At 50.1% G+C, this 57,671-nt stretch carries 45 protein-coding genes (2 of these 45 cut by a window edge); 28 read left to right on the top strand and 17 right to left on the bottom strand.

Annotated features, from left to right (window positions below; all coding sequences use genetic code 11):
- Together FW767_RS04625 and FW767_RS04620 are read left to right on the top strand one after the other, a co-directional pair.
- On the top strand, positions 1–642 hold the 3' end of the coding sequence (locus FW767_RS04625; protein WP_150980375.1) for an outer membrane beta-barrel family protein. The gene continues 1,806 nt to the left of window position 1, outside the view; the window shows 642 of its 2,448 coding nt (coding positions 1,807–2,448); its start codon lies off the left edge, out of view; it ends in the stop codon at positions 640–642.
- A 36-nt stretch (positions 643–678) separates the two neighbouring features.
- Positions 679–1,896, top strand: a complete 1,218-nt coding sequence (locus FW767_RS04620; protein ID WP_121700327.1) for an S-adenosylmethionine:tRNA ribosyltransferase-isomerase — start codon at positions 679–681, stop codon at positions 1,894–1,896.
- A 114-nt stretch (positions 1,897–2,010) separates the two neighbouring features.
- Here FW767_RS04620 and FW767_RS04615 read toward each other — a convergent pair whose 3' ends face one another.
- From FW767_RS04615 to FW767_RS04600, 4 genes are all read right to left on the bottom strand, one after another.
- The gene (locus FW767_RS04615) at positions 2,011–2,514 is read right to left on the bottom strand and encodes an RNA polymerase sigma factor (protein WP_150980373.1); all 504 of its coding nucleotides are present in this window, start codon (positions 2,512–2,514) and stop codon (positions 2,011–2,013) included.
- Between the two features lie 378 nt (positions 2,515–2,892).
- Positions 2,893–3,747, bottom strand: coding sequence for a 1,4-dihydroxy-2-naphthoate octaprenyltransferase (gene menA, locus FW767_RS04610; protein ID WP_121698703.1), 855 nt, complete (start codon positions 3,745–3,747; stop codon positions 2,893–2,895).
- Entirely contained in the window at positions 3,740–5,347 is a 1,608-nt protein-coding gene (locus tag FW767_RS04605; protein ID WP_121698702.1) for a DUF4435 domain-containing protein, read from the bottom strand. The genes menA and FW767_RS04605 overlap by 8 nt, the downstream gene beginning before the upstream one ends.
- Before the next feature lie 71 nt (positions 5,348–5,418).
- The gene (locus FW767_RS04600) at positions 5,419–6,327 is read right to left on the bottom strand and encodes a DUF2156 domain-containing protein (RefSeq protein WP_205523811.1); all 909 of its coding nucleotides are present in this window, start codon (positions 6,325–6,327) and stop codon (positions 5,419–5,421) included.
- Positions 6,328–6,581: 254 nt separating this feature from the next.
- Here FW767_RS04600 and FW767_RS04595 point away from each other — a divergent pair, with 254 nt between their 5' ends.
- From FW767_RS04595 to FW767_RS04580, 4 genes are read left to right on the top strand one after another with little or no spacing between them, the layout of a single operon-like run.
- The gene (locus tag FW767_RS04595; protein WP_121698699.1) at positions 6,582–6,764 is read left to right on the top strand and encodes a hypothetical protein; all 183 of its coding nucleotides are present in this window, start codon (positions 6,582–6,584) and stop codon (positions 6,762–6,764) included.
- A gap of 28 nt (positions 6,765–6,792) precedes the next feature.
- Positions 6,793–8,421: a CTP synthase gene (locus FW767_RS04590; protein WP_205523810.1), complete on the top strand. Its 1,629-nt coding sequence runs from the start codon at positions 6,793–6,795 to the stop codon at positions 8,419–8,421.
- Positions 8,421–10,526 carry a membrane protein insertase YidC gene (gene yidC / locus FW767_RS04585; RefSeq protein ID WP_235898049.1) on the top strand — a complete coding sequence of 702 codons (2,106 nt, stop codon included), beginning with the start codon at positions 8,421–8,423 and terminating at the stop codon, positions 10,524–10,526. Before FW767_RS04590 ends, yidC begins: the two co-directional genes overlap by 1 nt.
- A gap of 21 nt (positions 10,527–10,547) precedes the next feature.
- Positions 10,548–11,723, top strand: coding sequence for an iron-containing alcohol dehydrogenase (locus FW767_RS04580; protein WP_121698697.1), 1,176 nt, complete (start codon positions 10,548–10,550; stop codon positions 11,721–11,723).
- Here the strand turns inward: FW767_RS04580 and FW767_RS04575 are convergent.
- The 5 genes from FW767_RS04575 to FW767_RS04555 all read right to left on the bottom strand — a co-directional run bounded on the left by FW767_RS04575 (position 11,701) and on the right by FW767_RS04555 (position 22,758).
- On the bottom strand, positions 11,701–12,630 hold the full coding sequence (locus tag FW767_RS04575) for a hypothetical protein (RefSeq protein ID WP_121698696.1): 930 nt from the start codon (positions 12,628–12,630) through the stop codon (positions 11,701–11,703). The two genes, FW767_RS04580 and FW767_RS04575, sit on opposite strands and share 23 nt — an antisense overlap.
- 5 nt (positions 12,631–12,635) lie before the next feature.
- Entirely contained in the window at positions 12,636–15,980 is a 3,345-nt protein-coding gene (gene mfd, locus FW767_RS04570) for a transcription-repair coupling factor (protein WP_121698695.1), read from the bottom strand.
- 4 nt (positions 15,981–15,984) lie between these two features.
- Positions 15,985–17,670, bottom strand: a complete 1,686-nt coding sequence (locus tag FW767_RS04565; RefSeq protein ID WP_121698694.1) for a S41 family peptidase — start codon at positions 17,668–17,670, stop codon at positions 15,985–15,987.
- A 206-nt stretch (positions 17,671–17,876) separates the two neighbouring features.
- Complete coding sequence (locus FW767_RS04560) at positions 17,877–19,493, bottom strand: RagB/SusD family nutrient uptake outer membrane protein (protein WP_121698693.1); 1,617 nt, start codon at positions 19,491–19,493, stop codon at positions 17,877–17,879.
- Between the two features lie 34 nt (positions 19,494–19,527).
- The gene (locus FW767_RS04555; protein ID WP_121698692.1) at positions 19,528–22,758 is read right to left on the bottom strand and encodes a SusC/RagA family TonB-linked outer membrane protein; all 3,231 of its coding nucleotides are present in this window, start codon (positions 22,756–22,758) and stop codon (positions 19,528–19,530) included.
- Positions 22,759–23,282: 524 nt separating this feature from the next.
- Here FW767_RS04555 and frc point away from each other — a divergent pair.
- From frc to nifJ, 4 genes are all read left to right on the top strand, one after another.
- The gene (gene frc / locus FW767_RS04550) at positions 23,283–24,587 is read left to right on the top strand and encodes a formyl-CoA transferase (RefSeq protein ID WP_121698691.1); all 1,305 of its coding nucleotides are present in this window, start codon (positions 23,283–23,285) and stop codon (positions 24,585–24,587) included.
- A 112-nt stretch (positions 24,588–24,699) separates the two neighbouring features.
- Positions 24,700–26,436, top strand: a complete 1,737-nt coding sequence (gene oxc / locus FW767_RS04545) for an oxalyl-CoA decarboxylase (RefSeq protein WP_121698690.1) — start codon at positions 24,700–24,702, stop codon at positions 26,434–26,436.
- 52 nt (positions 26,437–26,488) lie between these two features.
- The gene (locus tag FW767_RS04540) at positions 26,489–27,481 is read left to right on the top strand and encodes an AEC family transporter (RefSeq protein WP_205523809.1); all 993 of its coding nucleotides are present in this window, start codon (positions 26,489–26,491) and stop codon (positions 27,479–27,481) included.
- 84 nt (positions 27,482–27,565) lie between these two features.
- The gene (gene nifJ, locus FW767_RS04535; protein ID WP_121698688.1) at positions 27,566–31,087 is read left to right on the top strand and encodes a pyruvate:ferredoxin (flavodoxin) oxidoreductase; all 3,522 of its coding nucleotides are present in this window, start codon (positions 27,566–27,568) and stop codon (positions 31,085–31,087) included.
- A 19-nt stretch (positions 31,088–31,106) separates the two neighbouring features.
- Here the strand turns inward: nifJ and FW767_RS04530 are convergent, their stop codons facing one another.
- Entirely contained in the window at positions 31,107–31,904 is a 798-nt protein-coding gene (locus FW767_RS04530; RefSeq protein ID WP_121698687.1) for a M48 family metallopeptidase, read from the bottom strand.
- A gap of 340 nt (positions 31,905–32,244) precedes the next feature.
- On the opposite strand from FW767_RS04530, the gene FW767_RS04525 reads away from it, so the two are divergent.
- The 12 genes from FW767_RS04525 to FW767_RS04470 all read left to right on the top strand — a co-directional run bounded on the left by FW767_RS04525 (position 32,245) and on the right by FW767_RS04470 (position 44,534).
- A complete protein-coding gene (locus tag FW767_RS04525; protein WP_121698683.1) occupies positions 32,245–32,661 on the top strand; it encodes a PH domain-containing protein in 417 nt (138 codons plus the stop codon).
- Positions 32,662–32,807: 146 nt separating this feature from the next.
- A complete protein-coding gene (locus FW767_RS04520) occupies positions 32,808–34,454 on the top strand; it encodes a dipeptidase (protein WP_121698682.1) in 1,647 nt (548 codons plus the stop codon).
- Between the two features lie 3 nt (positions 34,455–34,457).
- Complete coding sequence (gene queF / locus FW767_RS04515; RefSeq protein WP_121698681.1) at positions 34,458–34,931, top strand: preQ(1) synthase; 474 nt, start codon at positions 34,458–34,460, stop codon at positions 34,929–34,931.
- Between the two features lie 20 nt (positions 34,932–34,951).
- Positions 34,952–35,614 (top strand): 7-cyano-7-deazaguanine synthase QueC, encoded by a 663-nt coding sequence (gene queC, locus FW767_RS04510; protein ID WP_121698680.1) that lies wholly within the window; start codon positions 34,952–34,954, stop codon positions 35,612–35,614.
- Between the two features lie 91 nt (positions 35,615–35,705).
- Complete coding sequence (locus tag FW767_RS04505; RefSeq protein WP_121698679.1) at positions 35,706–36,905, top strand: C1 family peptidase; 1,200 nt, start codon at positions 35,706–35,708, stop codon at positions 36,903–36,905.
- 9 nt (positions 36,906–36,914) lie between these two features.
- The gene (locus tag FW767_RS04500; protein WP_121698678.1) at positions 36,915–37,637 is read left to right on the top strand and encodes a tRNA threonylcarbamoyladenosine dehydratase; all 723 of its coding nucleotides are present in this window, start codon (positions 36,915–36,917) and stop codon (positions 37,635–37,637) included.
- Positions 37,634–38,305, top strand: a complete 672-nt coding sequence (locus FW767_RS04495; protein ID WP_121698677.1) for an ABC transporter ATP-binding protein — start codon at positions 37,634–37,636, stop codon at positions 38,303–38,305. The genes FW767_RS04500 and FW767_RS04495 overlap by 4 nt, the downstream gene beginning before the upstream one ends.
- On the top strand, positions 38,302–38,967 hold the full coding sequence (locus tag FW767_RS04490) for a NigD1/NigD2 family lipoprotein (RefSeq protein WP_121698676.1): 666 nt from the start codon (positions 38,302–38,304) through the stop codon (positions 38,965–38,967). Before FW767_RS04495 ends, FW767_RS04490 begins: the two co-directional genes overlap by 4 nt.
- Positions 38,968–38,988: 21 nt before the next feature.
- Entirely contained in the window at positions 38,989–39,297 is a 309-nt protein-coding gene (locus FW767_RS04485; RefSeq protein WP_121698675.1) for a DUF3467 domain-containing protein, read from the top strand.
- A 22-nt stretch (positions 39,298–39,319) separates the two neighbouring features.
- Positions 39,320–40,810, top strand: a complete 1,491-nt coding sequence (gene cysS / locus FW767_RS04480; RefSeq protein WP_121698674.1) for a cysteine--tRNA ligase — start codon at positions 39,320–39,322, stop codon at positions 40,808–40,810.
- Positions 40,811–40,869: 59 nt separating this feature from the next.
- Complete coding sequence (locus FW767_RS04475) at positions 40,870–42,270, top strand: ATP-dependent DNA helicase (protein WP_121698673.1); 1,401 nt, start codon at positions 40,870–40,872, stop codon at positions 42,268–42,270.
- A gap of 134 nt (positions 42,271–42,404) precedes the next feature.
- Entirely contained in the window at positions 42,405–44,534 is a 2,130-nt protein-coding gene (locus tag FW767_RS04470) for a sensor histidine kinase (protein ID WP_205523808.1), read from the top strand.
- On the opposite strand, the gene FW767_RS04465 is transcribed toward FW767_RS04470, so the two are convergent.
- The 4 genes from FW767_RS04465 to FW767_RS04450 are packed head-to-tail and all read right to left on the bottom strand — an operon-like array spanning position 44,510 to position 49,467.
- Complete coding sequence (locus tag FW767_RS04465; RefSeq protein WP_148463853.1) at positions 44,510–45,727, bottom strand: ABC transporter permease; 1,218 nt, start codon at positions 45,725–45,727, stop codon at positions 44,510–44,512. The genes FW767_RS04470 and FW767_RS04465 overlap by 25 nt on opposite strands.
- A 31-nt stretch (positions 45,728–45,758) precedes the next feature.
- Positions 45,759–46,919 carry an ABC transporter permease gene (locus FW767_RS04460; RefSeq protein WP_121698670.1) on the bottom strand — a complete coding sequence of 387 codons (1,161 nt, stop codon included), beginning with the start codon at positions 46,917–46,919 and terminating at the stop codon, positions 45,759–45,761.
- Between the two features lie 28 nt (positions 46,920–46,947).
- Positions 46,948–47,973 carry an HlyD family secretion protein gene (locus tag FW767_RS04455; RefSeq protein WP_121698669.1) on the bottom strand — a complete coding sequence of 342 codons (1,026 nt, stop codon included), beginning with the start codon at positions 47,971–47,973 and terminating at the stop codon, positions 46,948–46,950.
- Between the two features lie 9 nt (positions 47,974–47,982).
- A complete protein-coding gene (locus tag FW767_RS04450) occupies positions 47,983–49,467 on the bottom strand; it encodes a TolC family protein (protein WP_121698668.1) in 1,485 nt (494 codons plus the stop codon).
- Between the two features lie 271 nt (positions 49,468–49,738).
- On the opposite strand from FW767_RS04450, the gene FW767_RS04445 reads away from it, so the two are divergent.
- Both FW767_RS04445 and FW767_RS04440 read left to right on the top strand, forming a co-directional pair.
- Positions 49,739–50,068 (top strand): YtxH domain-containing protein, encoded by a 330-nt coding sequence (locus tag FW767_RS04445; protein ID WP_121698667.1) that lies wholly within the window; start codon positions 49,739–49,741, stop codon positions 50,066–50,068.
- Between the two features lie 152 nt (positions 50,069–50,220).
- Positions 50,221–50,814 carry a hypothetical protein gene (locus FW767_RS04440; protein ID WP_121698666.1) on the top strand — a complete coding sequence of 198 codons (594 nt, stop codon included), beginning with the start codon at positions 50,221–50,223 and terminating at the stop codon, positions 50,812–50,814.
- Here FW767_RS04440 and FW767_RS04435 read toward each other — a convergent pair.
- The 3 genes from FW767_RS04435 to rlmN are packed head-to-tail and all read right to left on the bottom strand — an operon-like array spanning position 50,811 to position 53,240.
- A complete protein-coding gene (locus FW767_RS04435) occupies positions 50,811–51,101 on the bottom strand; it encodes a DUF721 domain-containing protein (RefSeq protein WP_121698665.1) in 291 nt (96 codons plus the stop codon). The genes FW767_RS04440 and FW767_RS04435 overlap by 4 nt on opposite strands.
- Complete coding sequence (gene recF / locus FW767_RS04430; RefSeq protein ID WP_121698664.1) at positions 51,098–52,201, bottom strand: DNA replication/repair protein RecF; 1,104 nt, start codon at positions 52,199–52,201, stop codon at positions 51,098–51,100. Before recF ends, FW767_RS04435 begins: the two co-directional genes overlap by 4 nt.
- A 4-nt stretch (positions 52,202–52,205) precedes the next feature.
- Positions 52,206–53,240, bottom strand: a complete 1,035-nt coding sequence (rlmN, locus tag FW767_RS04425; RefSeq protein WP_150980370.1) for a 23S rRNA (adenine(2503)-C(2))-methyltransferase RlmN — start codon at positions 53,238–53,240, stop codon at positions 52,206–52,208.
- Positions 53,241–53,316: 76 nt separating this feature from the next.
- Here rlmN and FW767_RS04420 point away from each other — a divergent pair, with 76 nt between their 5' ends.
- The 4 genes from FW767_RS04420 to FW767_RS04405 form a co-directional block, all read left to right on the top strand.
- Positions 53,317–54,615, top strand: a complete 1,299-nt coding sequence (locus FW767_RS04420; RefSeq protein WP_121698662.1) for a DUF2851 family protein — start codon at positions 53,317–53,319, stop codon at positions 54,613–54,615.
- 157 nt (positions 54,616–54,772) lie between these two features.
- Positions 54,773–55,969, top strand: a complete 1,197-nt coding sequence (locus tag FW767_RS04415; RefSeq protein WP_121698661.1) for an exo-beta-N-acetylmuramidase NamZ family protein — start codon at positions 54,773–54,775, stop codon at positions 55,967–55,969.
- Entirely contained in the window at positions 55,966–57,441 is a 1,476-nt protein-coding gene (locus FW767_RS04410) for a sodium:solute symporter (RefSeq protein WP_121698660.1), read from the top strand. The genes FW767_RS04415 and FW767_RS04410 overlap by 4 nt, the downstream gene beginning before the upstream one ends.
- 15 nt (positions 57,442–57,456) lie before the next feature.
- On the top strand, positions 57,457–57,671 hold the 5' end (the start) of the coding sequence (locus FW767_RS04405) for a helix-turn-helix transcriptional regulator (protein ID WP_121698659.1). It continues 703 nt past the right edge of the window; the window shows 215 of its 918 coding nt (coding positions 1–215); the start codon lies at positions 57,457–57,459; the stop codon falls past the right edge of the window.

The following is a 57,671-nucleotide window of genomic DNA, read 5'->3' as shown; positions in this document are numbered from 1 at the left end:
ACAGACTATGTCTTCTGCAACGAGCAGATAACCCAAATATCGGAAGTGCGCGACAATATCATTTACAACAGCTATGGCAATGTCGGCCATGCACGGCGGCTATCGTGCAACGGCTACATACAGTGGCGCGCCACTCAAAAGACATCAATCATGGTTAATGCGTCAGGCGGATATTCCAAACTCGCCAATCCGTCGCTCGGGCTTTCCAACAGCCGATGGACATGGGGCTTTTATGCCCAAGCGTCGCAGCAGCTTCCGTGGATGCTCCGCATCGAAGCATTGGGAGGACGCTTCAGTTCAGGCATCAACGATCTTTATGGCCGCACATCGGCCATGTATTTTCACAGCATAACCCTGTCACGCTCTTTCCTGAAAGAAAACAGGCTGTCAGTAAGAATAAATGCGCAAAACCCCTTCGGTTCATCCAACATGAGAATCAAAAGCTACCGCACAGGAGGCGACTATATCGGCAGCGCAATAATTTCAAGGCATCAGCGAGCCGTAAGCGTTACCGTATCATGGCGCTTCGGATCACTAAACGCCCAAGTGAAAAAGACCGTCAAGACCATATCCAACGACGACATTGTAGGAGGAGCACAGACGGGTGCGTCAGGAAACAACGGTAGCAATACTCAGAATTAATCCGTAACTTTGCGGAAAGTTTTCTACAACGTTTTTATGAACAGCACTCCCCAGTCAATAAAGATACAGGATTTCGACTATCCGCTACCTGACGAGCGAATAGCCAAACATCCGCTCGCACGGCGCGACAACTGCAAGTTGCTCGTGCGCCGGCCCGACGGTACACTCGATACCCGCATATTCACCGAACTTCCCTCATTGCTGGCCGCCGACTCGATGCTTGTATACAACAACACTCGGGTCATAAATGCAAGACTCCGATTCCGCAAGTCTGACGCCGGAGCCATAATAGAGATATTTTGTCTGGAGCCGGTAGAGCCTGCCGATTACGCCGTCAGCTTCGCTTCTACATCGTGCTGTTCTTGGCTTTGTTTTGTAGGCAACTCAAAACGCTGGAAAGAAGGAGACCTGTCTCTGCCTCTCCATATTGACGGGAAAGAGCTTACATTAAAGGCTTCCCGTACCGGAAGGGAGGGCAACGCCTCTATCATACGGTTTTCGTGGGATGACCCTTCGGTGACATTTGCCCGCATCATAGAGAGCGCCGGAGAAATACCGATACCGCCTTATCTTAATCGCAACACGGAAGATACCGACTCTACCGACTATCAGACCGTATACAGCCATATAGACGGATCGGTAGCCGCACCTACAGCCGGACTTCACTTCACTCCGGAAGTGCTTGCCGAAATAGACCGACACGGAATAGAACGCCGCGAACTCACATTGCACGTCGGAGCCGGAACATTCCAGCCCGTCAAGACCGATACTATCGGCGACCACGGCATGCACAGCGAGTTTATTGCCGTCAGCCGGTCACTGATAAGCGAGCTATCCGAGACCTCACGCAGTGTCATAGCCGTGGGCACCACATCTGTACGCACCCTTGAAAGCCTTTACCACATCGGTTGCCTCATCGGTCAGCGGAAATGGGACGGAGAAGTTCCTCAATGGTATCCTTACTCCGACGAGCACCCCCGCCTGTCTGCAAAAGATGCACTTGCCAATATAGACAGATATCTCGCGGAGAACGGCACCGACACGCTCATAGCCTCCACTCGCATAATCATAGCTCCGGGCTATGAATTCAAGATTGTCGACGGCATTATAACCAACTTCCATCAGCCACGCTCCACGCTGCTGTTGCTTGTGTCAGCATTTGTCGACGGCGACTGGCGTGCCGTGTATGACTATGCTCTTGACGGCGATTACCGCTTTTTAAGCTACGGCGACGCCTCGCTGCTGCTCCACTGACCCATACAAAAAAGGCGATGCCTTATAGGGCATCGCCTTTTTTGTATGGGTTAATCAATAAATGTATTGTGCAGTATAAATGTGTCTTATGCTATGCGTCTCTGCATGTATTGGCTAACGGTAGTCCTTCAACGACTGCTGAAGACGCTGGCGGGCAAAGAATATACGGCTCTTGACAGTGCCGAGAGGAAGATTCATCTTTTCGGCAATCTCATTGTACTTGTAGCCGGCGACATGCATCGAGAACGGTATGCGGTAGTCATCACTGAAAGAGTTGATGGCGGCGGTTATCTCCTTGGCGGCAACCGAACCCTCCGGGGTCTCGAAACCGGAATCCTGAGGCAGATTAAGATGATACAGATCCTCTGTCTGGTCGATTATCGTAGCCGAACGCACAACCTTGCGGTAGTTGTTTATGAAGATATTGCGCATGATTGTGAAGACCCATCCCTTGAAGTTGACGTTGTCAACATATTTGTCCTCGTTGTCGAGCGCCTTTAGTGTCGTATCCTGAAGCAGGTCGTATGCGTCATCGCGGTTGGACGTTAGGATGTAAGCGAAGTTAAGAAGATTGCTTTGCAAGCTTAACAACTTTGTTTGAAAGTTAGACGAACCCATAGTGATAATTTTTTCAGTTAATACTATTATTTCAACCCTCACACAAACGTGTTACAAATTGATTACACAGCAAAGATACATAATATTTTTAATATGCAACAGCTTTGTGTAATATTTTTTCAGCAAAGTATAATATTTAACTATTGTTAATTTACAACACATTGATTAATAACACTATGGTGCATTGCTTAAGTATTTCATATTCGTTACACTTCACGACAATTTCTGTCACAACAAGCAGCAATCCGACGATTCAGGCCATAAGACAAGGTGTTTAGAGAAACATACGCGATACATTACGTTCATGCAGAAACCATCATTTAACAGCCCCCACACATTAATATATATACAACAGATAAAATTACAGAAACCTATTGGTTACAAAACCGCGTAAAGCAAAAAAGCAATAGAATATGCAAGCATCAGCACAGCTGTCATGCCAAGCAATGGATTGAGAGCGGCACCGCGGTGACTGCGTAAAAAGTTCCACAGCAATATATGCAGCAGCACATAGACAATAGGTATACCCTGCACATATGCCAATTGCGACATAATTATACAAAAAGCGACCAGTCCGTCAAACAGGTAAACAAGCGAAGCCGTACGGCGGCCGAATATAACGGCCATTGTGTTTTTGCCCACCGCTTCATCATCGTCAGCATCACGGTAATTATTTACAATCAGTACATTCGCTCCCATAAGGCCTATAGCCACCGAACCCCAGAAAACATCTGTTTCAAATGTGCCGGCTTGTATGTAATATGTCAGATTGACAGGAATAATACCGAAAAAGAAGAACACCGCCACCTCACCGAAGCCATGACGCGAAAGCGGATAAGGACCGGCCGAATATGCCATTGCTCCCGCCGCTATCATAGTCCCGGCAAGCAACAGCCACCAGCCGCCCCATATAATCAACGAGCAACCGACAACACACGCAACTCCAAGCACTGCGAAAGTAGCGGCCTTCATAGCCCGCGGAGAGATATCGCCTTCCGTGACCCCACGACGAGGCCCTTCACGCCCGGGGCGGTCAAGACCGTCACGGTAATCATAATATTCGTTGGCAAAATTAGATGCAATCTGCGCCAATACCGCAAACACAAGACAAAGTACAGCAGGCAGAGCCATAAATGTTCCGTCAAGCACATTATAACCGATTGCCGTTATAACTCCGGCTATAGACACGGGCAGAGTGCGAAGCCTCATGGCTTCAATCCAGCATTTAATCATTTTTTATCACTTTTTGTTCAGGACGCGGAGCGGTGGCTTCCTCCTCATCTATACCGAAACAATGTATTATTGCGCGCCTTATGCGGGCTGCGTCATCACCATTGCGCTTAAGTATGTCTATTATCGTTTTTATATAGGCATCTTTGTTGGCGAGGCCGCATAATCCGGCCACATTTGACGCCGGCACCATCGACTTCTGATTATACACCCGCAGAACCGAACCATAATCGTCTTCAGCCACATAGGAATGAAACTCCCGGCAAAAATTCTCATACATGGCCCGGGGCATAATCTCATGCACCAGATTGGCGATATGTTCCTCAAGACGCGCTATGTTAGGGAAGCGGCCATCAACCCGGTACTCGATAATACGTTTTACACGATGACGGGTATGCAGAAGAGCCTGCTGCTTTATATCTTGCTTGAACTGGCCGAGAATAGCCTTCTTGACATGCTGGAACACGCGAGTTTCATTGCGGCCTTGACGATGAGCCACCGTGCGTATAACCTCTTCAAGCATCAGAATATTCTCAATTTCAGCTACATCAGGCACAAATATTTTCTTATCACGCAAATATTTAACCTCTTTCGCATCACGACGGTCGCGATCGACTATGCCATGACTGTCAAGATGATGAAACGTACTTAAGTCGTTGAACGTGCGGGTGGCTTCTATAACCTTGTTGCAACTCCCGAGCGATCTAACGGTATAATCCTTAAATACAAGCGGATAAAGTTTGGCATCAATCGAGTGGCGGGCATCGCCCTCTATGAAAAGAACCGGTTTTCTCACCCCTACCAAAGTCATGTAAAGGTCTTCGCTGATGGCTGAACCGGCCGGAAGCACTACATAATCCCATGTTGCGTCCGAAGCATCGTAATCACGAACCCATACCACAAGATTGTCACTTCTCGATGATAGAAACTCGACGTCATGAGTTGTATATATAAACGTACAGTCAGGACGAAGCATCTGAACGCGGTCCCATATCATACCGGTTATACTCGGATGCAAAAACATGCCCGGATTATCAACAAACACCACCGCCTTTTCTGGAGCGTAAAGTACCGCTCCGAAATAATAAAGCACCGCCTTTTCTCCATCAGACAGTTTCATAGACGAATAACTGTCACCCACCTGACGACTGAAAAGTATACGACTTCCCTCGCGCAAGATCTTGCTATCGGGAAACACCTCCTGCCACTCGCTGACCACTTTGTCAAGACGACTCTCCTTAATAGGAACACCTTCGCCGGAAGCGTCAGCTATTTTATGAGCGAACAGATTAAGCATCTCGTCATATATAAGCAGCATAAACAACCGTTCAAATTGCGTCTTTATATCATCGCGCATAAACGACGACTGCGCGGCAGCCGACTTATAAAGTTCATCAATAGAACCGGCCGACGGGTCATGCTCGCAACGATAAAGTGCATTCAAAGCCGATATGCGAAACGACCGACCGGCAAGTTCACCAATAAGTCGTTCGGCAAAACGTGTCTTACCCGAGCCGTTGGCTCCGATAATTATGAGGCGGCGCCCCTCGGTGTCTATTGATCCGCGGCTGCCGTCATGACGTGGCGGTAAATGAAGTTTCATAGCGGAAGCTTGTTTATGTTTCTATGTAAAGTTACAAAAACTTTTTCAATAAGCACCTCCCCTATTCCAAACTAAAACGACAGATTGTATTTTTTCAGCAACATCACAGGATGATAAGACTGCTTGGCCTTGCGCAACCCTTCATCGCCCACATCCTCCTCGCGATTTATATAGGTTATACCGTAACGGTCGGTCATGGCAGCCGCAAACAGCTTGTTTATAGTCTCTCCGGCCCCTTTTACCGCATGATTCATCTTCTCGATATGCACAAAAAGAGTGTCGCCTATCACCTCTCCTATTGTAAAAGCCACAATTCCGTCCTCGGGAGTGGAAAGGACAGCACCCTCAAACGGCAACCGCCCATACTCGTCAAGCACACCAAATACTTGACGACGCTCTTCTCCGGCAGTACCCGAACGGTCCTCTCCGGCAAATGCATCCGATGCGTAAAACTCCTTGACAGCCTCTATATTACGTAGGCTGACAGGCTCGAAACTAAAACAAGGATGTTCGCTTACAAAACGATTGACATGATTGCGCTTCTTGCTGTATTTGTTCCCGGAAAGAGTGGCAAGTTGTCCGGCATCATAAAGATAATCGGCCCAGTCGGTAAGTTCCTCTATATGACATGCGCCAAGACAGTAAAAGTCAGGCAGACGGTCCTCCGGCACGGCCGAGAACAGAGGCCGCGTTCCCTTGGCAGTACAATAATCACATATCATTGCCAGCGACTTACGCAATGGCAGTCGCCCTATAGGCATCGAAAAAGCGGTTTGCGACTTATCGTTTTCCGCGACTCCACGTATAAACAAAGTATCGCGCAATATCGCGTACTCATATTTAAAATAGTCGGTCCACATAAGTATGCCGGCAAGAGTATAGTCACAAGTCCGACTCTCCGAATAATGGAGCAACGGCAGTATCTCGGAAACGGCATCGACCGTGACCGGTCTGAATTTCAACAAAGTAACAGTATTCATATTCAATATTAACAACGCACCCCCAAACATCGATATTCCCTCGAAATTCAAAGACAGCATCTTTTTATAAGAATAATGCCTATAACGCACCTATTGTTTCAAAAAAATACTATCTTTGCCATATCATTCATTGAGAGATTTGAATTCAAGTATACAGTTTCGACCGTCGTAACCATACGACAGACCGAATTTTCCGACACACTTGCTTTACAGAATTCCGATGTCGGTTACATACGTAAATTCCCCTGCTTTCAATGATGACAGAATACGATAAAGGTGTGTTGCAGTTACCTTTGATACAAAATCGCATCAAAGGGAAATGTGAGACTAAAGATATCGCACAATCAACATTCACTAATTTTTCCGGGGAAGTCTCAGTTGTGAAACTGGGGCTTCTTTTTGCACCGACAATTGCTCCGTACCGCTATGATTTATAATTTAAAATCACTAACTTTGCGCCTTGGAATGAAAACTCCAATCAGTGTGGAAACAAAATATATATTTGTAACCGGTGGCGTTGTGTCATCCCTTGGCAAAGGGATCATCTCGTCATCGCTCGCGTGCTTGCTCAAAGCACGCGGTCTAAGGGTAACGATACAGAAGTTTGACCCATATATAAACATAGATCCGGGTACACTAAACCCTTACGAGCACGGCGAGTGCTACGTAACCGTCGACGGTCATGAAGCCGACCTTGATCTCGGTCATTATGAGCGCTTCACTAATGTACCGACAACACGCGCCAACAACGTCACAACCGGCCGCATATACCAAAGCGTCATCGACAAGGAACGCCGCGGCGACTATCTCGGCAAGACAGTCCAGATAATACCTCATATAACCGACGAGATAAAACGCAATGTAAAGCTACTCGGCAACACGGGCAACTTTGACTACATAATCACGGAAATAGGCGGCACTGTCGGTGACATCGAGTCGCTCCCCTATCTCGAAGCCGTGCGTCAGCTCATATGGGAACTCGGACACAACGCACTGTGCATACACCTGACTTATGTGCCTTACATCCACGCGGCCAAGGAACTCAAGACAAAACCCACACAGCACTCCGTGAAGCAGCTGCAGGAGGTAGGCATACAGCCCGACATTCTGATTCTGCGCACCGAGCACGACATACCCAAGGAGATGAGGCACAAAATCGCCCGGTTCTGCAACGTGGCTCCCGACTCCGTAATCCAGTCGGTCGATGTGCCGTCGATATACGAAGTGCCTGTCAAGATGCACGAACAGCATCTCGACGAAATAGTACTCAACAAGACCCAAGTGGCATTTGAAGGAGAGCCGCACATGACTCCGTGGTTAAACTTCCTAAAAAAAATGGAAAGCGCACGCGAAGAAGTCACGATAGGTCTCGTAGGCAAGTACGTCGAACTTCAGGACGCCTACAAGTCTATTAACGAAGCGCTGTTTCAGGCTGCCACATACAACGACCGCAAACTCAACCTCGTATACATCCATTCCGAAAAACTTAATGACGACAATGTTGAAGAGAAGCTCTTGCCGCTTGACGGAGTAATCGTGGCGCCGGGCTTCGGACATAGAGGCATCGAGGGCAAGTTTGTAGCGCTGAAATGGTGTCGTGAGCACGACATGCCCACTTTCGGCATATGTCTCGGCATGCAGTGCATGGTTATCGAATTTGCACGTAACGTACTCGGACTTATCGAAGCTAACTCGACAGAGATGAATCCCAACACTCCCGACAATGTCATCGACCTTATGGAAGAGCAGAAATCGGTCACCGATAAAGGCGGAACCATGCGCCTTGGAGCCTACGACTGCCGTCTTACACCCGGCTCACGGGCGGCTAAAGCCTACGGTTCCACAGAAGTCAGTGAACGCCACCGCCACCGCTTTGAATTCAACAGCGACTACAGAGAGCGCTTTGAAGCTTCAGGCATGAAGTGTGTGGGTGAAAATCCCGGCACACATCTTGTCGAAGTCGTCGAACTCCCCGACCACCGTTGGTTCATAGGCACTCAATATCACCCAGAGTACTCGTCGACGGTATTGAGCCCGAACCCTATATTCATAGATTTTATTAAAGCAGCCATCGCATATAAAAACGATAAATAATGGATAAAAACACAATGTTAGGACTGCTCCTGATGGGAGCTATCATACTCGGCTTCATGTGGCTGAACCAACCGGATCCACGCCCCGACAGCAAAATGCCGGTCGAGGAGGTGACAACAGATCAGGCACAGGCCATGACCGATGATTTACTGGCATCCAAGGCCGACACTCTTACTCCCGCCGAAATAACCATGCTTGCGGGAGCCATAAGACAATACGGCGAAGCCGACTCCACAGGCCGCTATGCGCTCAACACTCCGCAGATGCGTCTGTCAACCGACGGCAATACTGTCAACGGGTATGTAACGGTAGACTCTACCGACATCAACATAAACAATCTCGTACATCCTGAACTAAGCTCAACCGCACTCCCCTCGGTCAAGGCTATGAACCAAGCCATAGCTTCGGTTAAGTCAACGCTGCGCAACCTGTCGCAGTATCACGGTTTTGCCAGATATCTGCACGGCGAAAACAAGACGCTAAAACTCGAAAACGATGTGATATCGCTGGATCTTTCAAGCAAAGGAGGTATAATATCGCGAGCCGAACTGAAAAAATACGACTCTTACCGTGGCGGCAAGGTTGTAGTGATCAACGGTGACGATGACATATACTCATTCGTGCTCAACTCGGCCGACCGTGAGTTTGACACCCGTGACTTCTACTTCACTCCAGTTCAAGAAAACGACAGCACAGTGCTCATGTCGCTTAACCTCGGCAACGGCGCGTCATTCGGCATGCGCTATACCTTGGCTCCTGAAAGCTATGTAGTAAAGATGGAGATAGTACAGCAGGGCATGCAGTCGATAATTCCGTCCAATGTGGCAACAATGGACTTCCTGTGGAGCCAAAAGATGATACGGCAGGAAAAAGGGCGCATATTTGAGGAGCGCAATTCGGCAATCTACTACAAGTACGCAGGCGGCGATGTAGAGAATCTTAAAGAAACCTCCAACGACGATGAGGAAATCAACGAACGCATCAAGTGGATAGGCTACAAAAACCAGTTCTTCTCGATGGCGTTCATACCCAAAAGCCACTTTAACAGCGCCAACCTTACCTCGCGTGTGCTGACAAAGGAGCACTCCGAGTATCTGAAAGAGCTTGATGCCGTCACCACTCTCGATTACAACGCGGGCAACCCCGTGCCGGCCGCATTTGACATACTCATAGCCCCGAACCTCTATCCGCTGCTATCCGATCTGCAAAGCAACCTGCAGCCCGACGAGAACCTTAACCTGACCCGTCTTATACCTCTCGGCTGGGCACTTTTCCGATGGATCAATACGTGGATTATAATTCCAGTATTTGACATACTCGGCCATTGGTTCACCAACTATGGTATCATAATACTCTTACTTACCATATTCATAAAACTCATTATCTTCCCCTTTACCTACAAGAGCTACATGTCACAGGCCAAGATGCGTCTGTTGGCTCCGGAGATAAAGGAAATCAACGATAAGTATCCCGGACAGGAAAACGCAATGACGCGCCAGCAAAAGACGATGGCTCTCTATTCAAAAGCGGGAGCCAATCCTATGGCAGGCTGTCTGCCGATGTTGCTTCAGATGCCGGTGCTGATTGCCATGTTCACGTTCTTCCCGTCATGTATAGAATTACGAGGAGAGTCATTCTTATGGGCCAAGGACCTTTCGGCTCCTGACGCCATATTGTCATGGACAGGCAATATACCGCTCGTGACAGAGTATTTCGGCAATCACCTGTCGTTGTTCTGTCTGCTGATGACCGCGACCAATATAATATACACCAAGATAACTATGGCCAGCCAGCCGTCGAGCACAGCCATGCCCGGCATGAAGTGGATGATGTATCTCATGCCTGTCATGTTCCTTGTGTTCTTCAACAACTATGCGGCCGGTCTGTCATACTACTACTTCCTATCATTGCTCATCACTATCGTGCAGACCTACATTTTCCGTCATGTTGTAAATGAAGAGAAAATGCGCGCCAAGATGAGAGAGGCAGCAAAGAAGCCGCGCAAAAAGTCAGGCTTCATGGCCCGCCTTGAAGAAGCGCAGCGCCAACAGCAGGCCATGTTGCGCGAACAGCAGAAAGCCAAGAAAGGCGGAAACCGACGGTAACATTTGAAGCTATCGAAAGCTATGGACAATTTTATACTCCGGGCGCCTACAAAATATATATTCGGACGCGAAACGGAAAAGTCTGCCGGGCAGCAGCTTAAAGACTTCGGCGCCAAGAATGTGCTTATCGTATATGGAGGCGGTTCAGTCATAAAAAGCGGGCTTCTTGACCGTGTAAGGCTGTCGATTGACGAAGCCGGCATAAACCACATGGAGATAGGCGGCATCAAACCGAACCCGACTGATGACCAAGTCTATAAAGGCATAGACTTGGTACGCAGCCACGGCATAGATTTTCTACTTGCGGTGGGTGGCGGTTCGGTGATAGATACCGCAAAGGGCATAGCCTGCGGAGCACCTTATGAAGGCGATTTCTGGGACTTTTATTGCGGTAAGAAGATTGTGGATAAAGCTCTGCCGGTGGGTGTTGTGCTTACCATACCTGCTGCCGGAAGCGAAGGTTCCGGCAACTCTGTCATCACCAAACGCGACGGTCTGATAAAACTAAGTCTGCGTACAGAGAGTGCCCTGCGGCCCAAATTTGCCATAATGAACCCGGAGCTCACATTCACTCTTCCGCCATACCAGACTGCCTGCGGAATAGTCGACATGATGGCCCATATATTTGAGCGATATTTTACAAACACTCCCGACTGTCAAGTCACCGACCGTGTGGCCGAAGGACTTCTGACGGCTATAATGGAAGAGGCTCCGAAAGTAATAGCAAAACCGAACGACTATCAGGCACGAGCCAATATCATGTGGTGCGGCACCCTTGCCCATAACGGGCTGTGCGGCACAGGACGTGTGGAGGACTGGGCCTCACACTTCATGGAACATGAACTCAGCGCCATATATGACGTGGCCCACGGAGCAGGCCTTGCCGTAGTCAATCCGGCATGGATGACTTACGTGGCGACCAAAAATCCCGACAAAATATTGCAGTTTGCCATCCGCGTGATGAAAGTCAACGACGAAGGTATGTCTCAGGAAGACATCATACGTGAAGGCATAAGCAGACTAAAGGAGTTTTACATCAGCATCGGTATGCCGGTAACGCTGTCGCAACTCGGCATAGAGAACCCCGACTTAGACCGGCTTGTCAACAAACTGCATGAGCACAAAGGCAACCCCATAGGCAATTATGTCAGACTTACACCTGACGACACCCGCCTTATATATGAGATGATGGCCTGATAATGACCTGCGGCTTCAATGAAGGGCGGCAGCCCCAGCTCTCCTTGAACGCACATAAACCGTAATTTGGGATCGCGGCTTCGGTCGACGGTCCCAAATCCATTATATCAAGACCCTTGTCGCGATAGTATGATGACAACTCAAATGCCATGCGGTTCATGACTCGCATTGATGACGTTCCCGGAATGTCGCCCCAGTATATCAGCTGCACTATGCCCGGCGATACATGAAATGCTACTGCAGCGGCGACATCACGCCCCAATACATTCAGTACAAAAAAGTCGGCAGGTATTATCCTGACGGTATCTATGACCTCACGGCATGACATTTTTACAGGATAGCCTTTTGCTTCATGGTTCTGCCTGACTATATCATATACACGCACGATATCAGCTTCGTTTCCGTCAAGACACTCAAAAGCAAAATCGTACCGTAAAGCCTCCCTCAAAGCTCCGCGCGCCTTACGGCTCACCGTGACAGGCGACCGGAGATCGTAATGATAGCTGACATCATATGACATAACACATTGCGGCATACGGGAAAAGGCACTCACACTCTTTGTAATAAGACTATCATCGTACGGCACCGGTGGAAATACAATACGTACGGGACAAGCGGCGGCATCGGCAAAATCGCTCATACACCGGGCCATATGCTCTATATATTCCATGCGCTGACCACGCAACAGAGTGAAGCCCCCGAAAGGAGCCGAAAAGGGCGACTGCCACATACCGTCACGTAATCCGAGGACTATGCCGCCCCGTATCTTACCTTCGCGAAATACCATATATTTCACAGCCTCGCACTTTCCGCTGTTAAGTTCCGAAAAAGCGACAGTATTGTATACGTGCAGCGGCGACGGGAAAAGTCGTCCATACTCTTCAGGCGCGACATCGACAAGCTCCATCGTCGTCATATAGAGTTAAGCGACAGTATCTCCTGAAGCAGAGCCACTGCCTCCTCCACGGTAGGCACATCAGCTATGGCAAGACTGCGGCGTCCGTTTTTCTCCCTTATACGACAGCGTCGTGGATGCGCCTGAAGATAGTTCAATATACGGCCGAACATAGGCGACTGATAATATGCCTTATTATTATCATCGACAAAGTACATATACATCTGCTCTTGCTTGAGCACGATCTTCTCTATACCGAGACGCCGTGCAAGATAGCGCAGACGCGGTACTCGGAGCAGTTCGGCGGTGACTTTGGGTATCTTGCCGAATCGGTCCTCAAGATGCATTCTGAAGCGCTGCAGGTCAAGCTCCCGTTCTATGCCGTCGAGCTCTTTATACAGGCTTATGCGCTCGCCCTCCTGTGGCACATAATCAGGTGGAAGCAGAAGTTCCATGTCGCTCTCCACCGCACAGTCGGCCACAAACTCCTCTTCGCCGGATGTGCCGTCAGAAGCGGTAAGCGTGTCGGCAAACTCCTCGTTTTTCAACTCCATTACAGCCTCTTTGAGTATTCGCTGATAGGTCTCGTAGCCAAGGTCGGCAATGAAGCCCGACTGCTCTGCGCCGAGCAGATTGCCTGCACCGCGTATATCAAGGTCCTGCATGGCTATATGAATGCCGCTGCCGAGTTCGCAGAAACTTTCTATAGCCTGCAGACGACGGCGGGCTACAGGCGTAAGCGGAACATGAGGCGGAACAAGAAGATAACAGAACGCCTTACGCGAGCTACGGCCGACTCGCCCTCGAAGCTGATGCAATTCACTTAGTCCGAATTTGTGAGCGTCATTTATGACAATGGTATTGACATTTGGCATGTCTATGCCCGACTCGATTATAGTGGTGGCGAGAAGCACGTCATAATCGTGATTGGAGAAATCCATTATGGCTTTTTCCAGCTTTTCAGGCGGCATCTGACCATGGGCCACGATAGTACGTGCGTCAGGGACAAGACGCTTCACCATAGCCTCAAGGTCATAAAGTCCCTCTATGCGCGGATTCACGATAAACACCTGACCGTTGCGCGACATCTCGAAATTCACGGCCTCGGTGATTATGTCATCATTCAGAGCGTTCAGCGACGTAAGTATAGGATATCGGTTGACCGGCGGTGTGGTTATGGCCGAAAGGTCGCGGGCACCCATAAGTGAAAATTGCAGGGTACGCGGTATCGGCGTAGCCGACATTGTCAAAGTGTCGACATTTACCTTGAACTGCTTCAGTTTCTCTTTGACCGCGACACCGAACTTCTGTTCCTCATCGACAATAAGAAGACCAAGATCCTTAAACTTCACATCCTTGCCTATTATCTTGTGAGTACCTATAAGTATGTCTATTTTGCCTTCGGCGAGGTCGGCAAGTATGAGCTTCACATCCTTGGCCGAGCGCGCACGCGACAGGTACTCCACCCTCACGGGGAAGTCCTTCAGTCGGTCCTTGAACGTATTGTAGTGCTGGTAGGCAAGCACGGTCGTGGGAACAAGCACCGCAGTCTGCTTATTGTCGGTAGCTGCCTTAAAGGCCGCACGTATAGCCACTTCAGTCTTACCGAAACCCACATCACCGCATACAAGACGGTCCATCGGGCGTGCCGACTCCATGTCAGCCTTCACAGCCTGAGTAGCCGTAAGCTGATCGGGAGTATCCTCATAAAGAAACGAAGCCTCAAGCTCCTGCTGCAGATAGCTGTCGGGCGAATAAGCATACCCTTTTTCATCCTTTCGCGCGGCATAGAGCTTGATGAGGTCACGCGCTATATCCTTAAGCTTGGACTTGGTACGGTCCTTCATCTTGTTCCACGCGCCCGAACCGAGGCGGTTTATACGGGGTTCGGCACCCTCTTTCCCGCGATACTTCGACAGCTTGTGGAGCGAATGTATGCTCACAAGCAGCAGGTCGTTGTTCAGATACACCAGCTTTATCATCTCCTGCATGCGGCCGTTGACCTCGGTGCGTATAAGGCCGCCGAAACGCCCCACACCATGATCGACATGCACTATGTAGTCACCCGGTTCTATCTGTCCGAGCTCTTTTAGCGATAATGCCAGCTTACCTGAACGGGCGCGGTCACTCTTGAGATTATATTTGTGAAAGCGGTCAAAAATCTGATGGTCGGTAAACACGCATATCTTCACGGCATGGTCCACAAAACCTTCATGGACTGTCGTTATGACAGAAGTGAAGACAATATCGTCGCCACGGTCGGCAAATATGGCCCGCAGACGTTCTATCTGCTTCTCCGAGTCGCTTAATATATATATGGTGTATCCGTCGGCCAACAATTTGCTGAACGAATCACTAATCAGATCGAAATTTTTATGGTATATGCCCTGAGGCGTACACCCGAAGCCTATAGCCGCCTTCGTACCTGACGGCACATCGAGCGCCGACGTGAACGATACGAGCTTAAAGCAGGCAAGTTCATCGGCAAAACGTTCGGGGTCGACTACCTGTGACATAGCCGAAGCATCGCCTTCATCGGCAATTAACGCACTGCTGCTGAATGACTCGGCAGCAATAGCCTTAATCCGCTCCACGGTGTAAGCCGGATCACGCATCCATATCAGAGTATCATGCGATATGTAGTCAAGCAACGAGCCTTCGGAACTTGACGCGACATTGGAAGTGACCGATATGTCATCGAACTTACGCTCCGACAACTGAGTCTCAATATTGAAACTTCGTATCGACTCAATATCGTCGCCGAAAAAATCTATGCGGAAGGGTTCTTCGTAACTGTAACCGAATATGTCGAGAATAGAGCCGCGCACTGCAAAGTGCCCGGGATCGTAGACATAGTCCACCTCCTCAAATCCGTTTTCACGCAACCATTTTTTTATTTCGGTTATGTCGGCTGACGAACCGGTCGACAGCCGCAAAGTATGCTCGTCGATAGTATCGCGCGACGCTACTTTTTCAGCCAAAGCCTCGGGATATGTCACGACATAACGAAGTGCCGCATCAATGCCCCAGCGGTTCAGAACCTCTGTGCGCATTATCTGCGACGGAGGCTCAGGCTGTCCGTACTTGATGGAGCGTTTATAACCCGACGGAAACATAAGCACTGCACTTTCGCCAAGCGCTCTCGACAGGTCATGATACAGATACCCGGCATCGTCAAGCGAGTCACCCACGACAAGCACGGGAGCCGACAAAGGCGGCAACGACGCCATGAGCATGGGAGCCGACGAACCGGCAAGCCCATACATAGTCATATGCCTTACGGCATTGTCTTCAAGGGCGCCCAAGACCGCTTTCTTCCGCGATGCGGTCAGCATCTTGGCGCATAACTGCTCCAAGTCCATTGCGTCAAGACTTTTTTCGGGGTGACAGGATTGATGTATATCGTACTTTGTCGTTAAGTATCACAGCCGCCGAATCGAGAGCCGCGTCACGCTTGAGGGTCTGTATCACCTGTCCTTCCTGATAATAGTAACGCTTTATTATCTCTCCGGCAAGAATATCCACGATATCGTCACGGTTATTATCAAGGTCATGACCGAGATTATGCTTGAGCAGTTTTTCTATGACATCAAGCTCTTTTTTTACCGAGTCGTTCATATAGCCCTCGACCTCGGCGGTCTTCTTGAGCGCCGTCACCATCTGCTCGCATGCCTTGTCGTAATTAAACTTGTCGGGATTTATGAATGACTTGAAGTCGGTGAATATCGAGTCGGTTATGTCAAACTCCGCTGCAGGAACTATCACAGGATGTTCAGCTGCAAACTTCGTAGCGTAATCAAACGCCCAGTTGTCACTGACTATATTGTAGGTAAGGCGGTTCACCTCGCCGTAATCGATGGGCACATCGGGAGTGATACCGCCGCCGTCGCGCACCTCACGGCCGTGCACTGTCTTGAACACACTGGTAAGCGAGTCGGGAATGCGTGCCACAGATCCGTCGGGATTGCGGTGACTGTAGTCGATAGCCTGTATAAGTCGGCCGCTCGGTATGTAGTATTTGGCTATGGTCACTTTAAGCATGCCGTCGTAAGGCAACTGGCGGGTCGACTGAACAAGCCCCTTTCCGAATGAACGGCTTCCGATAATGACGGCACGGTCAAGATCCTGAAGCGCGCCGGCCGTAATCTCGGAACTTGACGCGGAAGCGCCGTCTATGAATACCGCCAGCGGTATCTTCGTATCAATAGGTGCCGATGTGGTCTTGTATACCTTCTCATTAAGAAGCCCTTTACCACGGGTACGCAACACTTCGGTATTTTTGGGGACAAAAAGGCCCACTATCTTTACAGCCGCCTCAAGCAGACCGCCACGGTTGCCGCGAAGATCGAGTACAATAGACTTCACGCGGGGGTCCTTTTTCAGTTCTATAAGCGCATTGCGCACGTCATTGGCCGCCTTGTCGGTAAACGACGTAAGATATATATATCCGACATTATCCTTAACCACTCCGTAATATGGCACGGCAGGCATCTGTATCTTGCGACGCACAAGGTCAAAGGTAATTATGGAGTCCTGCACATAAGGACGCTTTACCGTCACTTTAAGCGGCGTGCCCGCCTGACCTTTCAACCGCTCGCTCACCTGAGCGCTGTGCCAAGAGGTCACGGTGTCGTTGTCAATCATCATGATGAGGTCACCCGCTTTCAGTCCGGCCTCCTGTGATGGCGTGCCGAAATATGGCTCTGATATAAACACTCCTTGACCGGGCTTCTCCACAATAAGCGACCCTATGCCGGCATATTCGCCGGAAGTCATCATCGTAAGGTCTTCCTGAGCGCTTGCAGGAAAGTATTCGGTATAAGGGTCGATGTCGTTGAGCATAGCCGCAATGGCAGTATTGATCGACTTCTCGGCATCGATAGAGTCCACATAGTTGGTCTGCAACTCTTTATAAAGGGCATTAAATATATCGAGATTGCGTGTAATCTCGGCCTTGTTGCTGCGTGTAGCCGCAATAGCGCTTAACGCGAGTGCTCCTACAAAAGCCATAACAACCCCTCGGCCCAACAGTGAATTACGTCGTTTCATCATCCTTTGAAAAATTAAGTTGCTAAGTTACTCAATAATTATAACACATAACTCTTAAATTTGTCAAAATTAGCGAAATTTTTAAATTATACTATTATTATATAACAGACAGGGCACGCCTCACGGCGCGCCCTGTCATTAGGTCAATTTTTGTAGTAAAATCGTTACTTCTTAAGTAACATGACGGGAAACTTGTTCCCGTTTTTTCGTTATTGTACGAGGAAGGGCTGTGCTGAACCTGTGGGATTCTGATCGGCCGTAGTCAGCGCGGGGTTACCCTCGATCTCCGCATTAGGAATCTGATAGAGCAACACAGCTTCGCCTGCGGGAATTTTGAACTTGAACTCGTCGCCGCAGTTTTCGGCATTGCTGCGGTCGATGCCCTTGTTCAGGCGCATGCAGTCAAAATAAGCCATGCCTTCGCCCCAAAGTTCGATACGGCGCTGACGCCAGATCTCATCGCGTATGCCTTCGGGAGTAGTGGCGGGACATACATAGGGGTTCTCGGCATCAAGCCAACGATAACGGTTGACAAACGACTCAAGCATATCCTTACCGTCGCCCGGGCTTGAGCCCATGGCAAGAGACTCGGCCAAGATAAGCTGCATCTCCTCGATACGTATCAGAGGTACGTCGCAGGCACCGAGAGTCTGCTCAAGTACATCCTTATAGGGAGCGAATTTGGTAACGGCATAGTCGGGAGCACCCATTCCGTCAAGATATTGTGCGGCGGTATAGGGTCCGTACATGGCGCTGTAGTTGTATGCGTTAGAGTAGCGGTCAGTGCTGATCCACCAGCTCTTGCGAACGTCTTCATCGGGTATTTCGTCAAAGAAACCGCTGTTTATGGTCTGCCACATACCGGCGTATGCATATCCGTAAGAATAAGAGCCCATGAATCCGGTAAATGTATAAAGACCGCGGGCATCAACCTCCGATACGGGTATACCCCATATCCAGTTGTGAGTGTCAAGTACGTTGAAGCCCGGCACACCCGCTTCATCGACCGACAACGGATAGAAACTACCCGACATAAGCACGTCGTAAGCATCATCGGCAGCCTTGTCGTACTTCTGCATGCATAGGTATACTCTTGCGCGGATAGCCTTCACAACATCAAGATCGATATATCGGTTGTCGTCACGGAGAGCGTGCGAGTTACCGTCCATTAGTTCTTCGGCACGATTGAGATCATTGATCATCTGGGTGTATACGTCCCCTACCGACGAACGCTTGGCTCCGTTTATGAGAGCCTCCTCAGCATTCTTATCGGTGATGATAGGCACGCAAGGTGCATCTTCATTACCTACGTAATTGAACTGATATACCTGAGCGAGTACCCAATAAGCATAAGCACGTGCGGCATGGGCCTGACCGATATAAAACTTATATGTCTCATTGTCGGTATCGGCATCAATCATGCCGAGCACCTCGTTGGCAGAGAAGATGGTGTTGTACATAATACCCCAGATAATACGGGAGGAAGGGCTCGTAGCGGTATTGTCCTGAAACTTCACCGGCGCCTCAAACCATCCGTAAGCGCCCGGTTCGGTAGTGATGAAGTCCTGACTGCGCGAATCAAGAGTTATCATTATTGTAGGATAACCGAAGTCGAGCATATCATCATAAGCACCCTCGGTAGCGTAGAAGTTGGCAAAGATAGCGGTTACCGCATCCTTGAGTTTCTCGGGCATGTTCTCTATCACATCCTGACGCTGATCGTCAGTGATTATACCGCCCATCGGCTCCGTGTCGAGGTCGTTACAGCCGGCCATCATAACACCGGCAAGGGCCGTATATAATATTTTACTGAATTTATTCATCATTTAATCTTGTTGTGTGATTTTACAATATTATTTATCAGAAAGTCACCTTTATACCACCCGATACAGTGCGGAGCGAAGCATAGTAGCCGGCGGCACTCTGCACGTAACTCTGACGGGGATCAAGACCCTTGCGGGCCGACCAGAGAGCCACATTGTCGGCTGCCCCGTAAACGCGCACGGCTTCGATACCGAACTTCTGCGTGAAGGCTGCCGGCAAAGTGTATCCGAGGGTAATGTTGTTGATTGAGAAATAATCTGACTTCTCAAGCCAGCGGTCGCTTGTACGGTTTGTATACTGGGCGCCCCAGTCAAGACGGGGAACGTCGGTATTGGGGTTCTCGGGAGTCCAAGCATTGCGTGAGTCCACGTGCATGGCAGTACCCTTGTCAGATGAGTTGGCGCCGTGCATCAACAGCTGATAGTCATAGTCCATGATCTTACCGCCGAGCTGATAGCCGCACTGGATCGAGAAGTCAACGCCGTAAGCGCTCAGCGAAGTACCGAAACCACCGTATACAGGAGGCAGGATGTTGCCTGTCGACTGACGGTTGGCCACATAACCGCGGGCCGCGTTGCCGGAGTAAGCGAGGTTGTAGTCGGAGGTAGCCTCTTCGGTGCCGTCAGACTTCATTGCCCAATACAGAGCGTCGCCGTTCTCGGGATCAACCCCCGCATACTTAACAAGATAGAGCTGATACATGGACTTGCCCTCTTCATATATGCGAGAGCCGCTGATCCATGTACCGTTAAGCTCGGGAGCGAGCTTGATGACCTTGTTGCGTACGTAAGTGAGGTTGAAGTTAACGTCCCAAGTGATATGGCGGGTCTCAATCGGACGATAGATGAGCTCCAGTTCAAGACCGCTGTTACGCATCGAACCTACGTTCATAGGCATCGAAGAGAAACCGAGCGACGGACCGGTAGGGCGATAGTAAAGCATGTCTGAGGTCTGACGGAGGAAGTACTCGAGTGTACCGGAGAGCTTGCCCTGCCAGAAACTGAAGTCAAAACCGGTATTGAACGAGTTGGAGGTCTCCCATGTAAGATCGGGGTTACCTTTATAATAAAGAGTACCTACCGACCACACACCGTCGGCACCTGCCTGATTGTACTGGTTGATGTAAGCATAGTCGTTGCCTATGCCGTCGTTACCTTGCTGACCGAAAGAGGCCTTGAACTTAAGCATGTCGACATTCACGAAATCCTCCATGAACTTCTCTTTGGAGATGTCCCAAGCGGCCGATACGGACCAGAAGTTACCCCAACGATGACTCGGGTGGAAACGTGACGAAGCGTCACGACGATAGCTTACACTGCCGTAGTAGCGACCGTCATAGCTGTAGTTGACACGTCCGAATATACCGCGTGTGGCATAATTGTCCTGACTGCCGTATACATCTTTTTCGTCAATGATGTTGGAGAGCGTATGGTTATTGTTGTTGAATATGTTCATACCCTCGCCTCCCATTTCGTCGACTTGAAGCTCATAGCTTTCATAACCTACGAGAATGTCTACGTCATGAACTTCGGCAAATGTCTTGCGGTAGTTGGCAAGACCCTGAAGGTTGATCGAGCTTGTACGGGTAGAGAGTTGTTGTATCTGACCGCCGTAGTTGGCGAGCTGTCCGTACTTGCTGTTGGCAAGATAGTTGAATCGGCGGTTACGCAGATAGTAACCGGCGGTACCGGTAAGTGTAAGACCGTCGATGGGCGTGAGTTGTGCAAACCACTTGCCGTTGAACACGTCATAAAGATACTCCGACTTGTCATAGATGAGAGTACCGGTAGGATTACCTCCGGCGAGGAACGAACGTGAGTAGCGCCACTTGGTGTCACTTCCGGGAAGCACAGTGCCTGTACCGCGCATACCGAAGTCATACAGCTTGTTGCCGGTGATGGGGTCGCACACGATATTGCCGTCCACGTCACGTATAAACATAGGATAGATGGGAGCGATGAAGTTGGCCACGTACGAGGCATTGCCTGACTGTCCGGTAGACTGCTGCGACTGAGGGCTGTTCATAGCCTCGTAGGTGTACGAAAGATTAGTACCGATTTTGAGCCACTTCTTGGCCTGATACTCGGCAGTGGCGCGAGTGGCCAGACGGTCATAATTAGACTCCTTTATTATACCTTCGTCAGTAAGATATGACGCCGATACCATGTAGTTGAAACGATCGGTACCGCCCGATACGCTAAGGTTGTACTCCTGACGGAAACCGTCATGATAGGTACCTTTCTGCCAGTCATCGGGTATGAAGTAGTTGGTGGCGTCCTTATATCCGAGAGTGGCGTTGGGGTTCATTGTGCCGTCAGGGAGTATGAGGCTCTCACCTTCGGGGATGGTATACATCTGATAGCCGAAGATGTTGCTTGTGCCGGGGCCGGCGTTAATGCCGTTTACCGACCAGTTGTGAGCGAAGTCTTCGTCATAACCCATCGAGAGCACATAGTTGCGACGTGAGTTATAGAAGTCGAGCACATACTCGTCAGGATCAGTGATGACGTCGTAGTTGGGGATCATTCGGGAATTGGCACCCCAACGGGCGTCAAAAGTTATCTTGGCCTCACCTGCGCGACCTTTCTTGGTAGTAACGAGGATGACACCGTTGGCACCGCGCGCACCGTAAAGAGCGGCCGAAGCGGCATCCTTAAGTACGGTTATCGACTCAACGTCCTGCGGGTTGATTGAGCGCATGCCGCCGTCATAAGGTATACCGTCCACAACATAGAGCGGGCTTGTGGAAGCGTTGATAGAGCCGACACCACGTATGCGCACCGTAGGCTCGCTACCGGGTTGACCGGTAGTACTCTGCAGCTGCACACCGGCCACCGTACCTGCAAGAACTTTGGTGACGTCGGTCACAAGACGATCCTGAATTTCGGCTGCATTGACCACCGATGCCGAACCGGTGTAAGCCGACTTCTTGGCCGTACCGTAAGCCACGACCATCACTTCGTCAAGATTGTTTTCGGAATTGTGAAGCTTTATGAGCATGGGAGCGTCGGTTATATCGACCTCCTGAGTGCTCATTCCCACATAGGATACTTTGATTTTTGAGACTGAACGGTCGACACTAATAGTAAAGTGACCGTCAACATCGGTAGCGGTGCCCATAACGCTGCCTCCAACGGGAAGGATAGTAGCTCCCGCGAGGGGTTCGCCGTCGCCGGCGTACACAACCTGACCTTTAACTGTGCGCATCTGGGCCGATGCCGTCACTACAGTCAAGAGTGCGAAAAGTAACAAAAATACTTTCTTCATACTACAATAATTTATTTAGTTCTAAAATGGGGTTTCATGTAACCACCTGATTAGCAGGAAATTACCCCCCCCCAGAAGATTATTGCAGTATTACTGAAAGAGATAATTTTGTCAATAAAACAGAGGACAGACATTAATTATCCTCCATTACAAGCCCCGCATAAATACGAGACAAAACCGCGCCTCCGCGCAATAATTGTGGCAAAGATAACTAAAAAGTATTTAAGATTGCAAAATTCATCAAAAAAAATCTTATTTTTAACATTATGACAGCACAAACCTCATAACAAATTACAAAAAAGCATTAGTACTTATCCATAACATCATAATGATAATCCATCAATAAAAATAATAAGGACCCATATAAAAAACGGAATCAAACGGAGAGTGCCGTTTACTCTGCGTACACGCCTCCTTAAATTAACACATTCGCTGCCTAAATCTTATTTAACAAAACCTTTTGGCTATTACCGTGTTAATATTCTAAAATAAACATTTTCTATTACACACTAAAATTCAAGTTTATGAACACAGCTCCTCTACAAGGAATCAAGGTGATCGACTTCACAGAAGTGCAGTCGGGTCCCTCATGCACACAATTGCTCGCATGGCTCGGCGCCGAAGTAATAAAGATAGAACGTCCCGGAGTTGGTGACGCCACACGTAGTGAAATCCAGTTTGACCCTGACGAACCGAGTTATTACTTCCTGCAGCTCAACTCCGATAAAAAATCACTTGCCTTGGATGCCAAGACTCCTGACGGAAAGGAAATACTTACCAAGCTTATTAAGAGTGCCGACGTTTTTATCGAAAACCTTCATCCGGGAGCAATGGACAAACTCGGTTTCAGCTGGGAAGCCGTGCACGCCCTTAACCCGAAGTGCGTATACGGTACCATCAAAGGCTTCCCCTTATCGTCAAAATACAAAGACCTCAAGGCCTACGAACCCATAGCACAAGTGACAGCTGGAGCCGCCTCAACCACAGGATGGTGGGAAGGCCCTGACAACGTGCCAACTCAGTCGGGAGCCGCTCTGGGCGACTCCAATACCGGCATGCACCTCACCATAGGCATTCTCGCCGCCCTGCTTCAGCGTGAGAAGACCGGCGAAGGCAGCTTTGTCTACCAGTCAATGCACAACGCATGTCTTAATCTGTGCCGTATCAAAACCCGCGACCAGCTTACTCTTGACCGCTTAGGCTACCTCACTCAGTTCCCGCAGTATCCAAACGAAAAATTCGGCGACTTCGTTCCACGAAGCGGCAACCAAGAGGGCAGCGGTGTGCTCGGCTGGACTTATAAATGCAAAGGCTGGGAGACCGACCCCAACGCCTATGTATATGTCATACTTCAGCGCGGCGCCAAGCAGTTTGAACTCGCCGCCAAAGCTCTCGGCTTTGAAGACTGGCTTACAAATCCCGACTTCAACACGGCCGACGCCCGCGACAAGCACAAACAGGAAATCTACAAACGTGTCGAGACGTTCACCATCAACAAGACCAAATACGAGGTTACGGAACTCTTGTCGAAAGCAGGCGTGCCCGTAGGACCGGTATTGTCGACAAAAGAGATCATGACAGACGAGTCACTATACGACGGCAATACCCTTGTACGCATCAACCAAGGCGGTAAAATCGGAGAATTTGTGACTGTAGGAGTACCGTTCACCATATCCAACTACCAGCCGACCTACGGCCCGTGTCCGGAGCTCGGCGGAAATACTGACGAAGTCCTGTCGACACTCGGATATACAGCCGAACAGCTTGCACAATTCAAAGCAAACGGCACCACGGCACCTATGCCCAAGCCCGCAGAACCGGCCAAATAATACGCCTTGCAGGGACTCGATATATGCCACCATAGTGGTGCACGCCGGCAACGGCGCACCACTATGGATTTTTTCAAAGTCAACATTATTAATGATTTAACGTAGTTCAACTATGACACCCGATCCATTAGCTTCAATACCCCATACCGACCCGTCAACCGCCAATCAGGTAACGGGCATGTGGATACTTACACAAGCGCTGAAAAAAGTCGGCATCGATACGATGTACGGTCTTGTAGGCATACCGGTAACCGAATTTGCCTACATCGCACAGGGCGAGGGCATAAGATTTCTCGGCTTCCGCCACGAACAGCAGGCGGGCATGGCAGCGGCCACCCACGGCTTTCTGACAAAAACTCCGGGCGTACTGCTCACTGTATCGTCGCTCGGTTTTCTAAACGGCCTTACCGCCACCACCAACGCTACCGTAAACTGTTATCCTATGATACAGATATCCGGTTCAAGCGAACGGCCGCCCATCGACCTTATGCAAGGTACTTACGAAGGTCTCGACCAGCTCAACATAGCCAAACCGCTTGTCAAGGCCGCTTACCGTATAAACCGTCCGGAGGACATAATGACCGGCGTTGTAAGAGCTTACCGGGCAGCCGTATCGGGACGTCCCGGCGGTGTATACCTTGACATAACCACCCCGTGTCTGGGTGCAGTCATGGACCGTGCAGCCGCCGAAGCCACCCTATACACTCCGGTAGACACATGTCCGCCGATGATACCGTCGCAGACTTCCGTAGCCCGCGCCATGCAGCTCCTCGCATCGGCCAAGAAGCCGGTCATACTTCTTGGCAAAGGTGCCGCTTACGCTCAGATCGACGACAAAATCAAAAAGTTTGTGGAGAGTACCGGCATACCGTTCTATCAGATGTCAATGGCCAAAGGCCTTCTTCCCGACAACCATCCTCTGAGTGCCAACTCCATGCGCAGCGCATTCATGGAACAGTCCGACGTAGTGGTGCTTGTCGGAGCACGCCTCAACTGGCTACTGTCACGCGGCCACGGAAAATGGAATCCCGCAGGTAAATTCATACAGCTCGACATAGATCCCGAAGAAATCGACATCAACCGGCAGATAGCAGCTCCCGTAGTAGGCGACCTTGAGTCGTCGATCGACGCCATGCTCGCCGCCCTACCTTCATACAAACTGTCGATGGACCCTGAATGGGTACCGTACATACAGTCACAGAGCAAGCTGAAAAATGAGAAATTCATGCAGCGTTTCGTAGCACAAACCGTGCCTATGACACACTGGAGCGCCCTCAGTGCCGTAAGAAAAGTCATGGCACAGAATCCAGACGTAATCCTAGTCAACGAAGGAGCCAACACCCTCGACGACACCCGCAACGCCATCGACATGATGCTGCCCCGCCACCGCATAGACTGCGCGACATGGGCTATCATGGGCATGGGCATGGGTTCGGCCGTAGGAGCTGCCGTAGCCACCAGCAAGTCGGTTGTAGCCATAGAGGGCGACAGCGCATTCGGCTTCAGCGGCATGGACTTCAGCACCGCATGCCGCTTCAAACTTCCCGTCACTGTAGTCATCTTTAACAACGGAGGCATATATAACGGTATCGGCCAGAACCTCGGCAAAGACGGTGATCCGGCGCCGACCACTCTTAATGTCAATGCACGTTACGACAAACTCGGCGACGCCTTTGGCGCCCAGGCCTACTATGTGACCACCCCCGATGAACTTGAAAAAGCTCTGACCGAGGCCATAGCGTCTAAAAAGACGTGCCTCATCGACGTGCAACTCGCCGCCGACTCCGGCAAAGAGAGCGGACATATAGGATATCTGAATCCGGCCACACTCTTCCCCGTCAACGTATAACACGACGTATAGCCCGTAAATACACATATCCTAACATTTAATTCACTTTATTATGTCACATATCATATTATATGCCATAGTCCCTATTATCGTGGTGATGCTCGCCGGATATATCGCAGGGAAAAAGGGTGCGTTCAGCGCCACCGACGGTAAGGCATTCAACAAAGTCGTGCTTGACTTCGCGTTGCCGGCAGCCCTGTTTGTGTCAATAGCCGACGCAGACCGCTCAATGCTCGTAGCCGACATAAAGCTGTCGATCATATCGCTTGTAGTGATCATGTTCTGCTTCATGCTCGTGTACTATATCTATAAATACGGCTTCAGAAAAAGCGGAGTGACTCAGGCCGACGCCGCTGTCATGGCCCTTATCAACGGTTCACCTACCATCGGATTCCTCGGTTTTGCCGTACTGGAACCGATTTTCGGCACCAACGCTTACGTAGCTCTCGTGGTAGCCATAGTAGGTATCGTGGTAAACGCCGTAGGTATTCCGGTAGGTCTGTCACTGCTAAATGCAGGTAACGAAAAAGCCCTTGCCAAGAATGGCGGCAAAAAGCCCAATCCTTGGAAGCCGGTAATACATGCTCTTGAACAGCCTGTGGCATGGGCGCCTATACTTGCCGTAATATGGGTACTTGTAGGTTTGCCTTGGCCGAAATGGGCAAGCCCGTCATTTGACCTTATCAAGGGGGCCAACGCTTCAATGGCTGTATTTGCCGCCGGTATAACACTGTCATCGGTAAAGATAAACATCAACTGGCAGGGCATACTCGGTGTCATCCTAAAGTTGATAGTGATGCCTGCCCTTCTGCTCATCGTAGGCCTTATCTTCAAGATGTCGCCTGAAAACCTCGCCATGCTTGTCGTAGCCGGCGCGCTTCCTCCGGCATTCTCCGGCATCATCATCGCCGACGAGTACAACTCATATGTCGCTACCGGCACCTCGTCGCTTGCCATATCGGTGATACTCTTCATGGTTTTCTGCCCGCTATGGATATGGATTACGGAACTGTGTGTAGGACCGATACCCGGAATTTCGCTCTAATACTATAATTATTCTACGACAGACGCGGGGTCAATCTATGGCCTCGCGTTTGATTCAAAATAAAATCAAACTACAACTTACACCATGGCAGCAATAAAAAAAATCATCGACGGATCCACCGCAGCGGCATATGTAGCCTATGCATTCAGCGACGTAGCCACGATATACCCCATAAGCCCAATCGCCGAGATGGGCGACATAGCCGACCGCTGGCGCATAGCGGGAGTTAAAAATATTTTCGGGACAACTATGGAGGTAAAGGAGCTCGAGTCGGAACTCGGAGCCGCAGGGGCCACACACGGCGCCCTCGCCGCCGGAGCTCTGGCAACAACGTTTACCGCTTCACAAGGTCTGCTGCTGATGATACCCAACATGTTCAAAATCGCCGGCGAGTTACTGCCGGGGGTGTTCCACGTAGGATGCCGTTCGGTGGCAGCCCATGCACTGAGCATATTCGGCGACCATCAGGACATAATGGCTTGCCGCACCACAGGTTTCGCTTTTCTCGGATCGAACTCCGTTCAGGAAGCGCACGACATGGCTATCGTGGCCCACTTGGCGGCGATAGAAGGTTCGCTACCCGTAGTGCACTTCTTTGACGGATGGCGTACATCAAACGAAACTTCGACGATAGAGATGGCGAGTTACGATGACCTGAAAAAACTTGTTGTCATGGATAAGGTGAAAGCCTTCAGAGCCCGGGGACTCAACCCCGAGCATCCCGTGCTGCGAGGCTCGGCACAGAACCCCGACGTATACTTTCAGAACCGCGAAGCAGCCAACCGCTACTATGACGCATTTCCTGCCATAGTCCAGTCTTGCATGAACCGGGTAAATTCGCTCACAGGACGGAAGTACGGGCTGATGGATTATGTAGGCAATCCAGAGGCAGAACTTGTCATTGTGTCGATGGGCTCAAGTTGCGAAGTTATCGAAGAGACCATAAAGTATCTTGCCGCGACCGGATATAAGCACAAAACGGGACTTGTGAAGGTAAGGCTGTTCCGGCCATTCAGCGACGAAGCTCTACTAAAAGCCATACCCGGTACAGCAAAAGCGGTAGCCGCGCTTGACCGAACCAAAGAGCCGGGATCGGAGGGAGAACCGATGTACCTTGACGTGTCATCGGCGCTGCGACGCGCAGGCCGTCAGATAAAGGTTATCGGAGGCCGCTACGGGCTAAGCAGCAAGGAGTTTGACCCTTCGATGATAAAACGCATATATGACGAGCTGGCATCTCCACGTCCGCTTGACGGCTTTACCATAGGTATAGACGACGATGTAACCCAGCGCTCGCTCAAAATAGCCGACCGCATCACCCCTGATGACGGATGTGTACTGAAAAGCATATTTTACGGCATGGGGTCGGACGGTACCGTGGGAGCAACAAAGCAAGTGGCCAAGATTATAGGGCAGACCGAAGGTTTTTACTCGCAGGCATTCTTCAACTACTCTGCCAAGAAATCGGGAGGCTATACAATATCGCAACTTCGCATAGCCCGTCAGCCCGTCAAGGCGGAGTACTCAATCGAGTCGGCCGACTACATATCATGTAACAAGAACATGTACGTCAAGCGGTTTGACCTCGTCGGCAATCTGCGCTGCGGGGGCATATTTGTGCTCAACTCCTCATGGACCGCCGAGGATATGGACTCCGTACTGCCGGCTTCGCTGCGACGCGCCATAGCCGCTCGCAAAGCCCGGTTTTACAACATTGACGCCATAGCCATAGCGCGCAAAAACGGTCTCGGAGTGAAGATAAACATGATTATGGAGACGGTGTTTTTCAAGCTAACCGGCATTATACCGTTTGGCGAAGCCATGAAAGCGCTACGCGACGAGATTACCGCAACATACATGCACGAAGGAGCCGAAATGGTCAACCGTAACATAGCCGCGCTTGACCTCGTGGTCGATGCCATAACGGAGATTAACTACCCCTCGACATGGCTGAATGCCACAGATGATACCACCGGCCAATCGGCGGAAACCTCGCTGCCCCCGTTTATCCGCAACGTGGCTCGTCCCTGTCTGCGTCTTGAAGGCAACATGCTGCCTGTATCGGCTTTCTCTCCCGACGGCTCGGTACCGCCGGGTACCACCGCCTATGAAAAACGGACCATTGCCATCAACATACCGAGGTGGGACGCTACAAAATGTGTGGAGTGCACCGAATGCTCGCTTGTATGCGCACATGCCTCCATACGTCCTTATCTGCTCACACCCGAAGAGGCGCAGAACGCTCCGGAGGGCTTCGTCACCCGGCCCGCGTCAGACAAATTTAACGGCTACAGATACCGCATTCAGGTATTTCCTCATGACTGCACGGGTTGTGGCTCCTGTGCGGTGATATGTCCCGGACATGCCCTAACCATGGTCCCGATTGAAGAAGACCTGCACACACAGGAACCTCTTCTGCAGTATGCGCTCGACAATGTGGCACTTAAAGAGGGGGTCGTGCCGCGTGCCACAATAAACGGATCGCAGTTCTATCAACCGCTGTTACAATTCTCGGGAGCATGTGCCGGTTGCGGCGAGACACCATACGTGAAACTGTTAACACAGCTAATGGGAGAGCGCATGATCATAGCCAACGCCACCGGTTGCAGCTCCATATGGGGCGCCAACTTCCCGAGCAATGCCTATTGCACCAACACTCGCGGTCAAGGTCCCGCATGGGGCAACTCGCTCTTTGAGGACAATGCGGAGTACGGTTATGGAATGGAAGTGGCCGTGACACAGCGCCGCAACCGTCTTGCCGAACTCATACGCGCCGCCGTGGCCGACCAATCAACTGACGCCGCAATTAAAGCAGCCATGCAGAAGTGGCTTGGCGCATTCAATGATCCGACAGCTTCGGCTGAAGCCGGAAATGCCATACTGCAATTGCTGCCTGATGACAACTCCGCAGCCGAAATCAGGGAATTTTCCGATATGTTTGCCAAAAAGAGCATATGGGCCATCGGCGGCGACGGCTGGGCCTATGACATAGGATTCGCCGGGCTTGACCACGTACTCGCTCAGGACCGCGACATAAACCTGCTTGTCATGGACACGGAATGCTACTCCAACACCGGCGGACAGACGTCAAAAGCCACGCCTCTGGGAGCCGTAGCCAGATATTCGGCCGACGGCAAGCGCACGTTCAAGAAAGATCTCGGCCGCATGATGATGACATACGGCAACGTGTATGTGGCATCTATAGCGCTCGGGGCCAATTATATGCAGGCAATAAAAGCCTTTGTTGAAGCCGACGCCTATCCCGGCCCGTCGATAGTCATAGCATACTGTCCGTGTATAAATCACGGCATAAGAGCCGGCATGGGCAACAGCATTGTAGAAGAGCGCAAGGCGGTCAAGTCGGGCTATTGGCCTTTGTATCGCTATGACCCGCGACGAAAAGCGCAAGGGCTACAACCGCTGCAGCTCGACAGTTCAGCACCCGACGGCTCTCTCCTTGACTTCATCAACGGCGAGGACCGCTATGTCGACCTCAAGATGCTTGACGCAGAAGAGGCCGCAGTACTCCAGCCTGAACTGAAAGAGCACTGCGACCTCCTGTACGATATACTTCTCAAACAGTCACAAGGAAATCAAACTTCCTGACCGTCATGTGAATCAAACCTTATTTCTGCGCCGGAGGAGTGATGCCTTCATCTTTGGCTCGCTTCTCCATGCGCTGTATGCGCTTGTCAAGATCGGGGTGTGACGAAAAGAGCTGATTGATTTTGCTGGTCTTGCCTATGCCCTGCTCCTCCTGAATGGCCTTAAGACGCTTGAATGACATCGACATAGCCCAAGGGTTCTTGCCATTGTCCTTCAGGAAGTCGTAGCCATAGTCATCAGCCTCGTTTTCCTGCTTCTGCGAGAACTTGGCATTGGTGAGAGCCTCACCGAGGTCGCCGAGCTGGGAGTCGGTAAGAGCTGCGGCGGTGCCGCCCGTAGCGCCCACACCATCTTTCAGAGCCGATGCGAGAAGTGCAGTCTTGAACGCCTTCTTGGAGTGCTTGTTGGCTACGTGGCCTACCTCATGTCCGATGACACCGAGAAGTTCTTCATCACTCATGATATCCATCAGCGCGGCAAACACACGCACACTACCGTCGGCACATGCAAACGCATTCACGTCCACTACCCAGTAAACCTTAAAGTTAAGCGGAGTGCCGTTGACTGAAGTCAGGCCTTCGGTCAGCTTGTTAAGACGCTGCGTATAAGGATGATCAGGCTCGCATACCTTATTGTGGGTATCCATCCATGTAATGTACTCTTTCACATAGTTGTTCATGTCCTCATCGGTCAGCGTCACAGCCTCACCTACTTTCTTGGCACTGTTTATGGCCTTCTTAAGATTGAACTGCGCCATAGCGGGCATAGCCAGCGCCAGTGCAGCAAATACACAAAGTAATTTAGCTATCTTTTTCATGAAAGGTTTATTATTAGAATTACGCTGCAAAGATACACCATTTAATCCATACACCCCAAATATTTTCCCGGCCTTAACAATACCCGCACCCACCACCGTAGAGCCGACATGGTTTCAATGATTTCGGCATTCATGCCCACTACGTTTACATTGTCGGACTGCGCAGCCATTTAATATTCAAAAACATTCCATTACACGTCGACCGTTACAGAATTTTCCGTAAATTTGTCTTTGATGATTATAATGACGTGACTGCCAGTCTATATTTTTGCCAGTCAAACTTGAATTTTCGATTAATCACTTTTTCAATAGCCTGATTTTCAATCACAATTATACAAACATGAATAAAACGGTTTATTACTCAAGAATCGACTGGTGGGCATGGCTGTGTCTAATCTTTGTACCTTTACTAATGTGGATTACAGCCATAGGCCAGCCATGGTGGTACGCCGTTTTTATATGTGGCGGCCTGACGGCATTGTGTGCAGCCGCATTATTCGGTTGCCGATACGAGATCGACGGTGACGAGCTTGTCATATATCAATTTTTCCAGCCTACACGACTGCCCATTTCCAAAATAAAGAGTGTGAAAAAGACCACAGGCTATCTTGCGACGGCAGCAATGTCAAGCAGACGTGTCTCGATCAGCTTCACCGACCGTTCGGTCCTGAAGAGTTACGCTCCGCTTGAAATATCGCCTAAAGACCGCGACGCATTCATAGCCCGACTAAAAAGCATAAATCCGGATATCATCTAATCAAACGCTCCCGCGGCGGTCTGGATGGCCATAGGCAAAACTAAAAAACGCAGGCCATATAAATGCCCGGAAAGACCGGAAGTTTTGTTATAATATCCAAATTAGCTAACTTTGCGTAATACGACATCATTGCAACGTAAACCCATATGTTTAAAAGACCTCTTATCACATTCATCGCCGCAATCGCGGCCACAAGTGCGGCAATCGCCTGCACAAGTCTCATAGCCACTCCGGGCGCGACGGCCGACAACAGCGTCATGATAACATACGCAGCCGACTCCCACAACCTGTACGGAGAGCTGTATTCGAAGCCTGCAGCCGACCATGCTCCCGGCGCAATGCGCGAAGTACGCGACTGGGATACCGGCCGATACCTCGGCGAAATACCGGAAATAAGCCATACCTACGCAACCGTTGGCAACATGAACGAACACGGGCTGGCCATAAGCGAAAGCACTTGGGGCGGCCATGAGGAGCTCGTCGACACCACAGGCATAATAGACTACGGTTCTCTCATATACATAACGCTGGAGCGAGCCAAAACCGCCCGCGAAGCCATAAAAGTCATGACCGATCTTGTGAACAAGTACGGCTACGCAAGCTCAGGCGAGTCATTTTCGATAGCCGACGGCAAGGAAGCATGGATTATGGAGCTTATAGGCAAGGGCTCCAAAGAGAAAGGTGCCGTATGGGTGGCCCGACGCATACCCGACGGCATGATATCGGGCCATGCCAACCATCCGCGCATCCATAAGTTTCCGCTCGATGACCCCGAGACTCTTTACTCGCCCGACGTCATCGACTTCGCACGCAAACAAGGATACTACAAGGGCAAGGATAAGGACTTCGACTTTTCGCTGGCCTATGCAGTGACCGACTTCGGGGCACTGCGCGGATGCGACGCCCGCGTATGGTCATTCTTCAACCGCCACGCATCGGGCATGGACAAGTATCTGCAGTGGATTAACGAGGGCGACACCGAAGCCGTGATGCCGCTATGGGTCAAGCCCGACAGCGCTCTCACTGTACGCGATATGCAGTGGGCCATGCGCGACCACTTCGAGGACACGCCGTTCGATATGACACAGGACATAGGTGCCGGTCCTTTCAAGGTGCCTTACCGCTGGCGTCCGATGACATTCACCGTTGACGGCACGGAGTACACTCACGAACGCGCCATAGCCACCCAGCAGACCGGCTTCACCTTCGTGGCCCAGTTGCGCGACCAAGTGCCCGCACCCATGAAAGGCATACTGTGGTTCGGCGTCGACGATGCCAACACTTGCGTGTATGTACCCATATATTGTTGCGTGACCGAAGTACCCTACTGCTACGCTCACGGCAACGGCGACATGCTCACCCTGTCGTGGGATGCCGCATTCTGGGTACACAATTATGTAGCCAACCAAGCCTACAACCGCTACTCGCAGATGATACCCGACATACGTCGGGTGCAAAACTCGCTTGAGGACGCCATGGAGCAGGCTGTGGCCGAGACCGAGGCACAAGTCATGTCGTTGCCGGCAGACCGTCAGCGCCGCGAGCTGTCAATGTTCAGCGACTATTGGGCCAACAGGGCCACAAGGGAATTCAAGCAGCTCGGCGACTATCTGTTCGTCAAGTATCTTGACGGCAACATAAAGAAAGAGACATCACCCGGAGTATTCAAACGCACTCCCGAGGGACAGTGCGAGTATCCGCAGTTTGGCGGTTACTCCGACGAGTACTTCCGCTCTGTAGCCAATGATGCCGGCGAACGCCTGAAAGTAAAACAACCCGAAAAGATCAAGTAACATATGTCACGCAGCGATGACGAAATGCCCGGAGTGACCCTCCTCGGCAATCAAGGAGTCCAATATCCCGACCGATATGCTCCGGAGGTACTGGAGACGTTTGTAAACAAACATCCCGATAACGAGTATCTCGTGACATTCACATGTCCCGAGTTTACATCTTTATGCCCGAAAACAGGCCAGCCCGACTTTGCCAGAATCATAATAAGCTACATACCTCGCGAAAAAATGGTGGAGAGCAAGAGTCTCAAGCTCTATCTGTTCAGCTTCCGCAACCATGGAGACTTTCATGAGGACTGCGTCAATATAATAATGAAAGACCTTGTGAAACTGATGGACCCGAAGTATATCGAGGTAACCGGATTATTCACACCCCGCGGAGGCATAGCGATATATCCGTTTGCCAACTATGGTGACGCAGAACATCAGAACATGGTGAAAGCACGCATGCTGGCATCGTTCCGCAATGACTTTTAACTGCAGTTAAAGATATTACAATGACCAAAGAGAAAGACGCTTTGATGGTGCTGTCGGGAGGCATGGACTCGACCACCATGTTATATGACCATGCCGACAGCATAGCTCTTGCGGTAACATTTCATTACGGCTCCAATCATAATGAACGTGAAGCAGTATGCGCGCGCTACCACTGCGAGCGGCTCGGCATCGAACTTATCGAGATAGACCTTGCCTTCATGGGCCGACACTTCAGCAGCGCATTGCTGAATGGAGCCGACGCCATACCCGAGGGCCATTATGCCGACTCCAATATGAAAGCTACGGTAGTGCCGTTTCGCAACGGCATCATGCTTGCAGTAGCTGCCGGGCTTGCCGAAAGCCGCGGACTGCAGGCCGTGATGCTCGCCAACCATGCCGGCGACCATTCCATATACCCCGACTGCCGGCCCGGATTCGTAACAACCATGGGCGCCGCCATAGCCGCCGGCACTTACGAACACATCGAACTGCGCGCTCCATACACCGGCATGACCAAAGGCGAGATAGCCTCACGCGGAAAAGCTCTCGGCATCGACTATTCCAAAACCTACTCCTGCTATAAAGGCGCAGAAAAACACTGCGGACGTTGTGCCACATGCGTGGAGCGCCGTGAAGCTCTTGCCGAAGCGGGAATAACCGACAATACCCCCTATGAGGATTGAGACTCGGCGCAACTGCCGTTTTAAACGGCTTTCGTGAGGCCAATTAATAAATAAATGCTTAAATTTGTGTAATTTTAAAAGTATTCGAGCTATGAAGTATATTTTAGGCGCATTGCTTATTGCCTGTGCCGCAACCGAGATTTCGGCCGACAACAAGATTGTAAATCCTGACAGCACCGGGTTCAAGTTCACTGACGTAAAGGTTGTCAAGACAACTCCCATACGCGACCAGAATCAGTCGGGTACATGCTGGTGCTTCTCGACCAATTCATTTCTGGAAGAGGAGATGCTCCGCAAAGGAGGCAAGGAGGTAGACCTGAGCGAAATGTTTGTAGTGCGCTACTGCTATCTTGACAAAGCACGCAAGTATGTGCGCATGGACGGCAACGTGAATTTTGCCCAAGGAGGCGCGGCTCATGACGTCCCCTATGTCATAGAAACTTACGGCATAGTGCCTGAAGAAGCCTATCCCGGTCTTAACTACGGTGAAGACAAGCACGTGCACGGAGAGCTGTCGGCAGTACTGAAAGCATATCTTGACGCCATCATCAAAGTGCCAGACCGTCGTCTGTCCACCGCATGGGAAGACGGCTACAACGCCATCCTCGACGCTTATTTCGGAAAACTTCCCGAAACTTTCACATACGAGGGCAAGACATATACACCCAAAAGCTTCGCCGAGTCGCTCAACATCAGTCCGTCAGACTATGTGGAAGTGACATCATTCACCCACCATCCTTTCTACAAGCCTTTTGCACTTGAAGTAGCCGACAACTGGCTATGGGGCACCATGCAGAACGTGCCGCTCGACGAGCTTAAAGCCATCGTCGACAATGCTATTGACAACGGATATCCAGTAGCTTGGGGCGCTGACGTAAGCGAAGGTGGCTTCAAATGGCGCAAAGGCTATGCAGTGATGCCCGTCGAAAAAGGCGCCAAGGACCTTACCGGAACTGAACTTTCACGATGGGTACAGCTTAGCGACAAAGACCGTGCAGACGAGCGCTATGACATAAACGGACCTGTAGACGAGGTTGAGGTTACCCAAGAGTCGCGTCAGGCCATGTATGACCGCAAAGAGACTACCGACGACCACGGCATGGTCATTGTAGGACGTGCCGTAGACCAGAAAGGCAACCGTTACTATAAAGTGCAGAACTCGTGGGACACCAACCAGCTCTATAACGGCTTCATCTATGTTTCAGAGCCTTATCTGCTTGCAAAGACAATGGATATAATGGTGCACCGCGACGCCATCCCCGCCGAAATTTCCAAGAAATTCAAGCAATAACGCCATACTATGTCAGCAATAACACCCTTTAATGAACGCACGGCACTTCTCCTCGGAGAAGATGCCGTGGCGCGTCTTGCGGCCTCACGCGTGGCAGTGGTCGGCATAGGGGGTGTCGGAGCATACGCCGTGGAGATGCTTGCACGGGCCGGAGTAGGTCGCCTGACATTGATCGACGGCGACTGCGTGTCGCCCGGCAATCTCAACCGTCAGCTTCCTGCATTGCATTCAACCATCGGCATGCCCAAAGCAGAGGTCATGAAAGAGCGAGTTCTCGACATCAATCCCAGTTGCGAAGTCACTGCCGTCAAGACATTTATAAAGCCAGACGACGCCGGCGACTTCGTAGAAGGTCACGACTTTGTCATTGATGCCATCGATGCTGTAGCCCCGAAAGTAGCTCTGATCGAATACTGCTACCGCCATAAAATAGATATAATCGCCTCAATGGGAGCAGGCGGTCGCACCGACCCCACCCAACTGAGATACGCCGACATATCCGATACTTTTCATGACGGCCTTGCACGCGAAGTAAGACGCAGGCTTAAGCGCAACGGCATAACCTCAGGAGTTAAAACCGTATTCTCCACCGAACAACCTCGCCGCACAGCATTGTTATACACTGACGAAATCGAATTCAAGACATCGTCATACGGAACCGTGGCATGGCTTCCGTCAATGTTCGGCATGATGCTCGCCGCCTATGCCGTAAATAGACTGACAAAATCATGATAACCGTACGCGACATATCAAAGAGCTACGACTCGCTAAAAGTACTGTCAGATGTTAATCTCGACATCAATAAAGGTGAAGTGGTGTCCATAGTAGGCCCGAGCGGAGCCGGCAAGACAACATTGCTGCAGATTATAGGCACTCTCGACCGCCCCGATACAGGTACCGTAAAATACGACGGCGAAGATGTGCTGGCGATGAAAGATTCACGCCTTGCCAAATTTCGCAACCGCAATATAGGATTCGTATTCCAGTTTCATCAGCTTCTGCCTGAATTTACCGTGCTTGAGAATGTGGCCATGCCTGCTCTGATAGGAGGTACCGCCCGAAGCGAAGCGTTTGCCCGCGCCCGCAAGCTGATTGACTATCTGCATCTCTCCGACCGCTCCGACCATCGTCCCATGGAGTTGTCGGGCGGTGAGCGTCAGCGTGCCGCAGTGGCCCGTGCACTCGTCAATAACCCGCGCGTAGTATTGGCTGACGAACCGTCAGGCAGTCTTGACACAAAAAACCGCAACGAACTACACCGGCTCTTCTTCGACCTCCGGCGCGATATGGGGCATACGTTTGTCATAGTTACACATGACGAGTCGCTCGCCGCTGACTGCGACAGAGTGATACACATGCGTGACGGTTACATAACAACCATACAAAACAATCTGAAATGAAATTACTGCGCCGGCACATACCCCTGACGGTTATCATGCTTGTCTCCCTTCTTTCATGCAGCGACGACAAGAACTACAACGACAGCGCAATGTACAGCGACATCGTCACCATAGCCTCGACCGCGGAAGAGCAAGGAACGGTGTTCAAGTTCCGCCGTTACGACGACTCGCCCGAAATAACTCTTACCGACCCCCGATTAACTCTCAAGAAAGACTCCGAAGGTCTTCGTGTGTTATTGCGCTACTATTCCGAGTCGGGACAACCCTACACATCGGGCACCATCAAGACTCGAGCGGTATCCGCCATAAATAATGACACGACTATTATAAGGCCCGTAGAGCGCTACAACTGGGACGCCACGCCGATATACCTGCACTCTGTGTGGCGCACCGGAGAATACATAAACATGCACCTCAGAGTGGAGTATTCCGAAACACCGCGATACTTCAATCTGCTTGTCGACTCACTCACTCTCGAAGATCCAGTGCCCCAGCTATATTTGGTTCACGACAAAGGCTCCGCTCCCGATAATTATCTGATGGAGATTTACGCCTCGTTCAATATAGACAATGTATGGTCGCAGCCCACATGTGAAGGCATAGACATACACATTAACGACAGCAATCTGCCCAAAAACCTATATAAATTCAAGAAACAGTAATCACAAAAACATAAAATCAAGATGGAAAATAACAACAAGAATGAAATAAAAATCGACATAAACCCCGAAACGGCACGCGGCCACTACGCCAACCTCGCCATGATAGCCCATTCTCCTACAGAGTTTGTGATCGATTTTATAGCCCTGATGCCCAATATGCCGCAGGCCAACGTACAGAGCCGCATAATCATGTCGCCTGAGAACGCCAAGCAACTGCTTTTTGCCCTGCGCGGCAATATCGAGCGCTATGAAAACAGCTTCGGCGTAATTGAGCCCAAACGCCCCAAAAACGGTCCCAACAGCGATATGAACAATCCGTTCAAAGCATAAGAACATTAACGACACTTCAGCTATGAAACAAAACGACTTGACGATATACAACTCCATTTCCCGCAACAAAGAACGCTTCATACCAATACATGAAGGACGTGTAGGCATGTATGTATGCGGTCCTACAGTATATGGCGAAGGTCATCTCGGACATGCACGTCCGGCCATAACATTCGACATTCTTTACCGCTATCTCTGTCACCTCGGCTATAAAGTGCGTTATGTACGCAACATAACCGATGTAGGACATCTTGAGCACGATGCCGATGAAGGCGAAGACAAGATAGCCAAAAAAGCGCGCATAGAGCAGCTCGAACCGATGGAGGTGGTACAGCACTATCTGAACAGCTATCACAAGTCGATGGAAGCGTTAAACGTCCTGCCGCCGTCAATAGAACCACACGCGTCGGGCCACATAATCGAACAGATAGAATATATCAAGAAAATACTTGACAGCGGCTATGCATACGAAAGCCATGGTTCGGTATATTTCGATGTGCCCAAATACAACCGTGATTTCCACTACGGCAAGCTGTCGGGCCGCAATATCGACGAATTGCTCGCCACAACACGAGCTCTCGACGGTCAGGAGGAGAAACACAATCCGGCCGACTTCGCGCTGTGGAAAAAAGCCGCTCCCGAACACATCATGCACTGGCCATCGCCATGGAGCGAAGGCTTCCCGGGATGGCATCTCGAGTGCTCGACCATGGGTGAGAAGTATCTCGGAACCCCATTTGACATACACGGCGGCGGCATGGACCTGATGTTTCCCCACCACGAATGTGAAATAGCCCAGTCTGTAGCCCACAACGGCAAAGAGAGTGTACACTATTGGATGCACAATAACATGATTACCATCAACGGCAAGAAGATGGGCAAATCACTCGGCAATTTCATAACGCTGAACGAATTTTTCACAGGCACTCACCCTGCGCTCACGCAGGCCTACTCGCCGATGACCATACGCTTCTTCATACTTCAGGCACAATACCGCAGTACTCTCGACTTCTCCAACGAGGCCCTGCAAGGCGCTGAAAAGGCGCTCAACCGCATGCTTGAAGGACGCCGGCGCCTCAACGAGCTTACACCCTCTCAGGAGTCGACCGTAGATGTAAGTCAACTGCGTGGCAAATGCTATGAAGCCCTCGACGACGACCTCAACACTCCCATTGTCATAGCGCACCTCTTCGACGCATGCCGCATAATCAATCAGGTAAACGACGGCAACGCCAAAGCCACTTCCGAGGATATAGCCGAGCTTAAAGAGGTCTTTGATGCATTCCTTTCAGACATACTCGGCATTCGCACCGAAATGCCGGGGACAGACACTGTCGGTGGCGACTCGCTGAAACCATTTGAGGACGCAGTAGATCTCTTACTTGACATAAGAGCAAAAGCCAAGGCCGACAAAGACTGGACCACAAGCGACCTGATACGCAACAAACTCGGAGAAATAGGATTTGATGTCAAAGACACCAAAGACGGCTACGAATGGAGTATTAAAAAATAATAATACGCGGACTGACGTTTGCAGGGTCCTTACGACATCATGACAAAAACCGGCCGATTATGAACACTCTTGAGTTTGCCTCGCTTGTCATGGAGTCGCTCCCCTACGAACCCACGACCCAGCAAGTCGATGTCATAGCGGCTTTGGCCCGCTTTTGCTCGGCTCAGACTCAGGCCGACACCGTATTTCTGCTCAACGGATACGCCGGCACAGGTAAAACGTCGCTGTGTGCCGCGCTTGTCAAGGCTCTCAACACTGTCGGCACTGGTACAGTATTGCTTGCTCCCACGGGACGTGCGGCCAAGGTATTCGGCGCATTTGCCCGACATCCGGCGTATACTATACACAGACGCATATACTCCGTAGGGGGCAACGGCATAAGCGCCGAGCGCAGTGTCAGGCTTGCAGAAAACCGCTCGGTCAATACTGTATTTATTGTTGATGAAGCGTCTATGATAGGCGCAGACTCCTCGACAGGCAATCTGCTCGAGCATCTGCTTCACTACGTATACTCCGGCGTCAACTGTCGGCTTATACTGCTTGGCGACACCGCACAGCTACCGCCGGTAGGATGCGAAAACAGTCCGGCAATGAGTGTCAGGATGCTCCGCGAGGCCGGATTGCGCGTCAACCGTGCCATACTTACCGCCACTGTAAGGCAGACTTCAGACTCGGGCATACTATACAACGCCACCCGTCTGCGACGGGTCATGGGACTTGAAGAGTTACCGGCGCCACGGATGCGTGCGTCATGCTTCAACGATGTGAAATGCATTGGCGGAGAGGAGCTCGAAGACTCCATAAACTCCGCTTATGCGCGCGACGGAGTCAATGACACCATACTGATCACTCGCTCCAACATGCGGGCAACGCGCTTCAATCTCGCCATAAGGTCACGAATACTATACGCTGAGGAGGAGTTGTGCCGCGACGATCTGCTATTGGTGGCAAAAAACAATTATTTTTGGAGCAAAGACGTGAAAGGCCTTGACTTCATAGCCAACGGCGACACGGCTACGGTAGAGAAATTATACGGTACCGAGACTCGGTACAATTTCCGTTTTGCCGACGTAAGGCTGCATTTTCCCGACCGCGATGTATCTGTCGACTGCAAAGTCATACTTGACACTCTCGTCAGCGAACAGGCATCGGCATCACGGTCCGAAATGCTCGAACTCTATGAAGCCATTGTAGACGACCCGTCAGACCCGGAGACCTCCTCGGCCACACGAGCGGCCAATGCCCTTAAAAGCCCTTACTTCAACGCTCTACAGGTAAAATATGCTTACGCCGTCACCTGCCATAAAGCACAGGGAGGCCAATGGAGCAATGTATATATCGATTTAGGCTACATACCCCCAGAGTCCATTGGGCTTGAATTCTACAGGTGGCTGTATACAGCTGTCACCCGCGCCACCAAGACCTTATATCTGCTCAATCCATCCATAGAAGTAGATTAATACCCTCCTGTCAAACACAATACTACAATTACAAAGCTGTTACCAATGGGTGATAATGCTGTACACGGGCTATGATTACGGTTTTGTTTGCATATCTTTGCAGGAAAAGAAACAAAATCAATCGTCACCACATAATGAAATTTAGATACTTCTTAACGCTATCCATAATTTTTTTCGCGACCTTACCGTCGCTGTCCATTGATAAAGAGACGATAATCGACAGCCTGCGCAAAGAGCTTAAACTGGCTAAAAACCCCGATGACAGCATAACGATACTTTACAACATGTATGACTTGTCATCACGCTCAAGGAAAGGAGCCATCGGACGACAGATTTTCTATACGGCAGGCCGTCTAGGACGCACCGACGTACAACTTGATATAATCAGGAACAACACCTCGCTCTACATAACGTCAGACTCAATCATCAACGGTTATGTCGACCTCGTAAGAAAAATGCCTGATTCTGAAGACAAACGGGAGACACTCGCATATATCGACATAACATACAACTCCAACCGCATAAGAATCATGCCGGAATCGAAGCGTCAGGAAGTACTTCAGGAATTCATCCGCGAATACAGCAAGAACCCCGGTATAGATATGTACGATCAGGTCAGACGTCTGTATAAATTATGTGTGTTCCTCGGAGCATCATCACAAGGCGACCTCTATGTGGAGTATCTGACCAAACTCGGCAATCTTATCGACCAGCTGCCATATGAAAACAGCGAGGTCCTGCGCAACATGTATCTCGTGCAGAAAGCCATGATCGAGACCGACAATGACCAGCATGCCAAAGCTGTAGCTTCCGACAAAAGACTGCTTGAGGTAATAAAGCACCTCAAAGACCGGTATGTTTCACAGGGGCGCCTGTACCGCAACTACGACGTCAACGAATACGTGTGCTACAGACGCTTATTGGGCAACTATGCGGCACTGACACCCAAAGACATAGACGAGTACTACAACTGCATATTGAATTTGGTCACATCTAATCCTGATATCAGAAAAGATTTTGAAGATAACCGCCGTGCCGAGATATACTATCTCATCGCCACCAAAAGATACAAAGAGGCCATGCCTCTTCTAAAAAAATATATAGATAAGCCGCAAAACAGTATATTCAAGCGTAAACTGCTTAAATTTTACACCATAGCGGCAAAAGCTACAGGCGACAAAGACGCACTTCTTGCCGCTACGACCGCCTACAATACCCAACTTGAAGATTACATCAGTCTTCAGGCTGCGGAAAAATACAAAGAGCTACAGATCATTTATGACGTAAACAATCTGAAAGCGGAAAAGACCCAAGCTGAGCTTGACCGGCATTCGTCGACTCACACTCTACACAACCGCATACTTGTCATCTCGCTCATAGCGATGGGCATACTTACGCTGCTGCTAATCGTCACCGGACGCCTCTATCTGAAAAACAAAAGGAGTGTGAAAAATCTCGCCAAATCACAGGAGCGTCTTCAAGCTGAAAAGAAAAATCTGCTTCGCACCCAGCAGGATCTCATAATAGCCAAGGACCAAGCCGAGAGCATAAGCCGACTGAAAACGCAGTTTATTCAAAATGTGCGACACGAGATACTTACACCGCTTAACGGCATTGTGGGTTTCTCGCAGCTCATCGCTGACAGCGTGCCTGCCGAACGGCAGGACGAAATGTCGCGTTATACCGACATTATTACCGAAAACAGCGACCAGCTCGTATCGCTGCTGGCCGACGCGCTCGACATATCCATGATTGATGCCGGCGAGATGCCTATTAATCTGCAGCTATGGTCATTGAGCGACATATGCCGCACATGCGTCGACAACGTAAAGCATCGCACGGCTCCCGGAGTGAACATGACATTCGTAGATCCCGGCGACAAGTTCAAACTACTGACCGACAGGGTAAGGACAGAGAAAATTCTGACCAATTACCTGAATAACGCTGCCAAATTCACAGAAAAGGGGTCAATCACTCTTACTTACAACGTACTGCGCTCGCAGCGTCAGGTAGTGTTCTCTGTAACCGACACAGGCATAGGTATACCAGAGGCCAAGCATGCGGTCATATTCGAACGCTTCGAGAAACTTAATAATTCAACTCCCGGCACAGGACTCGGACTGCACATATGCCAACTTTCGGCAAGATTGCTCGGAGGCATAGCCAAAGTCGATCCGGAGTATCGTACCGGCGCCCGCTTCCTCTTTATTCATCCGTTGAAAGATGCTTCGGCCGCTGCTCAAGGTACCGACGGCACTTTGTAGTGACGTAAATCGTAAGAATTAGCCTGACGAGTTATAATAACGGCAAGGATGTAATAGGCAGCCGCGAGTACCCACAGCATCATATAAGGCGTTGATACGTCACCAAGTGTAGCTTCATTGGAGTTAATTCCGATGAAACCTTGCATTCCCCAAGTCGCCGGCACAAGGCTGCCAAGCACAAACCACACGGGACTCATGGCATAACGGGGCCATGTAAGACCCGACAGGAACAGAAATATCACCGATGTAAACACAAATACAAGGAATGAGCTTTCGCGTTCTACAACAAGCGGACGGAGCATCTGCCCCATAAATACGGAGGCGAAAAGCATAGGCAGCATAAAAAGCAGGTAGTCGACAGCCTCACCGTAATGAGGTAAACTGAACATCAGCGGCACATAATGAAGTATGTAAACCGTCAGTGGCATGTAAATCGTCACATAGCAGAAAGCCTCACCGAGCAGCGATGCCGACACTGGACCTTTCACAGCCTCCGGATCCACTCCATTGTTTTTGCGACGTCGTTCTCGGCTTCCGCCTCCAAGCATCAGTATACCGAGTATAAGGCTTTGCTGAAGTATCAGTATCACAAGACCTATCATGATAAATGAAGCGAAACCCTGAGTGACGTCGCCGAGGAAAAACGACTCCGTGTCTACAGTATTGCCCATGGCCGACGACACAAAAGCCGCCGGCGAGTTGTTGATAGTATTGGTACGTATGTCGGCACCTAACTGCAACTGTATGTCAGTCATGGCGAATAGCACGCTGCGATAGCGGAGCAACAGGCTCATGTCGCAATACAAAGGCAACACCGCCTGTTCCTTGCGTCCTATCTTCTTTGCGTAGTCCTCGGGTATTACAAGTATCCCGTATACCTTGCGCTCCTTCATCCACCGCCGTGCCTCGCCAAGATCAACGGCATAACAGCTGACTTCGGTGTACTGGTCGGCATCAACCATCCGCGCCAGCTCACGGCTCTCCGCCGTACGAGAGTTATCAACAATGGCCATCGGCACCTTTTCGACCAGTTCCGGATTATAGATCAGCGTGTACGTTACAGGATATGCGAGAGGCAAAGCAAGAAAAAACAGCAGCACTCCCAAATCGGAAAATACCAGACGATATTCGTTGATCCATGTACGAAACAACGTCCTCCACCAGTTCTTTATATTATCGACTATGCTTGACATATTTCTGAATCATTAAGACCTGTAAAACACTCTATGGGATATACACCGGATGCAGACTGCTGCGTTTAAGCTTCCACAACATTGTAAAAGGAGTAAGCAGGAAGAGCAACATAGCTATATACTCCCACCTTACATAATACAGTTCGTAGCCGTTAAGAGCAGTATTTATATATATAAGAAAATAGTAACGTACCGGTATTATGTAGGCAAACACACCTACCATGGGATACATATTCTCGACCGGAAAAGAGAATCCGGCAAGCGAAAACGACAGTATGCCCAAGAGCGACAATATAGACAAGGCAAAACGCAGATTGGGTATAAGACTGCTGACCAAAAGAGCGAAGGCCTGACTTGAAGCCACAAGAAGAAGCATAGCTACAATCATGCCCCACATACTTCCATTGACAGGGAAGCCCCAATAGCCGTAAAGCATACTCTGAATGGCAAGACCCACCACCGAGAATATGACAAACTGAGGTATCAGCTTCCCCGCACAGGCGACAAGTATAGAGCCTCCGGCATCATTCATCCACTGCACCGAAGTGCCTCGTTTAATCTCCTGAAGTATCGAAAACGCCGTAAATTGAAATATTATGAGCTGAAGCAGACAGGGTACAAACGAGTTACTCAGGTATATCGAATAATTGGTCCACGGATTGCCTATAGGATGCTCCTGCGTGGTCACAGGCTGAAGCATGGTGCCGACAAGGTCTTCACTCAGACCGGCACTTACCAATGTCACCTTGGCTATACCTCCCGACGAGGTGACAGCCGTCTGCTTGAATGACTTAAACGACAGTGTGCCCGGCACAAAGTAGGCCATATTGCAATAATAGGTTATGGTTGTCTCACGCCCGGCAGCGGCATCGGCCTGAAAATTACGCGGTATCATGAAAAAACCGAATATATCGCCGCTTTTCAGCAACTTCATGGCCTCATCATAGCTTACCGGACGATAATCGAGACTGACAAGCTCCGAAGCCGACAGATTTCTTGTCACGTTACGTGACGCCGAAGAATTATCAAGGTCCACAATTGCGGTCGGGGCTTTGAGCGGCAGCCCTTCATCCATCAAATCGAGGAAAAAGAAAGCCACAAACATAGGCACGACTATCATACCCAATATGTATATGGGCCGGCTTGTCAGCTGCTTTATTCCGTCTATAAGTGCTTTGCGGATCGACGACATTTCTTTCGTGTTATTACAATTAACAATATTATTTATCAGGTGCAAAATATATTATCGACATGCCGGGACGAAGTTCCGGTATGTCCTCGAGCGGACGTGCCTTTATCTGGAACGTACGGCTGTCCCACCGGCCTGTGGCCTTCGTAGAGCGCCATACGGCATATGTGCCCATATCACGCACATAGTATACCTTGGCCTTTACCTTTCTCTCGTCAAGAGCCGGTATCATTACCTCGATCTCCTTTCCTACAGGAAGGTCGTTAAGCAACGCCTCGCGCACGTTGAATGTAACCCACTTGTCACTGAGCTTCAAAAGGTTCATAATCGGTGCACCGAGCGACACAAGTTCACCTTCATGCGAATATATTATATCAATCTGTCCGTCAGCCGGAGCCGTAAGATACTGATCCTGAAGCAACGCCTCGACCTCCATTATGCCGCCCTGCGCCACGTCGACCATGGCTTTGGCGCTTAACTTATCCTCTTTCTGCGCACCCTCTTTAGCCATCATGTACTGGCTCTTTGCGGCACTCTCACCGGCCACGGCGGCATTATAGGCGGCCTGAGCCTCATCGCGCTTCTGCGCCGATACGACATCCTGCTTAAACAAAGCTTCCATACGGTTGTAGGTCTTCTCCGCTATATTCTTTGCGGCTATCGACTGCTGCCATAAGTCATACGCACTCTGGATAATCTGCTTGCGGGTGCCCGCATCAATCTTTTTGTTCTGGGCGGCCGCGGCCTCCCTCATAGCTTCGGCCTGATACAGCTTGGCCTCGGCGAGCGACGAATGTATATGGACAAGCGTGTCACCTGCTTTCACATTCTGTCCTTCCTGAACATAAAATTGAAGCACACGTCCGGGTAATTTGCCCGATATACGCACAGAGGTAGCCTCGGCCTGTCCCTCTATAATATTTGACTTAGGCTTAAGAAACATAAATCCTATAAGCGCAATGAGGGCCACTACGATAACGACTATAGCGAGTGTGGCCACAAGCGCCGACTCTTTTTTGGTGGAGACTTGATTGGTGGGTTGATCGGTATTTACCATAATAAGAAACTATTTTTCAGTATCGTAATATTGTTCGTAATCCATCGTGCCAAGAACCTTTGACAGGTATACACGACATAGGTTGACGTCGATTTCGGCATCTATATTCTCCGAGTTGGCCTTAAGCCATGCGGTCTGAGCCTCCATGACATTGTCGGTGGTCTGCACACCTTCCTTGAATCCAAGTTGGGCCTGCCGCAGATTTTCATTTGCCTTGGCCAGATTGCTCTGTGTCATAGAGTAGGTCTTCATAGCCTCACCAGCCTTGAACGAAGCCTGACTGACCTGAAGGTCTATCTTCTCTTTCGCATCCTCAATCTGCAGCTTCATTATAGTCTCGTCGACTTTGGCTGAACGGTATTTGTTATAGTTGCCGCCCCAGTGCCAGATAGGTATCGTAAGCATTGCTCCTACTGAAAACGCTCCGTTGAACTTCGTCTTAAAACCGTTGTACATGTTGGGATTGGAAAAAGTGTATGCACCTACAAGCGCCAGATTGGGAAGCATCGACGACAATGCCACCTTACTCTTTTGCTCGGTTATTTTAAGTCCGAGTTCAAGCGCATGCAAGTCAGGACGGTTACGGTACACATCTACCATGTTATAAGTGGTGGCTATGGGTTCCTGTCCGGGTCGCTCGGCATCTTCGTCAACCAACCGTAACTGTGTGTCAACCGGAAGCCCACACAATTGTGCAAGCGCCATGCGCGACAGAGTAAGTCCGTTTTCCACCTTTACAAGATCCACGTTGGCCGAGTTTAGCTTGACATCTACTGTCAAAAGATCGCTTTTCGTCGCCACTCCCTCGTTTATCATAGCCTGAACATTATTGTGCAATGTGTCAAGAAGAGCCACATAACTTGTAGCAAGTTCATGCTTTGCCTTAAGCGACACTACCTGCCAGTAAGCGGCATCAACGGCATATATAATGTCCTCGGCACCGTTCTCATGCATCGAACGCGCAAGTTCTTCGGCATACTTGGTTATCTTGTTCATCGCCACAATCTTGCCGCCCATATATACGGGCTGAGTCAATGTCACCGCTCCGAAAAATACATTATGGATGTCATAGGTCATGGCATCCTTGGGAAGATATGCCACATTTTTAGGAATATACTGTCCGTCAGGACCCTTGACAGGAAGGCCGTCAGGCCCGGTGACAAGATCAAACTGATATCCCTTGCCGTCAAACACCTGTACCGGCAGATGCTGATCAGAGTCAAATATAGATATATTTTTCTGGTTATACGTGTATCCGCCGGCAAAGTCGATCGACGGCAGATAAGCGGCAAACGCTTCCTTTTTCTGATATCCTGCGGCCTTTATACGCTCGGCTTGAATACGCATCTGCTTGTTATTGGCCATCGCCATAGCCCTGCATGAATCAAGCGAGACGGCCTCATCGACGGCCGCTCTCCCCTGAGCTGCGGAAACACCGGCTAACGACACCGGAAGCAGCGACGCCAATATTAGTCGAAGAAAGAATGATCGCATACTATTTCCCTCGTTTTAACATTAAAAAATCGGTTAAGAAAATCTCTGCAAATATAACTTAATTGAACGGCAAAAGGTTTTACCTTCAATGCCTTTTTCGGGTCGTTTTGCACTAATTTTTGGTCACTTTTCCCTGCAACAGAATTTATGCTTATCAATCTTAAAAGAAAAATAAATGGCACGGAAGCTATGCAAAAAGGAGTTAAAATGAGCAACTTTGATGGTGCCCGACGTGTTGTTGAATATGTAAACTATTATTTAAAGAATTATTATGGATACTAATGCTAACATCGCCGCACAGACCTCAAAGGCTGCGGCAGAGATAAGCGTCGACGCAGCAAAAGTCAGCGCACAGGCAGCATCGGCAGCTATCAAGGACGAGACCTCAAAGCAAGTTGAAAATCTTAAAGAAGGGGCTACCGATGCCAAAGACAAGGCAGCCGACACACTCGGTAATCTGAAAGACCAAGCATCAGATGCACTCGCTACAGCAAAAGAGAAGGGCGGCTCGTTGATTGACAAACTGAAAGACAAAGCATCGGATCTGCTCGACTCAGGAGCCGACGCCATACACAACCTTGCCGACAAGCTCGACAATTGACCTAACGGCTGCCTGAAACCCGTAGGCAGACATATAAAACAGCCATTCGGCCATAAACCGAATGGCTGTTTTCTTTACTGTTTCCATACAAATCATTAATTTTGCATACATTGATGATATTATCACAGTAACAGTAAATCTATTTTTCAGGCATGGCAATATTCAGCGAAGCAAACATGATTTCCTCCGTAGCGGCACATCTTCCTTACGGTCAAAATTTTAAAGCGGGCATACACGCTATTGTAAAAGAAGTAAAGCTCAGACGCTTCTACTCCAACGCTGCCTATGACTCCACCGCCAACCTTATCCGTCCTATGGCCGATGCACCTCTGCTATATATAACCAAGGGCAAAGAATCGACGTTTGACGCATATATAGGTTACTCGGAGGATTGCCTTGTCATCGTACCATGTGAGCAAGAGATGTGGCACTATGAGAATGTCGAGATTGACGAGCCCGACCTTACATCTATGCTAATGCAATTTGCAGTCAATGTGGAGTCGCCGGTAGATCCGCACGACATCCTGCCGATATATCACTTTTCTCAAATTGATAATTGCGAAATAAAAAAGAACTGGGTTGGAGCCTATGTGTGCGCCATCAACTTCGTCAACGGTGATTTTATAAAGATACTTCTACCTCCGTTAGGAGGACTTTTCGGCGGCATGCCCAATCATTCATCATACCGCAAAGCCATATTGGAGCTGTTAATGTCAAAATCACAGCAGCATCCTGCTACCGACTAATGCAGTGATATTTCGGTAATGACCGGCGTCCCGACAGCTGTGTTTATGGCCTCGATAATCTGCGGACGCATAAACGACAGTTCGTTTTTAAGAGCCGCCGATGATATATAGACATGCAGCACCCCCTTGTCGACAAAACGCCGCGTGGTATAACGATTGACTCCCGGCCCCACTATCTCGGGCCACAGGTACACGGCCCGCTGCTCATTGAATCGAACGTCTATGCCGTCGCGCTCGAGATACTCCTTTATTATATCAATAACCGCCTTGGCGTCAGTACGCTTCATTGATGCAGAGGTTTCAACGTTCCCGACTCAACCAGCCACATACGATAATCACCACTCGTGCGCGACATTATCTCATCAAGATGAGTACGGTTAGTATCTGTTATAAATATCTGCCCGAATCCGTCGCGGGTCACGATTTCCATTATGTGCTCTACCCTCGTAGCGTCAAGTTTGTCAAATATATCGTCAAGCAGCAGCATCGGGTGCATGGCACTCGTATCGCGCAGAAATTCGTATTGCGCAAGTTTAAGCGCTATGACATAGGTCTTGCACTGTCCTTGTGAACCGGCTTTGCGCATAGGCATACCGTTAAGCGACATCTCTATATCGTCGCGGTGTATGCCTACAGTCGTGTGACCGAGTATCTCGTCGCGTCTTCGCGCCTGTTCGAAAAGGTCGGTCAGAGTACGCCCCGGCTCGTTAAGCACACTTTCATAAGTCAGCGTCACACTTTCGTTTTCACCGGCTATGGTACGGTAGTAACGGTCAAATATTTCAGCAAGCGTATCGATACGGGCGGTGCGCATACGGTGTATGTAAGAAGCCGAGCGCTCCATCTGTAACTCTAATGCCATATACAGGTTTACGTCGGCAACACGGTCGCGCAACAGTTTATTGCGCTGCTCGAGAGCCTTGTTATAACGTATAAGTTCATCAAGATATACAGGATCGCTCTGCGATATGACGATGTCGATAAACCGACGACGCTCTTCGCCTGTGCCGCGTATTATGTCTATGTCCTGCGGCGATGAGAGCACAAGCGGGAAAGCCCCTATGTGACTTGACAGACGCTGGTACTCCTTGCCCTTGCGCTTAAGGGTCTTGCGGCGACCGCGGGCCATGCCGAGCGAAAGTTCCTCCTCGACCTCCTTGCGTATATAACTCGCCTGAACCATAGCGAAGTCCTCGCCATGACGCAGAAGCATAGCGTCAGTCATGCCGGTAAAACTCTTGCAGAAACTAAGATAATATACCGCATCGAGAAGATTGCTCTTGCCCATGCCGTTATTGCCCAGAAAGCAATTGACCTTAGGCGAGAAATCAAGCTCCGCATCGGCAATGTTCTTGAAGTTACAGATCTTTATATGAGTAAGATACATGCCTTTAACTGTCGTTTTTTGATTTGCCGGCCAGCATGCCGCAGGCAGCGGCTATGTCCTCGCCGCGCGAGGTGCGTATGGTGGCGGTTATGCCGAGTTCGTTAAGCCGGTCACGGAATGCCGTCATCGTAGAGTCATCGGATGTATGCAGGTCACTGTCGGGTATGGCATGGAACCGTATCAGATTCACACGGCAGTCAAGACCTTTCAACAGACGGGCGAGCGACTGCGCATGACGCAGGGTATCATTTAATCCACCCCACATTATATATTCTACTGACAGACGCCTCTGATGTGAAAAATCATAATGCTTCAACAATTCAAGCACGCTTTTAAGCGGATACGCCTTCTCCACCGGCATCAGCGACTCGCGCAGAGGCGCCGACGGAGCATGTACGCTGATAGCCACATGCACCTTTGCCTCGTCAAGCAGACGCTTCAGCTCGGTGATTTTACCTATCGTCGACACCGTGATACGCTTTGGGCTCCATGCAAGCCCCCACGGAGAGGTAAGAACGGTTATTGCATCAAGCACGGCATCAAGATTATCCATAGGCTCGCCCATGCCCATAAACACGATATTGGTCAGCGACTCGCTTTCAGGTATGGAAAGCACCTGATTGATTATGTCGCCGGCTGTGAGATTGCCGTGGAATCCCTGTCGGCCCGTCATGCAAAACTTGCACCCCATACGACAACCCGCCTGCGACGACACACACAGTGTGGCTCTGTCGCGATCAGGTATATATACCGCTTCGACATCACGACCGCCTTTGCCGTCAAAAAGATACTTCACTGTACCGTCAACAGACCGGGCCGAAGCCTTGGGAGCGGCACGACCCACACAATATCGCCGTGATAGCGTCTCGCGGGCTTTTTTAGACAAATTTGTCATATCGTCGACATCTGCTATACGCTTGACATATAGCCAGTCAGCCATCTGTCGGGCGGCAAACCGAGGCATACCGCATTCGGCCGCTACCTCCTGCAGTCTGTCAATGGTCATGCCCGTCAAAGAAATTTTTGCATCATCCGTCATAATGATACAAAGTTACGCATTTTCCCCTATTGATTTCTAATTTTTTTGATTATCTTTGTACCATATCGTCAATCCCGTGGAAAAGCTCATGCAATACATATGGCAACACCGTCTATGGCCTCGCGTCGACATGTTCACCGTCGACCGGCGCCGAGTGACAGTAATCGATCCGGGACAGTTGAATGCAAACTCGGGACCCGACTTTTTCAATGCCAAAATAAAGATAGGTGACGAGATGTGGGCCGGTGATGTCGAGATACATGTGAAAGCGAGCGACTGGCACCGCCACGGCCACCAAGATGATCCGGCATACCGATCGGTCATACTTCATGTAGTCGGCAAAGACGACACCGCAATAACCCTGAACGACGGACGTGTCATACCGCAGATGCGAATGCCGTGCGCTCCCGACTTCCGACATGCCTACGACAGTCTTGTGACAAAGGCCGGCTGCGGGCTGCCATGCGCCGACGAGATAAAAAGTCTCGACGCCATCTACCTGCACTCATGGCTCGACAGTCTGGCCTACGAGCGTCTTTATGCCAAGACCGACCGTATATCAGGACATCTGAGCCGTATGGCGGGTGACTGGGAGTCGGTATGCTATATAACCCTTGCCCGTGCACTTGGCTTCGGCGTAAACGGCGACCCGTTTGAGCACCTTGCCATGAGTCTGCCACTGCAGTTCATCGGCAAACACAGTGACTCGCAATTGAGCATCGAAGCCTTGCTTTTCGGACAAGCCGGCTTCCTTGACAAAGCAGCCGATGACGACCCCTACATAACTCTTCTTAAAAACGAATACGCATTTCTTTCACACAAGTTCTCATTAAAACGTACGGCCTCTCCGGGATGGAAAATGTCGAGGATGCGCCCGGCCAATTTTCCTCATCGCCGTATCGCTTTTTTGGCCAGTCTGCTCTTTGGAGGCTTCAAGCTGATGTCGCGCATCATCGACGCCACATCGGTCGATAACGTCAGAGCCCTATTCAATATAGAGCTTGCCGGCTACTGGGCACGGCACTATTCGTTCAACAGCCTGCTTGACGAACCAAAAGCAACTGCCTTGGGGAGAAATTCGGTCGACATACTTGTCATCAACGTGGTCGTACCTCTTCTATACGCATACGCCATGAACGTGGATAGCCGAGAACGCGCCGACCATGCCATAAACATGCTGCATGAGCTTAAAGCCGAAAGCAACTCCATAGTGGCGATGTTTGCGTCAAGCGGCATAGAATGCACTGATGCCTTCACTTCACAAGCGCTTATCCAGCTACGCCGCCAATATTGCGAGACACGAAAGTGTCTTTACTGCCGCATCGGTCACCGCATGCTCTCCAAAAGAGCAAAAAACAAAGACTGCATGCAATAATGATATACACCCGTCAAGATGTAAAATATTTCGTATCTTTGGCTATGTCTTAGATTTTCCCGCTCGGCAAAAGCAAATAAATTTGCTTTTGCGCTGGACTTATTCGTATCTTTGACTTTATCTTTAATTTTCAGTATACTCGATTCTTCTTTATAAAATGCTTAAACGATTTATTTTCAATACAATACAGATGTTGATTGTGATGGCGGGACTCATCGCCGGACACTCAGTAGCATTCGCCGGTGAAGTCGCCGTAGGAGCTTCGCGTATTGCCCTCTATCACCCCATGATGGAGGGCAAGCGCGTGGCACTCCTGTCAAATCACACAGGAATCGTCAACGGACGCCACACTCTTGACATAATGCTTGAACACGGCATAAACGTAGTGACACTCTTCTCGCCCGAACACGGCTTCAGGGGTACCGCCGATGCAGGCGAACACATAAAAAGCGGTGTCGATCCTGTGACCGGCATACCTGTCGCATCATTATATTCAGGAGGCAAAAACACTCCTGACCCGAAAGTCATGGAGGACATCGATGTCATAGCCGTCGACCTTCAGGATGTAGGTACACGGTTTTACACCTACTACATAACCATGCTTAACCTCATCGAGGCTGCGGCCCGGCACGACATACCGGTCATAGTACTCGACCGGCCAAACCCGTTGGGCATGAGCGTAGACGGCCCCGTACTCGACATGAGACTACGCTCTGGTGTAGGACGGCTCCCTATACCGGTGCTCCACGGCATGACCATGGGCGAACTGGCCATGATGGCAAACGGCGAAGGATGGTTAAACAGCAGTCTGAAAGCTGACATAACCGTCATACCCTGCACGGGCTACACCCATGCCACCCGTTACGAGCTACCTGTAGCGCCATCACCCAATCTGCGCGACATGACTGCAATATATCTTTATCCTTCATTATGTTTTTTCGAAGGCACAGCGGCAAGTGTAGGGCGCGGCACCGACAGACCCTTCAAGATATACGGCCATCCAGCCATGCGCAACCATAACTTCGCATTCACACCGCAAAGCATGCCCGGGGCTAAAAATCCGCCGCTTCTCGGCAAACGCTGCCTCGGCACGGATCTGTCATCGTCCGACGTAGACTCCATGATATCCGCCGGAGTAAATCTTCAATATATAATAGACGCCTACAGCTCAATGCCCGAAGCATCGAAAGCGCGCTTCTTCTCTCCGTTTTTTGACAAACTGATAGGCAACACCCGGGTAAGGCAGATGATCATATCAGGAAGAAGCGCCGACGATATAAAATCCACATGGGCCGACGAGGTCGTGAAATTCCGTAAGCTTCGAGCAAAATACCTTCTATATCCGGAAAAATGACACCTTTAATAATACTTATTAGCATCATAGCATACTTTGTCGTATTGTTCACCGTAAGCCACTTAGCATCGCGGCAAACCGACAACGACGGTTTCTTCACCGGCAACCGCAAAGCGCCGTGGCCCATAGTGGCCATAGCCACTATGGGTGCGGCCATCTCAGGAGTCACGTTCATAAGCGTGCCCGGCATGGTAGCGGCCAAAGGCTACAGCTACCTGCAGATGGTACTCGGATTCATAGCAGGATACTGGATAATAGCCTTTGTACTTGTACCGCTGTTTTACAGGCGCAACCTCATTTCCATCTACGGATATCTCGGCGAACGCTTCGGATTAAACAGCTACCGCACCGGAGCATGGTTTTTCTTCATATCAAAAATGCTCGGAGCGTCAGTGCGCTTCTTTGTGGTGTGTATAGTCATTCAGGCTCTTGTATGCGACCCGTGGGGCATCCCGTTCAGCGTAAATGTAGCGGTGACAGTATCACTTGTATGGCTATATACGTTTCGCGGCGGTGTCAAGTCGCTCATATGGACCGATACACTTAAAAGCCTCTGCCTGATTCTATCCGTCGCGCTGTGTATATATTTCATAGCCGACAATCTTGACATGCCGGTCACAGGTATAGCGGACGCAATAGGCAGCCATCACTCTTCAAAGATATTTTTCTTTGAAGATCCGGCGGCAGGAACTTATTTCTGGAAGCAGTTTATAGCCGGCATATTCATGGCCATCGCTCTCAACGGGCTCGATCAGGACATGATGCAGCGCAATCTCGCATGCAGCGACTTCAGAAATTGCAGAAAGAATATGATTACAAGCGGCATTATGCAGTTTTTCGTCATAGCGCTGTTTCTAATGCTCGGCACTCTGCTCGTAATATATATCGACAATACCCCGGGCCTTGACATACCGGAAAAAAGCGATGAGATATTCGGACTCGTGGTATCGCATCCATCCCTGCCTGTCATAACCGGCGTTTTGTTTATAACAGGGCTTGTAGCGGCGGCATACTCCGCCGCCGGATCGGCACTCGTGTCGCTTACCACTTCATTCACCGTCGACATACTGGACGGCACCGGCATGGAAGATACCCGTCTGGCACACATGCGTTCACGTGTACACATAGCCATGGCCGTAACCATGGGCTGTGTCATCATACTATTTCATATACTTAACGAGGACGACGCCATAAGCGCCGTGTACACACTCGCATCCTATACATACGGCCCGATACTCGGCCTGTTTGCCTTCGGCATGTTCAGCCGGCGCTCGGTCAACGACCGCATGGTGCCGGTCATATGCATAGCCGCCCCTGTGATATGCTATGTTATAAAACATACTCTCGGCAAAGCCTACGGCTATGAGATGAGCTTCGAACTTATCATACTCAACGCCGTCATCACTTGTGCCGGACTCGCACTCATGTCCACCAAACATACCGAAGCGACAGAAAGCATACAGGCACGATAAACAATTACATCACATATGGCAAAAGACCTCTTCAGCCGCTACATCTGGCTAATCGACACCATCAAACGCTACGGTTCGCTGTCACGCGGGGAGCTCAACAAACTGTGGATACGTTCGCCCTACTCCAACGGTGAGCCTCTGCCTCGACGAACATTTTACTCCTACCGCAATGCCATAGAGGAACTGTTCAAGATAAACATCGAGTGCAATCAGTCAACATTTGAATATTA

This window comes from Heminiphilus faecis (assembly GCF_008728965.1).
Classification (GTDB): Bacteria; Bacteroidota; Bacteroidia; order Bacteroidales; family Muribaculaceae; genus Muribaculum; species Muribaculum faecis.
The sequence above is the reverse complement of the archived record's forward strand: the minus strand, read 5'-3'. Positions and strand labels throughout refer to the sequence as shown.

What these genes read in the sequence shown, in the direction of transcription:
- FW767_RS04440 (WP_121698666.1), top strand. Translation starts at nt 50,221, where the DNA reads ATGGCAATATTCAGCGAAGCAAACATGATTTCCTCCGTAGCGGCACAT.
- queC (WP_121698680.1), top strand. Translation starts at nt 34,952, where the DNA reads ATGACCAAAGAGAAAGACGCTTTGATGGTGCTGTCGGGAGGCATGGAC.
- FW767_RS04520 (WP_121698682.1), top strand. Translation starts at nt 32,808, where the DNA reads ATGTTTAAAAGACCTCTTATCACATTCATCGCCGCAATCGCGGCCACA.
- FW767_RS04605 (WP_121698702.1), bottom strand. Translation starts at nt 5,347, where the DNA reads ATGAAACTTCATTTACCGCCACGTCATGACGGCAGCCGCGGATCAATA.
- mfd (WP_121698695.1), bottom strand. Translation starts at nt 15,980, where the DNA reads ATGGACTTGGAGCAGTTATGCGCCAAGATGCTGACCGCATCGCGGAAG.
- yidC (WP_235898049.1), top strand. Translation starts at nt 8,421, where the DNA reads ATGGATAAAAACACAATGTTAGGACTGCTCCTGATGGGAGCTATCATA.
- FW767_RS04590 (WP_205523810.1), top strand. Translation starts at nt 6,793, where the DNA reads ATGAAAACTCCAATCAGTGTGGAAACAAAATATATATTTGTAACCGGT.
- FW767_RS04615 (WP_150980373.1), bottom strand. Translation starts at nt 2,514, where the DNA reads ATGGGTTCGTCTAACTTTCAAACAAAGTTGTTAAGCTTGCAAAGCAAT.
- FW767_RS04555 (WP_121698692.1), bottom strand. Translation starts at nt 22,758, where the DNA reads ATGAAGAAAGTATTTTTGTTACTTTTCGCACTCTTGACTGTAGTGACG.
- rlmN (WP_150980370.1), bottom strand. Translation starts at nt 53,240, where the DNA reads ATGACGGATGATGCAAAAATTTCTTTGACGGGCATGACCATTGACAGA.
- FW767_RS04575 (WP_121698696.1), bottom strand. Translation starts at nt 12,630, where the DNA reads ATGGAGCTTGTCGATGTCGCGCCTGAAGAGTATGGACGACTTTTCCCG.
- menA (WP_121698703.1), bottom strand. Translation starts at nt 3,747, where the DNA reads ATGATTAAATGCTGGATTGAAGCCATGAGGCTTCGCACTCTGCCCGTG.
- FW767_RS04460 (WP_121698670.1), bottom strand. Translation starts at nt 46,919, where the DNA reads ATGTCGTCGATCCGCAAAGCACTTATAGACGGAATAAAGCAGCTGACA.
- FW767_RS04505 (WP_121698679.1), top strand. Translation starts at nt 35,706, where the DNA reads ATGAAGTATATTTTAGGCGCATTGCTTATTGCCTGTGCCGCAACCGAG.
- oxc (WP_121698690.1), top strand. Translation starts at nt 24,700, where the DNA reads ATGACACCCGATCCATTAGCTTCAATACCCCATACCGACCCGTCAACC.
- FW767_RS04495 (WP_121698677.1), top strand. Translation starts at nt 37,634, where the DNA reads ATGATAACCGTACGCGACATATCAAAGAGCTACGACTCGCTAAAAGTA.
- FW767_RS04490 (WP_121698676.1), top strand. Translation starts at nt 38,302, where the DNA reads ATGAAATTACTGCGCCGGCACATACCCCTGACGGTTATCATGCTTGTC.
- FW767_RS04465 (WP_148463853.1), bottom strand. Translation starts at nt 45,727, where the DNA reads ATGTCAAGCATAGTCGATAATATAAAGAACTGGTGGAGGACGTTGTTT.
- FW767_RS04600 (WP_205523811.1), bottom strand. Translation starts at nt 6,327, where the DNA reads ATGAATACTGTTACTTTGTTGAAATTCAGACCGGTCACGGTCGATGCC.
- FW767_RS04470 (WP_205523808.1), top strand. Translation starts at nt 42,405, where the DNA reads ATGAAATTTAGATACTTCTTAACGCTATCCATAATTTTTTTCGCGACC.
- FW767_RS04455 (WP_121698669.1), bottom strand. Translation starts at nt 47,973, where the DNA reads ATGGTAAATACCGATCAACCCACCAATCAAGTCTCCACCAAAAAAGAG.
- FW767_RS04445 (WP_121698667.1), top strand. Translation starts at nt 49,739, where the DNA reads ATGGATACTAATGCTAACATCGCCGCACAGACCTCAAAGGCTGCGGCA.
- FW767_RS04560 (WP_121698693.1), bottom strand. Translation starts at nt 19,493, where the DNA reads ATGATGAATAAATTCAGTAAAATATTATATACGGCCCTTGCCGGTGTT.
- FW767_RS04500 (WP_121698678.1), top strand. Translation starts at nt 36,915, where the DNA reads ATGTCAGCAATAACACCCTTTAATGAACGCACGGCACTTCTCCTCGGA.
- frc (WP_121698691.1), top strand. Translation starts at nt 23,283, where the DNA reads ATGAACACAGCTCCTCTACAAGGAATCAAGGTGATCGACTTCACAGAA.
- FW767_RS04525 (WP_121698683.1), top strand. Translation starts at nt 32,245, where the DNA reads ATGAATAAAACGGTTTATTACTCAAGAATCGACTGGTGGGCATGGCTG.
- FW767_RS04580 (WP_121698697.1), top strand. Translation starts at nt 10,548, where the DNA reads ATGGACAATTTTATACTCCGGGCGCCTACAAAATATATATTCGGACGC.
- FW767_RS04530 (WP_121698687.1), bottom strand. Translation starts at nt 31,904, where the DNA reads ATGAAAAAGATAGCTAAATTACTTTGTGTATTTGCTGCACTGGCGCTG.
- FW767_RS04435 (WP_121698665.1), bottom strand. Translation starts at nt 51,101, where the DNA reads ATGAAGCGTACTGACGCCAAGGCGGTTATTGATATAATAAAGGAGTAT.
- FW767_RS04540 (WP_205523809.1), top strand. Translation starts at nt 26,489, where the DNA reads ATGTCACATATCATATTATATGCCATAGTCCCTATTATCGTGGTGATG.
- FW767_RS04565 (WP_121698694.1), bottom strand. Translation starts at nt 17,670, where the DNA reads ATGATGAAACGACGTAATTCACTGTTGGGCCGAGGGGTTGTTATGGCT.
- recF (WP_121698664.1), bottom strand. Translation starts at nt 52,201, where the DNA reads ATGTATCTTACTCATATAAAGATCTGTAACTTCAAGAACATTGCCGAT.
- queF (WP_121698681.1), top strand. Translation starts at nt 34,458, where the DNA reads ATGTCACGCAGCGATGACGAAATGCCCGGAGTGACCCTCCTCGGCAAT.
- FW767_RS04475 (WP_121698673.1), top strand. Translation starts at nt 40,870, where the DNA reads ATGAACACTCTTGAGTTTGCCTCGCTTGTCATGGAGTCGCTCCCCTAC.
- cysS (WP_121698674.1), top strand. Translation starts at nt 39,320, where the DNA reads ATGAAACAAAACGACTTGACGATATACAACTCCATTTCCCGCAACAAA.
- FW767_RS04485 (WP_121698675.1), top strand. Translation starts at nt 38,989, where the DNA reads ATGGAAAATAACAACAAGAATGAAATAAAAATCGACATAAACCCCGAA.
- FW767_RS04620 (WP_121700327.1), top strand. Translation starts at nt 679, where the DNA reads ATGAACAGCACTCCCCAGTCAATAAAGATACAGGATTTCGACTATCCG.
- FW767_RS04450 (WP_121698668.1), bottom strand. Translation starts at nt 49,467, where the DNA reads ATGCGATCATTCTTTCTTCGACTAATATTGGCGTCGCTGCTTCCGGTG.
- nifJ (WP_121698688.1), top strand. Translation starts at nt 27,566, where the DNA reads ATGGCAGCAATAAAAAAAATCATCGACGGATCCACCGCAGCGGCATAT.
- FW767_RS04415 (WP_121698661.1), top strand. Translation starts at nt 54,773, where the DNA reads ATGCTTAAACGATTTATTTTCAATACAATACAGATGTTGATTGTGATG.
- FW767_RS04595 (WP_121698699.1), top strand. Translation starts at nt 6,582, where the DNA reads ATGATGACAGAATACGATAAAGGTGTGTTGCAGTTACCTTTGATACAA.
- FW767_RS04410 (WP_121698660.1), top strand. Translation starts at nt 55,966, where the DNA reads ATGACACCTTTAATAATACTTATTAGCATCATAGCATACTTTGTCGTA.